Raw genomic sequence first — 55,686 nt, forward strand, 5'->3', positions numbered from 1 at the left:
CATCAGTCGATAAATACCAGATAAACAAAAAGGCCCGCATCACTGCGGGCCTCTTCATTTATAGCGGTAGAGCGGGTGGCTTAACCCGCCACCAGCACCCGGATCGCTTCCAGACGCAACGCCGCTTTATCGAGCATCGCCAGACCCAGTTCACGCTGCTTGCGCAACGCATCCAGTTCGCTGTCGCGCACGGTCGGGTTGACTGCTTGCAACGCGGTCAGGCGCGCCAGTTCTTCGTCGGTGTCCGCCGCGAGACGACGACGGGCCTCGGCCACGCGCTCGGCGTGACGCGGGGTGATCTTGTCTTCACCGGCGTTGATCCGTGGCGTCAGCTGATCGCGCTGGGCCTGGATGAACTTGTTGGCGCTGGCACGCGGCACGCTTTCCAGTTGATCGTTCAAGGTTTCGAACGAGACCCGGGCCGACAGGTCGTTGCCGTTGGCGTCGAGCAGGCAGCGCAGGGCGGCCGGTGGCAGGTAGCGGCCCAGTTGCAGCGAGCGCGGCGCAACTACTTCGCTGACGTAGAGCAGTTCCAGCAACACCGTGCCCGGTTTCAGCGCCTTGTTCTTGATCAGTGCGACGGCGGTGTTGCCCATCGAACCGGACAGCACCAGGTCCATGCCGCCCTGCACCATCGGGTGTTCCCAGGTGATGAACTGCATGTCTTCGCGCGACAGCGCCTGGTTGCGGTCGTAGGTGATGGTCACGCCTTCGTCATCGCCCAGCGGGAAGCTGGCGTCGAGCATCTTCTCGCTCGGCTTGAGGATCAGGGCGTTTTCCGAATGGTCTTCGCTGTCGATGCCGAACGCGTCGAACAGGGTTTCCATGTAGATCGGCAGGGCGAACTGATCGTCTTGCTCAAGGATGTCCTCGACCAACTGATCGCCTTCGCCCGAACCGCCGGAGTTCAGCTCCAGCAGACGGTCGCGGCCGGTATGCAGTTCCGCTTCCAGACGCTCGCGCTCGGTGCGCGCCTCGTCGATCAGCGCTTGCCACTCACCGTCGTCGGCTTCTTCAAGCAGCGGCAGCAGGCGCGGGCCGAACTGATGCTGCAAGGCGTTGCCGGTCGGACAGGTGTTGAGGAACGCGTTCAGCGCTTCGTGGTACCACTGGAACAGGCGCTCTTGCGGGCTGGTTTCCAGGTACGGCACGTGCAGTTCGATGATGTGCTTCTGGCCGATCCGGTCGAGACGACCGATACGCTGCTCGAGCAGATCCGGGTGCGACGGCAGATCGAACAGCACCAGGTGGTGAGCGAACTGGAAGTTGCGACCTTCACTGCCGATTTCCGAGCAGATCAGCACCTGCGCGCCGAACTCTTCGTCGGCGAAGTAGGCGGCGGCGCGGTCACGCTCAAGGATGTTCATGCCTTCATGGAACACCGTGGCCGGGATGCCGGAACGCACGCGCAGGGCGTCTTCCAGGTCCATCGCGGTTTCGGCGTGGGCGCAGATCACCAGCACTTTGGTGCGCTTGAGCATTTTCAGCTGATCGATCAGCCACTCGACGCGCGGGTCGAATTTCCACCAGCGCTCTTCTTCGCTGGCGTCCGGCTGGGCCTGGAAGCTGACTTCCGGGTACAGCTCGGCGTGATCGCCCAGCGGCAGTTCAAGGTATTCGTCCGGGCATGGCAGCGGGTACGGGTGCAGTTTGCGTTCCGGGAAACCCTGCACGGCGGCGCGGGTATTACGGAACAGCACGCGGCCGGTGCCGTGGCGGTCGAGCAGCTCGCGTACCAGACGGGCGCTGGCTTCGGTATCGCCATCGTTGACCGCGGTCAGCAGGGCTTCGCCTTCGTTGCCGAGGAAACCGTGGATGGTCTTGTGCGCTTCCGGCGACAGGCGGCCCTTGTCGAGCAACTCCTGAACGGCTTCAGCCACCGGGCGATAGTTCTCGCTCTCGGCGCGGAACGCAGCCAGGTCATGGAAACGGTTCGGGTCGAGCAGGCGCAGACGGGCGAAGTGGCTGTCCTGACCGAGCTGTTCCGGGGTCGCGGTGAGCAGCAGCACGCCGGGAATCACTTCAGCCAATTGTTCGACCAGCGAGTACTCGGGGCTGGCCTTGTCTTCGTGCCACACCAGGTGGTGGGCTTCGTCGACCACCATCAGATCCCAGCCGGCGGCGAACAAGGCGTCCTGCGCTTTCTCGTCTTCGACCAGCCACTCCAGGGCAACCAATGCCAGCTGGGTGTCTTCGAACGGGTTAGTGGCATCGCTTTCGATGAAGCGCTCTTCGTCGAACAGCGCGACCTGCAGGTTGAAACGGCGGCGCATTTCCACCAGCCACTGGTGCTGCAGGTTTTCCGGCACCAGGATCAGCACACGGTTGGCGCGGCCCGAGAGCAGTTGGCGATGGATCACCAGACCGGCTTCGATGGTTTTCCCCAGACCCACTTCGTCCGCCAGCAGAACCCGTGGCGCGATACGGTCGGCGACTTCACGGGCGATGTGCAACTGGTGCGCGATCGGTTGCGCACGCACGCCGCCCAGGCCCCAGAGCGAGGACTGCAACTGGCGACTGGTGTGTTCCAGGGTGTTGTAGCGCAGGGAGAACCACGACAGCGGGTCGATCTGCCCGGCGAACAGGCGATCGCTGGCCAGACGGAACTGAATGAAGTTCGACAGCTGGGTTTCCGGCAGGGTGACGGCTTCGTTCTGCCCGTTGAGACCGTGATAGACCATCAGCCCGTCGACGTCGTCGACTTCGCGCACGGTCATCTTCCAGCCTTCGAAGTGAGTAATGGTGTCACCCGGCGAGAACCGCACGCGGGTGAGGGGCGCATTCCGTAGCGCGTACTGGCGTGTTTCGCCAGTGGCCGGGTAAAGCACGGTCAACAAGCGGCCGTCCTGTGCCAGAACGGTGCCTAAACCAAGCTCTGCTTCGCTGTCACTGATCCAGCGTTGCCCCGGTTGATACTGCTGCGCCATGCTGCCTGACTCCCACCTTGAAAAAGCGGGCTATCTTAACGGAATGCAGGCCTCCAGACCAAAGGTTTACGAGTGCAGGAGCTGCCGAAGGCTGCGATCTTTCGATCTTCGGGAACGCTTGCGTTCTACGGTGTTCCATTAAAGATCGCAGCCTGCGGCAGCTCCTACAGGTGCCAAATGCGTCACAGATTTGCGACGGATGGCTCAAGGCGCCTTTGCCGCAGCCGATAGCCTGCTGACAGGAGACCCTTTATATGCTGCCACCGATGCTCCCCCTGAGCGCTGTGCCGATCACTTCCCAGCAGGATCCGATTCGCCAGCGGCCGGACATTCCTCCGGTGGTGCCGGTGCAGGAAAGCTCCAACGAAAGCACGATCGACCTGCAAAAACGCGACCCGGAAGAGGATCGACTGCTGGCGCGCGAAGAACAGCGTCGCCAACAGGAGCGTGATCGTCGCCGTCGCGAAGCCGACGAAGATCCGGAAGAGCATCTGGCCGTACCGGGCACCGAGCTGAATGCCGACAACACGGTGCCGGTGGTGCCGCTGATGGAGGATCAGCCGCGTCAGGGCTTGTGGGTCGATATCGAGATCTGATTCCCGGAAAGGTTTACACGAATTGTTGTAGAGCGCTGGCGTCAGGCGGCATGATTGGCGCAGTCCTGCCTTTGATGCGGCAGTTGTGATTCTTCTAAGTGATGCACCCGCCATGAGCCAAGACGACAAACTGATCGACCTCAGCACCGAGCGCGCCAAGCGCGTGCATGACCTCAACGAGAAACGCCTCAACGAAGTGCGCAAGGCCTTCGAGCAAGCCATGCCGTTGGGAAAAGCCCAGAAAAAGCCGAAAAAGAAACCGAAAAAGCGTTGATCTCCCCCTGCATCCTTTGATGCAGGTCAGTTATTTTCCCGCCTTTGCCTTCTGTGTTGTCCGGACTTGATCCTGGTCAATTTCTGCGCCTGCGTGATTGGTTAACTTAGCTCCATCGCAGCAAAGCAGGGGCCAGGAGGCCACAGTCATGTTTTTCGATAACGTGGTGTTTGCCGGGGTTCTGACCGTAGGTCTCATGGTTCTGTTTTTTGCAGGGTTTGGATTTTTTATCTGGAAGGATGCGAATAAGCGCAAGAAGTAGGTCTTTCCGGGTTTGATGAGCACGCAAGGCATTTTGGGGCGACTTCGGTTGCCCCTTTTTTTTGTGTCTTGGCGGCCTTTGGGCCGACCAGACTTTGGGTGTGCTTTGTGAATATCCGTTGCTGCGGTAATGGCCACCTAGGGTTTCGCCCTTACGGCGACTCACTTTTTTTACAAACGCCTAAAAAAAGTAAGCAAAAAAACGCTTGCTCCTACGTTCGGCCCGCTCGCTGGGGCTCGGGGTTCCTTCGCTGCGGGATTGATCCGGGCGCAGCGCCTCCGGTTTGCTTCGCTGCACCTCCTCTCGCTGTGTTTGGCTGCGCCAAACGGTCGCTACGCTCCCACCCCCGGATCAATCCCTCCACTCAGCCTTCCGATGTCGCCTTACAGATCAAGATCAAGAGCTGCAGCCGAGCTAACGCTCATCCTGTTGAGTGGGGCGGCTTTGCCGCATGGGGGGCGCTTGCTTGCGAAGGCGGCCTGTCAGCCGACCAATCTCTAACTGAACACACCCAATCCAACTGTGGGAGCGAGCTTGCTCGCGAAGGCGTCCTGCCAGCCGACCAATCTCTAACTGAACACACCCAATCCAACTGTGGGAGCGAGCTTGCTCGCGAAGGTGTCCTGCCAGCCGACCAATCTCTAACTGAACCCATCCAATCCAACTGTGGGAGCGAGCTTGCTCGCGAAGGAGTCCTGCCAGCCGACCAATCTCCAACTGAATACACCCAATCCCACTGTGGGAGCGGGCTTGCTCGCGAATGCGGCCTACCAGCCAACCAATCTTTAACTGAATACACCCAACCCCATGTAGGAGCTGCCGAAGGCTGCGATCTTTTGATCTGGCTCTGGCTCTTGATGTGGCTTTTGATCTTCAGCCCCTTCGGCAGGCCGAGCGAAGGTGTCCATCCGGGGGGTAGGCGCGCAGAGCCATGCGGCGAAGCCGCATACATCGAGAGGAGGTGCAGCGAAGCAAACCGGAGGCGATGCCCCCTGATGGACACCGTAGCGAGGGGACACTGAGCCTCAGCGAAGTGCCGTACGCCGGGGGAAGCCTTTTTGGTTACTTTTTCGGCGTTTGGAAAAAGTGACCCGCCGTAAGGGCGGAACCATAGGAGGCCGTTACCGCAGCAACGGACATGCTCACAAAACCAAACCCAAAAAAAAGGCGCGATCCTCACGAATCACGCCTTTCTCATGCACCGCTATCTATCAGCTACCCAAAGCCTTGGATGCCAGCCAGAACAACCCAGCCGACAGCGCGACAGTCGCCGGCAGGGTCAGAACCCACGCCAGCAGGATAGTGCGAACAGTCCCACCCTGCAGGCCGCTCTTGTTGGCGACCATGGTACCGGCCACGCCCGAGGACAGCACGTGAGTGGTCGATACCGGCAGGCTGAAGATGTTGGCCATACCGATCAAACTGGCAGTAGTGATCTGCGCCGACATGCCCTGGGAGTAGGTCATGCCTTGCTTGCCGATCTTCTCGCCGATGGTCAGTACCACGCGTTTCCAGCCGACCATGGTACCCAGACCGAGGGCCAGGGCGACCGCGAGAATCACCCAGAACGGGGCGTATTCGGTGGTGGTGGTCAGGTCTTTGCGCAGTTTGTCCAGGTCAGCCTTCTCACGCGCTTCCAGGCCTGGCAGCTTGCCGACTTTCTTCGCGGTGTCGTCCAGGCACAGCAGGTAACGACGCACTTCGATGCGGCTTTCCGAGGACAGCGAGTGGTAGTCCGCTACACCTTTAAGGGTGCCAAGCAGGGCGTTGATGGTCGGTTCGGTCTGCTGCGGGTTGCAGCGGAATTTCTCCGGCAGGTCGCCTTCAACGCTTTTGCCCAGGGCCAGGAATTCGCCCAGGGAGTCGGCATTGCGCTTGTAGAACTGGCTCAGGTGCAGGGTCGCGTCGCGGGTGCGTTCGATCTGGTAGGTGGTGCTGCTCAGGTCGAGGACGAACTGCGCCGGCACGATACCGATCAATACCAGCATGATCAGGCCGATGCCTTTCTGGCCATCGTTGGAACCGTGCACGAAGCTCACGGCCATGGCCGAGATCACCAGAACCAGGCGGTTCCAGAACGGCGGGTGCTTTTTGTCGTCGATCTTGCGGCGCTGTTCCGGGGTCTTGTGCATCTTCGACAGCGGGCGCCACCACTTCAGGCCGATCAGGACCAGCGCGGCGATCAGGAAACCGGCCATTGGCGAGAACACCAGCGAGGCGCCGATGTCGATCGCTTTCTGCCAGTTCACGCCGTCGGCCAACGGAATGTTGTTGATCAGGGCGTTGGCCAGGCCGACGCCGAGGATCGAGCCGATCAGGGTGTGGGAACTGGAGGCCGGGATACCGAAGTACCAGGTGCCCAGGTTCCAGGTGATCGCCGCGGCGAGCAATGAGAACACCATCGCCAGACCATGGCCGGTATTCACATTGATCAGCAGTTCCACCGGCAGCAGGTGAACAATGGCATACGCCACGCCAACGCCGCCCAGCAACACGCCGAGGAAGTTGAACACACCGGAGAAGAACACCGCCAGGTGAGGCGGCATGGCTTTGGTGTAGATAACAGTGGCTACCGCGTTAGCGGTGTCATGAAATCCATTGATGAACTCGAAGGCGAGGACAAACGTCAGGGCGAGCAAGAGGCTCACAAGCACCCAAGCATCCAGTCCGCTGAATAAATCGATCATGAAGGTTTTCTGACCCGGTCATAAGGGGGCGCGATTATGCCAGAAAAGACTGGAAATCGATCCCCTACCTGCTCATCGGTAGCAATCAATGTCGAATTAAATTGTTGCAAGGTGCAAAGCCCTAGCGTGTTGCAGGGTTTTTCAAGCCTTTGATTAGATTGGAAAAACCTTCAGGCAGCAGGCATTTTATCGAGCGCGCGTGGGCCTCAAACGCCTGTGTGAAATATCTCTGAAACGAGCCAGACACGCTCCATTCCCGTGCAGGACGGGGGAGGTGGCCGCTGCCCGCGGATAGCGGGCGCGCAAGGCATCGTCGGGTCACCGTGCTTTTAGCCGGTGGCGACGCAGACCCTCGAAAACTCAGGATTGCCCGTTCATGGCTCTTCGGTTTTGAGTTCTTCTTCCATTTTTTTCAGTTCTTGCTGGAAAACCTGATCCTGAACAGTCGGGCGTTTACGCCATGCTTTGCGTTCCGGTTCGGGCTGAGCGGCGTAGGTGGTGACTTCCCCGCCGTAAACTTCCTTGTAACGTTGTTCCTGGCGCTCAAGTTCCGCGCGCAGTTCGTCTTTCGTCACAGTGCTACCTGTTTGAGTTGAGATAAATAACTGGTGAAACGCCCGGCAACGAGTCGATTGAACACGTCCACCGAAGGGCAATGCCGGTTCAGGCATTGGCGTTATCGGCAGGGCGATCAAGACTTCCATGTTGCAGGCGGCTACGGCACCAGATTAAAACTGACGCAGCATCAGTTTCCTGTTTCAGCAAGCGCACTGGCGGTGCATGAATAATGAGCGTCAGGCGCTGGCCGGGGCTGACGACAATAGGCATCGGTTCAGCGGGCGGCACCCTCGGCCAATGAAAACGCGGCGCCACTGAGGTGCATTATAGCGGTCGATTCGGGAATGACTATCTTTGCCAAGTTAAAAACGGTTCGGGATGTGTGATCGTTTTGTTACTGACAAGTTTTATCGCTAGTTGAAATTCGCCGAAACCTTTTAAGGCCACGTGTTGAGTTTCTGGCGCCATTAAGTCGAACAACTAAGCAAGCATTCGAAGTTGAATGAACAGGTCAGGCAACAGATTGAAGGCGCCGCGAAGGACACCAGGCGATGGATTGCGATTATCGGTCGGCGGTTCGATAATCGCCCAATCTTGGCGTCCCGCTGCTTGTGCATTTGCCGGCGAGCCGCTTGTATGGCCATTGATCCGTGCCGCAAAAAAGGACAAGAAATGAACGATCAAATGCGCAACTCCTTCACCTCCGTGGCGCCGCCGATCGTCGCGTCGCCGGCCAAACGCATCCAGGCGCTGACCGGCGATCCGGATTTCATGACCTCGCTGGCCCGTGGCCTGGCGGTGGTGCAGGCATTTCAGGAGCGCAAGCGGCACCTGACCATCGCCCAGATCAGCCATCGAACGGAAATTCCCCGCGCCGCCGTGCGCCGTTGCCTGCACACCTTGATCAAACTGGGTTACGCCACCACCGATGGCCGCACGTACTCGTTGTTGCCCAAAGTGCTGACCCTCGGCCACGCGTATCTGTCGTCGACGCCGCTGGCGGTGTCGGCCCAGCCGTACCTCGACCGCATGAGCGAGCAACTGCACGAAGCCTGCAACATGGCCACGCTCGAGGGCGACGACATTCTGTACATCGCCCGCTCGGCGACCACGCAGCGGTTGATCTCGGTGGATCTGTCGGTGGGCGGGCGTCTGCCGGCCTATTGCACGTCGATGGGCCGCATCCTGCTGGCGGCGCTGGACGACACCTCGCTACGCGAATACCTCGACCATGCCGAACTGGTGGCCAAGACCAGCCGTACGCTGCACACCCCGGGAAGTCTGCTCGAATGCCTGCAGGAAGTACGGCAGCAGGGCTGGTGCATCGTCGATCAGGAACTCGAACAAGGCCTGCGTTCGATTGCCGTGCCGGTCTACGACGCGTCGGGCCAGGTGGTGGCGGCGCTCAATGTCAGTACCCACGCCGGTCGCGTCAGCCGTACCGAACTGGAACAACGCTTCCTGCCGGGCCTGCTCAGCGCCAGCCGCGACCTCAGTGCGCAGTTGTTCGCCTGATGAAGCTGTTCGATAAACGCACAGTGTTGCGTTTATCGAATTGACGCTAAAAGCCCCGGATCATTAATGTCGCGGCAGCGTCATCCGGCGCTGAGCACAGGTCTCAGCCCGGACTGTCGACTCCCATAATAATGACAAGAGGCAACTCACCATGCGCATGTTCCCCGACTGTCTCCGCTGCATCCCCTGTTGCCGGGTTTCCCGCAACGCCTGATCCAGACCTTCTATTCTTGTGACCGTGCTGCTCTTCGGCCGGCCGCCGTTCGACTGCGTTTTTTGCGTGGAATAAAAACAATGAACCAGCCTCAGTCCGCTGTGGGTAACTGCCTCGACGTGCAGACCTTCATCAATGCCCAACCGATCTCGCGCTATCAGTGGCGCGTGGTGATCCTGTGTTTCCTGATTGTGTTTCTCGATGGCCTCGACACCGCGGCGATGGGTTTTATCGCGCCGGCGCTGTCCCAGGACTGGGGCATCGACCGCGCCAGCCTTGGCCCGGTGATGAGCGCCGCGCTGATCGGCATGGTCTTCGGTGCACTGGGTTCCGGCCCGCTGGCTGACCGCTTCGGGCGCAAAGTGGTGCTGGTCGGCGCGGTGGTGTTGTTCGGCGCCTTCAGCCTGGCCTCGGCGTACAGCACCAATGTCGAACAACTGCTGGTGTTGCGCTTCCTCACTGGTCTCGGGCTGGGTGCCGGCATGCCCAACGCCACTACGCTGCTCTCGGAATACACCCCGGAGCGCAAGAAATCCTTGCTGGTGACCAGCATGTTCTGCGGCTTCAACCTCGGCATGGCCGGTGGCGGTTTCATTTCGGCGAAGCTGATCCCGGCGTTCGGCTGGCACAGCCTGCTGCTGATCGGCGGGATCCTGCCGTTGATCCTCGCTGTGGTGCTGCTGTTCTGGCTGCCGGAGTCGGCGCGTTATCTGGTGGTGCGTAATCGCGGCACCGACAAAGTGCGCAAGACCTTGTCGCCGATCGATCCGGTCGCCGTGGCGCAGGCCTCGAGTTTCAGCGTGCCGGAACAGAAAACCGTCAAGGCGCGCAATGTGTTCGCGGTGATTTTCTCCGGCACCTACAGCGCCGGCACCTTGCTGCTGTGGCTGACCTACTTCATGGGGCTGGTCATCGTCTACCTGCTGACCAGTTGGCTGCCGACCCTGATGCGTGACAGCGGCGCGAGCATGGAGCAGGCGGCGTTCATCGGCGCGTTGTTCCAGTTCGGCGGGGTGTTGAGTGCGGTCGCTGTGGGCTGGGCGATGGATCGCTTCAATCCGCACAAGGTCATCGGCACTTTCTACCTGCTGGCCGGGGTGTTTGCCTACGCGGTGGGGCAGAGTCTGGGCAACATCACGTTGCTGGCGACCTTGGTGCTGGTGGCCGGGATGTGCGTCAACGGCGCGCAATCGGCGATGCCATCGCTGGCGGCGCGGTTTTATCCGACCCAGGGGCGGGCGACCGGGGTGTCGTGGATGCTCGGGATTGGTCGGTTTGGTGCGATTCTCGGGGCGTGGATGGGCGCGACGTTGCTGGGGTTGGGCTGGAATTTCGAGCAGGTGCTGACGGCGCTGGTGATTCCGGCGGCGTTGGCGACGACGGCGGTGGTGATCAAAGGCATGGTCAGTCATGCGGATGCGACTTGAGTCGAGTCATTTCGATTTGCGTTGAATGTTCCGACGCCTTCGCGAGCAAGCCCGCTCCCACAGGGAAAACACATTTCAAATGTGGGAGCGGGCTTGCTCGCGAAGCTTTTGCTTGTGATTGATAGGGTGACAACAATCCGTTCGATAAACGAACACTCAGTCGATTATCGGATTGTTTGGCCATTTTCAGCGGCTTAATCTGCAGTGACTCCGGCGCTGAACCTCGCGCCTTTTTATCACTGGCGATTCACTACAAAAACGGGAGCCTGCTCCATGGCTGAGATCCTTTCGCTGCACGACGCGGTGAAGCAATTCGTCAACGACGGTGACACCGTCGCGCTCGAAGGCTTCACTCACCTGATCCCTACGGCGGCAGGTCATGAAATCATTCGCCAGGGCAAGAAAGATCTGACCCTGGTGCGGATGACGCCTGACCTGATCTACGACCAACTGATCGGTGCCGGTTGTGCACGCAAGCTGATCTTTTCCTGGGGGGGCAACCCCGGTGTGGGTTCGCTGCACCGTCTGCGCGATGCGGTCGAGAAGCAATGGCCGCATGCCCTGGAAATCGAAGAGCACAGCCACGCCGACCTGGCCAATGCCTACGTCGCCGGCGCTTCCGGCCTACCGTTCGCCGTACTGCGGGCCTACGCTGGTTCCGACCTGCCGAAGGTCAACCCGCTGATCAAATCCGTGACCTGCCCGTTCACCGGTGAAGTGCTGGCGGCGGTGCCGTCGGTGCGTCCGGACGTGACCGTGATCCACGCGCAGAAAGCCGACCGTCAGGGCAACGTGCTGCTGTGGGGCATTCTTGGGGTGCAGAAAGAAGCCGCACTGGCGGCCAAACGCTGCATCGTCACCGTCGAGGAGATCGTCGACAACCTCAACGCGCCGATGAACGCTTGCGTGCTGCCGACCTGGGCCTTGAGCGCGGTCTGCCACGTACCCGGCGGCGCGCATCCGTCCTACGCCCACGGTTACACCGAACGCGACAATCGTTTCTATCAGGCGTGGGATCCGATCGCCCGCGACCGTGAGACGTTTACCGCGTGGATCAACGAATACATCCATGGCTGCGCTGACTTCAGCGAGTTTCAGGCCAAGCTGGCCGCTGCTTCGGAGGCCAAGTAATGACTTACACCACCAATGAAATGATGACCGTCGCTGCGGCCCGTCGCCTGAAGAACGGCTCGGTGTGCTTCGTCGGCATCGGCCTGCCGTCGAAAGCCGCCAATCTCGCGCGCCTGACTTCGTCGCCGGACGTGGTGCTGATCTACGAATCCGGCCCGATTGGCGCCAAGCCTAGCGTGCTGCCGCTGTCGATCGGTGATGGTGAACTGGCGGAGACCGCCGACACCGTCGTGCCGACCGGTGAGATTTTTCGCTATTGGCTGCAGGGCGGACGCATCGACGTCGGTTTTCTCGGCGCGGCGCAGGTCGACCGTTTTGGCAACATCAACACCACTGTGGTCGGCGATTACCACGCGCCGAAAGTGCGTTTGCCGGGTGCCGGTGGCGCGCCGGAAATCGCCGGTTCGGCGAAGAGCGTGTTGATCATCCTCAAGCAGTCGGCGCGCTCGTTCGTCGACAAGCTCGACTTCATTACCTCGGTCGGTCACGGCGAGGGCGGCGATTCGCGCAAGCGTCTGGGCCTGCCGGGTGCTGGCCCGGTCGGGATCATCACCGATCTGTGCATCATGGAACCGGAGCAGGGCACCCACGAATTCGTGGTCACCGCACTGCATCCGGGCGTGACCCGCGAGCAAGTGGTTGCCGCCACCGGTTGGGCGATCCGCTTTGCCGACAACGTTGAACAAACCGCCGAGCCGACCGACGTCGAGCTGACTGCACTGCGCGATCTCGAAGCGCGCACCGCCGCCGCCCACGGCCAGGCACCGGGAGAAGCATGATGCGTGATGTGTATATCTGCGATGCGATTCGCACACCCATCGGCCGTTTTGGCGGCGGTTTGTCCGCCGTGCGTGCCGACGATCTGGCCGCCGTGCCGATCAAGGCGCTAATGGAGCGCAATCCCTCGGTGGACTGGAACGCGATCGACGAAGTGTTCCTTGGCTGCGCCAACCAGGCCGGCGAAGACAACCGCAACGTGGCGCGCATGGCGCTGCTGCTCGCGGGTCTGCCGGACAGCGTGCCGGGCGTGACCCTCAACCGTCTCTGCGCTTCGGGCATGGACGCGATCGGCACTGCTTTCCGTGCGATTGCCAGCGGCGAGATGGAGCTGGCGATTGCCGGCGGCGTCGAGTCGATGTCCCGCGCGCCGTTCGTGATGGGCAAGGCGGACGCAGCGTTCTCGCGCAACATGAAACTGGAAGACACCACCATTGGCTGGCGTTTCATCAACCCGCTGATGAAAGCCCAGTACGGCGTCGATGCGATGCCGCAGACCGCCGACAACGTCGCTGACGACTATAAAGTGTCGCGTGCCGATCAGGACGCTTTCGCCCTGCGCAGTCAGCAACGCACGGCCGCTGCACAAGCGGCGGGCTACTTCGCCGAGGAAATCGTCGAAGTGCGGATCGCCCACAAGAAGGGCGAAACCGTGGTCAGCCAGGACGAGCATCCACGCGCCGACACCACGCTTGAAGCGCTGACCAAACTCAAACCGGTCAACGGCCCGGACAAGACTGTCACCGCCGGCAACGCGTCCGGCGTCAACGACGGTGCTGCCGCGCTGATTCTCGCGTCGGCGGAAGCGGTGAAAAAACACGGCCTGACCGCCCGCGCCAAAGTACTCGGTATGGCCAGCGCCGGTGTTGCACCTCGGGTGATGGGCATCGGCCCGGTGCCGGCGGTGCGCAAACTGATCGAGCGTCTCGGCGTGGCGGTCAGCGATTTCGACGTGATCGAACTCAACGAAGCGTTTGCCAGCCAAGGTCTGGCGGTGCTGCGCGAATTGGGTCTGGCCGACGATGCGCCGCAGGTCAACCCGAACGGTGGCGCGATTGCCTTGGGCCATCCGCTGGGCATGAGCGGCGCGCGCCTGGTGCTGACCGCGCTGCATCAGCTGGAAAAGACCGGCGGCAAGAAAGGTCTGGCGACCATGTGCGTCGGCGTCGGGCAGGGTCTGGCCCTGGCCATTGAACGCGTCTGACGCTGCGCGTCGACTGATAAGAACAGAGGAAAGCGAAATGACTGACAAGCCTGGCTATCGTCGTCCGCAGGAAGGCACCCAGCCTGAATACCTGCACCCGACGTATCAATCCACCAACCTGCGCTCGCCGTCCAAGCCGTTGGTGTTTCTGCCGCATTCGTTGTCGGAGATCACCGGCCCGACCATCGGTGCCGAACGCGTCGCCGACAAGGACAACGACCTGACCGCTCAGCACGACGGCGAGCCGTTGGGCGAGCGCATCATCATTCACGGCCGTGTGCTCGACGAAAACGGCTTGCCGGTGCCGGGGATTCTGGTGGAGATCTGGCAGGCCAACGCCGCCGGCCGCTACAACCACAAGCGCGACCTGCACGACGCACCGCTGGACCCGAACTTCACCGGCACCGGCCGCACCGTGACCGACGCCGACGGCTGGTATCAGTTCCAGACCATCAAGCCCGGCGCCTATCCGTGGGGCAACCACCACAACGCGTGGCGCCCGGCGCACATCCATTTCTCGCTGTTCGGGCCGAGCATTCTCACCCGCCTGGTGACGCAGATGTACTTCCCCGGCGATCCGCTGCTGGCCTACGACCCGATCTACAACTGCGTGCCGGACACTTCCGCCAAGGAACGTCTGATCGCCGCTTTCGATCTGGAAAAAACCATTCCGTCCTACGCCCTCGGCTATCGCTGGGACATCGTTTTGCGCGGCCGCGACGCCACGCCGATGGAGAAATAAGATGACGCTGACTGCCACCACGTCCCACACCGTCGGGCCGTACTACCACATCGGCCTGACCTGGCTGAACCGCGAAAACCTCGCGGTCGAACAAACCCTCGGCGAGCGCGTGGCGATCACCGGCCAAGTCGTTGACGGCAACGGCGATGTGGTCAACGACGCGATGCTCGAAGTCTGGCAGGCCAACGCCGCCGGCAAGTACGCGCACCCGGAAGACGAGCAGGACAAGCCGCTGGATCCGCACTTCGAAGGTTTTGGCCGGGTGCCGGTGGATGCCGAAGGGCGCTTCCGTTTCACCACGATCAAACCGGGCACGGTCGAAGGCCTGAAGGGCTCGACCCAGGCGCCGCATCTGGTGGTGCTGGTGTTTGCCCGTGGGCTGGTCAAGCACTTGCTGACACGCATCTACTTCGAAGGCGACCCGGCGAACGTCAATGATCCGCTGCTGGAATGTGTGCCGGCCGAGCGTCGCGCTACGTTGCTGGCGAAGCCGGATGCGGCGGGTGTGTATCAGTGGAATGTGATTTTGCAGGGCACTGAGGCCGAGACGGTGTTCTTCGATTATTAAAAGCAAAAGATCGCAGCCTGCGGCAGCTCCTACACAGAGCAACTGTTGATCTACCTGTGGCGAGGGAGCTTGCTCCCGCTGGCTTGCGAAGCAAGCCCAAATCCTGTGAATGCGGTGATTCATATCACCGTGTTTTCCGGTTTTACGACTGCTTCGCAGCCGAGCGGGAGCAAGCTCCCTCGCCACAGTGTCGTGCGGTGCCCTTGACGATGTATCCGTGGAACGGGATTGTTGCGAAGTGTGTCTAGACTCTCACCTGTCCCTTCAGAGTAAAAAACAATGACCACTACCACCGCTCATTACACCGGCGAGGAGCGCAGCAAGCGCATCTTCGCCATTGTCGGTGCCTCGTCCGGCAACCTCGTCGAATGGTTCGACTTCTATGTCTATGCCTTCTGCGCGATCTATTTCGCCCCGGCGTTTTTCCCTTCCGACAACCCTACGGTGCAACTGGTCAACACGGCCGGAGTGTTTGCTGCCGGCTTCCTGATGCGCCCGATTGGCGGCTGGATTTTTGGCCGGGTGGCGGACAAGCACGGGCGCAAGAATTCGATGCTCATCTCGATTCTGATGATGTGCTTCGGTTCGCTGCTGATCGCCTGTCTGCCGACCTATAAGGACATCGGCGTCTGGGCGCCAGTCCTGCTGTTGTTCGCGCGCTTGCTGCAAGGCTTGTCGGTCGGCGGCGAGTACGGCACTACCGCGACCTACATGAGCGAAGTCGCGCTCAAGGGCCAGCGTGGATTTTTTGCCTCGTTCCAGTACGTGACCCTGATCGGCGGGCAACTGCTGGCGGTGTCGCTGGTGGTGGTTCTGCAGCAATTCCTCACCGAAGAGGATCTGCGCGCCTACGGCTGGCGGATTCCATTTGTGGTCGGTGCGGTGGCGGCGTTGATTTCGCTGTTCCTGCGCCGTTCGTTGAAGGAAACCACCAGCAAGGAAATGCGCGAGAACAAGGACGCCGGCAGCATCCGCGCACTGTTCCGTGATCACAAGGCCGCGTTCATCACCGTACTCGGTTACACCGCCGGTGGCTCGCTGATTTTCTACACCTTCACCACGTACATGCAGAAGTACCTGGTGAACACCGCCGGCATGCACGCCAAGACCGCCAGCTACATCATGACTGGCGCGCTGTTCCTGTATATGTGCATGCAGCCGCTGTTCGGCATGCTCGCCGACAAGATCGGCCGGCGTAATTCGATGCTCTGGTTCGGCGCGCTCGGCACGCTGTTCACGGTGCCGATCCTGTTGAGCCTGAAAAGCATCAGCAGCCCGATTCTGGCCTTTGTGCTGATCACCGTGGCGCTGGCGATTGTCAGTTTCTACACCTCGATCAGCGGCCTGGTGAAAGCCGAAATGTTCCCGCCGGAAGTCCGCGCCCTTGGCGTCGGTCTGGCCTATGCGGTGGCCAACGCGATCTTCGGCGGTTCGGCGGAATACGTGGCCCTGAGCCTGAAGGCCGGGGGCATGGAAAACGCTTTCTACTGGTACGTCACGGTGATGATGGCGGTGGCGTTCCTGTTCAGCCTGCGCCTGCCGAAACAGGCGGCGTACTTGCACCACGATCTGTAAACCGATGTGCGCGGGCCGCATTGGCCCGCGCCGGCAAGGACTGTTTATGACTCAGCGACCGGGCAATCAATTGTTCGATGCCTACTTCACGGCCCGCGATATGCGCGAGGTGTTCTGCGATCAGGGCCGAGTGCAGGCGATGCTTGATTTCGAAGCGGCGCTGGCCCGGGCCGAGGCGCGGGTCGGGGTAATTCCGGCGGCCGCCGTCGCGCCGATTGCCGCCGCCTGCAACGCCGGTCTGTATGACTTCGCGGCGCTGGGCGAGGCGATTGCCACGGCTGGTAACTCGGCGATTCCACTGGTCAAAGCGTTGGGCAAGCAGATTGCCGCGAGCAGTGCCGAGGCCGAGCGTTATGTGCATCTGGGGGCGACCAGTCAGGATGTGATGGATTCCGGGCTGGTCCTGCAATTGCGGCATGCGCTGGAGCTGATTGAAAGCGATCTGGCAGCGCTGGCCGATTCGCTCGCCACCCAAGCCCAGCGGCATGCGGCGACGCCTTTGGCCGGGCGCACCTGGCTGCAGCACGCCACGCCCGTCACCCTCGGGATGAAGATTGCCGGTTGGCTCGGCGCGGTGACCCGCAGTCGTCAGCGTCTGCGCGAACTCAAGCCACGGCTGCTGGTGCTGCAATTCGGCGGCGCTTCCGGCACCCTCGCGGCACTCGGCGAGCAAGCGCTGCCGGTCGCCCAGGCGCTGGCCGAAGAGCTGCAACTGAGCTTGCCGGAACAACCGTGGCACACCCAGCGTGATCGCATTGTCGAGTTCGGCGCTGTGCTCGGTTTGATCGCCGGCAGCCTCGGCAAATTCGGGCGCGACGTCAGTCTGTTGATGCAGACCGAAGCGGCGGAAGTGTTCGAGCCGTCGGCGCCGGGCAAGGGCGGTTCGTCGACCATGCCGCACAAGCGCAATCCGGTGGGTGCGGCGGTGTTGATCGGTGCGGCGACGCGGGTGCCGGGGCTGGTCTCGACACTGTTCAGCGCCATGCCGCAGGAGCACGAACGCAGCCTCGGTCTGTGGCATGCCGAATGGGAAACCCTGCCGGAGATCTGCTGCCTGGTGTCCGGTGCGCTGCAACAGGCGCGCCTGCTGGCCGATGGTCTGGAAGTCGATGCCGAGCGCATGGCGCGCAATCTGCAATTGACCCAAGGGCTGGTGCTGGCCGAAGCGGTGAGCATCGTCCTCGCCCAGCGGGTCGGCCGCGACACCGCGCATCATTTGCTCGAACAATGCTGCAAACGCGCGGTGGCCGAACAGCGCCACCTGCGTGCGGTACTCGGCGACGAGCCGCAAGTGACCGCCGAACTGAGCAGCACCGAACTGGATCATCTGCTCGACCCCGCGCATTACCTCGGCCAGGCACAAACCTGGGTCGAGCGCGCGGTGGCCGAACACAACGCATTGTCTGTCTGAAAGGAGAGGGCTGTGGCTTTCGTTCAACTCGCCGATGGCGAACTGCATTACGTTATTGAAGGCCCGGTCGACGCACCGGTGCTGGTGCTGTCCAACTCGCTGGGCACCGACCTGCACATGTGGGACGCGCAGGTGCCGGCGTTCACCGAGTACTTCCGGTTGCTGCGTTTCGACACCCGTGGCCACGGCCAGTCGTTGGTGACACCGGGGCCGTACAGCATTGAGCAACTGGGCCGCGACGTGCTTGGCTTGCTCGATGCGCTGTACATCGAGCGTGCGCATTTTTGCGGACTGTCGATGGGTGGTTTGATCGGCCAGTGGCTGGGGATCAATGCCGGTCATCGTCTGCACAAACTGATCGTGTGCAACACCGCCGCAAAGATCGGTGATCCATCGGTGTGGAACCCGCGCATCGAAACCGTGCTGCGCGACGGCCCGGCAGCGATGGTCGCACTGCGTGATGCGTCGATTGCCCGGTGGTTCACCCCGGATTTTTCCGCGGCCAATCCGGCTGCGGCGAAGAAAATTACGGACATGCTCGCGGCGACTTCGCCTGAAGGTTATGCGGCCAATTGCGCGGCGGTGCGCGATGCCGATTTCCGTGAGCAACTGGCCTCGATCAACCTGCCGCTGCTGGTCATCGCCGGCACTAAAGATGCGGTGACGCCGCCGTCCGGCGGGCATTTCATTCAGGAGCATGTGCGCGACGCCGAGTACGCCGAGTTCCATGCCGCGCACCTGTCCAATGTGCAGGCCGGTGCCGCTTTCAGTGATCGTGTGTTGGCGTTTCTGAACGCTCAGTGAGGAAGTTTTTGTGGACGAGAAACAACGTTACGACGAAGGCCTGCAAGTCCGCCGCGCGGTGTTGGGCGACGCCCATGTCGATCGCAGCCTGAATGCGCTGACCGAGTTCAACTCGGAATTCCAGGAGATGATCACGCGTCACGCCTGGGGCGACATCTGGACCCGCCCGGGCCTGCCTCGGCATACCCGCAGCCTGATCACCATCGCCATGCTGATCGGGATGAACCGCGAGGCCGAGCTGAAACTGCATTTGCGTGCGGCCGCCAACAACGGTGTGAGCCGGGGCGAGATCAAGGAAGTGATCATGCAGAGCGCGATTTACTGCGGAATCCCGGCGGCCAATGCGACGTTCCACCTGGCGGAGTCGGTGTGGGATGAACTGGGCGTCGAATCCCGGGAGTGATGGTGCCTGAACTGACGCCTTCGCGAGCAGGCTCACTCCTACAATGGAACGCGGTCATCTGTAGGAGTGAGCCTGCTCGCGATGGCGATATTCGTCGTGACACATCACACTTTGGCCACAATGAAAATCCGCTTGAACGGAAACAGCGTCTGCCCGTTTTCCTCCGGCGGGTAATGCTTATGCACCCGCATCAGGTAGTGGTAAATAAAACGCGCCTGTTCCTGTGACGTCAGTGCCTGCATCACCGGCCGCAGCGCCGAGACCTTCACCCAGTCGTACACTGGTGACTTGCCGTCAACCACCTGCAGTTGCTCGGTTTCCCAGATCTCCAGCGAGGTGGTCAGCGGCGCGAGCAAGCGATAGTAGTCCTCCAGTGTCAACAACGGCCGCGCCGCCATGCGCCGGCGCAGTTGCGGTGTGCCGATGGGGGTGTGACCCGGGCCCGCGTCTTCGAGGGTGTCGAGCATCAGTCGATACCACAAGGCATCGCGCCAGTCCGGCATGTGCACCGCCAGACAGCCGCCCGGGCGCAGATACCCCAGCAGGCGCGGCAGCAGGTGTTGATGATCGCCAATGAAATGCAGCACCGCCGCCGCGAGCAGCAGATCGGCCGGTTGTTCGGGTTGCCAGTCGAGCAGGTCGCACTCTTGCCATTGGGCGTTGATCGGCAGGCACCGGGCCTGATCAAGCATCTGCCGCGAGCTGTCGACACCCAGCAACTGCGCACGCGGCCAGCGCTCGGCCAGCAGTCGCGTGGCAATGCCGGTGCCGCAGCCCAGGTCATAAATTCGTATGGGGTCGTGCAGATCGATACGGTCGAGCAATTCGTTGACCGGGCGTTGCCTGAGACGGGAAAACTGCTGGTACGCCTTGGCGTCCCAGTGGGTGCAGGCGTTCCCTGCCGTTTCGAGTTTGGCGCTCATGAGGAGGTCCTCTCTGGCGGATTACAGTTGTCGTCCAATGACGTTGAGGGTTTTCAGGACAACGGCCACGCCTTTGCGTGTGTCCTCTTCATTCAGCAGTTTGAGCAACGCCAGAGTCCCCGGCGCCGCTGACTGTGCCGATACTTCGGCTTTGGCTACGCGCACTGCATTACTGACTGTCCAGGTGGCGGCTGTGCTGCTCTCGAACAATTGCGCGAGTTTTTCCACCATGGCCGGGTCGAGCAGATCGGCGATATCGGAAACCAGGGAAAGCAGGTCGACAATATTCTCCATGCGTCCGCCATCGATTAACGGCTGCAGTTTCGCCATCAGTGCAGTGAACCCGGGCGTGGCTGACATTTCCTCGGGCATGTTCATGAGCAATCACTCCTCCCTGTGCAGGGTCAAAGCATTCCCCGGGCCACCGCCCAGTAAAGACCGCGATTGAAGCCGTTTCTGAGCAGACCGCCCAATTTGGTCGGGGGTGTCGGCAATACATCGTGGGCGTAGTCGTACCAGAGTGGCATCCCGGCATTCAGGCCCATTTGTGCTACCGCCTGTACCCGACCGTCGTATACCGAGTTGGGTGCGCCAAGACGGATCTGGGCCGTGATGTTGTTGGCGATCACCGGCGCCTGGTTGTGACAGGCGCCGCCGGCCTTGCTGACCGGCAGGTCGACGGTGTCGCCGATCACGTAGACATTCTCCAGACCGTAGACCTGCAGCGTTTCGTGATTGGTCGGCAGCCATCCTTCATCATTGGCGGCGTGTGAGATGCCGCATTCACGCACCACCTCGACGGCCTGGATTGGCGGGGTAGCCATCAGAATGTCGAAGGGTTGCGCATCGCCCTCGATTGAGTAGGCGATTTTTGCATCAGGATCCACATGGCTCAGGGTGAAGCCGCGCTGAAATTGAATGTTTTTGTGGGCAAAGATGCTCGGCAGAATTTCACCGGTGGGACGCTGCAAGAACAGACAATTGCGCAATAGCTGGGCAACCGTCGGGTAGGTGTAGATGATTTCCACTTGCTCGCGAACGCCCCGGCGACGCAACAGTTCATCCAGCATCAATGTCGTTTCCACGGGCGCGATTCCGCATTGGTGCGGGACGTTCGGTGTCTGCGGGAAGGACACGGTAATGAAAATCCGGCCTTTTTCGAGGGTGTTCAGGCGTTGCGCCAGCTGCCGGGCAGGAAGGTATTGATAGAAGTGGTCGCCGGCTTCTTGCAGACCCTCGATGCGTTCCGGCGCCGGCACGCAGCCGGTGGCGATCACCAGAAAATCATAGTCGAAGCGCTTGCCGGTTCGGGTGCGCAATTGCTGCCCGGAAAAGTCGAAACGGGTGACTTCTTCGACATGGAAACTGATTTCCGGGCGCAACAATGAGCGTTCCGCACGTTTGAGTTCCTCTTCGAAGAACTGACTGAACGCCACGTACATGAACGCAGGTTTGTAGTAATGATCGGGAGAACTGGACAGCAATGTAATCGAGACGTCGCCGCGTAGAACTTCGGGATACAGCTTGCCGACCAGTTGATTGGCCAGCATGGTTCCACCTACACCGCCACCGACGATAACTATTCGCTTGCTCATACCTGACCTCCGTGGCCAAGGCAGCTTCGCGTACAGCATCCGGAGATAACGGAAGAAAACTAAGGGCTCCTACAGCAGGCTGGAGAATTTACACACTCTGTTGACTGTATCTGCGCCTCGACAAATCGCCAGTCCGGGCTGACCAGTGGTTGATGCCGGCGCCGCAGCGCCGGCATGCGGTTCAAAGCAGGCTGATCGGATAGCTGATGATCAGGCGGTTCTCGTCGAACTCGTTGTTGCTGAAGTCGCGGCGCATGGTCGAGTTGCGCCAGCGCACGTTGAGGTCGCGCAGGGTGCCGCTCTGTACGGTGTAGCCCAGTTCCGATTCGCGGCCCCATTCCTTGCCGTCGGTGATGGTTCCGGTGTGTACGTTGTCGCCGCTGATGTAGCGGTTCATCAGGGTCAGGCCGGGGATGCCCAGGGCGGCGAAGTTGTAGTCGTGGCGCACTTGCCAGGAACGTTCCTGAGCGTTGTCGTAGCTGGCGTTGTAACTGTCGTTGGCCAGGGTGCCGCCGCTGGTGCCGTTGACGCGCATCCAGGCGCTGTCGCCAGTGAGTTTCTGCAGGCCGACGTAGAAGGTGTTGCCGCCGTAGCGGGCCGAGAACATCCCCGACCAGGTCTTGTTGTCGAGTTCGCCGGCGCGGGCGCTGCCGTCGTCCTTGCCGTAGAAGAAACCGAGGTTGGCGCCCAGCGTCCAGTCGCCAAGTGGCTGGCTGTGAATCAGGTTGACGTATTGTTGGCTGTAGATGTCGTTGAGTTCGGCGTTCCACAGGCCGATCTGCGTGCGTTTTTCGTTGAAAACGTATTCACCGCCCTGAAAGTTGAAGCGATCAGAGGTGAACGCCGCTTTGCCGGTCATCGACATGTCGCTCATGCTGCTGTCGTCGCGCGGGCTGTTGGCGCGGAACTGCCCGCCATAGAGAGTCAGGCCGTTGATTTCCTTTGAGGTGATCTGCCCGCCACGGAAGGTTTGCGGCAGCGAACGGCCGTCGTCCGAACGCAGGATCGGCAGCACCGGCATCCATTCGCCGACCTTGATTTCGGTCTGCGACAGTTTGGCCTTGAACGCGACGTTGGTGCGGCCAAAGTTGTCCGCCGGTCGCCCGTCGTGATCCAGCGGCAGCAGTTGCGTGCCACCGGTGCCTTTGCCGCCATCGAGCTTCACCGAGTACAGGCCCAGCACGTCCATGCCGAAGCCGACGGTGCCTTGGGTGAAGCCGGATTTGGCGTCGAGGATGAAGTTCTGCGTCCACTCTTCAGCCTTGCCCTGAGCCTTGGTCGGGTTGGTGAAGTTGCGGTTGATGTAGAAGTTGCGCAGGTTCAGGTTGACCTTGGCTCCTTCGACGAAACCGGCTTCTTCGGCTGCGGCGGGGAGGGCGACGCCGGTCAGGGCCAGGGCGATCAGGCCGGGGAGTGCGTACGGCGCAGTTGGATGAGTCATCGCAGGGTCTCTTGTTATTTTTTTAGGTCGAACAGAGCCGTTGCCGCCATTTCGGGGCGGGCACGAGCTTGCAGAATCAGGGATGAAGCGGCGGCGATCAGCCGGACGGGACAGGGCGCGGGAGCATGGTGTCGAACCTGTTGTTATTGGTTTTGTGGAGCGAATGGTGCGGGGCGCGGTGGGCGGGATTCAATCGGGGAAAGCGGGTTTCGGGCGATTATCGAACGCAAGATTGAGCCGGGTTTTGTGGTGGTCGATAAGTCGCTATCGCGAGCAGGCTCACTCCTACAATTGGAATGCGTTCCCCTGTAGGAGTGAGCCTGCTCGCGATAGCGCCATTCCAGACAACACATTTGTTTCAGGCAACAAAAAGCCCGCCAAATGGCGGGCTCCTTGTGTTCACCGGATGATCAGAACAGCTTCATCTTCGGTGCTTCTTCTTTCAGCGGTTCATTCTGCGCGGTCTGCGCATTCCAGCCGCCACCCAGGGCCTTGTACAGGTTGACCGCACTGGTCAGCTGCGCGAGGCGGTCGGTGATCAGTGCCTGTTGTGCGCTGAACAGCTGACGCTGGGCGTCGAGGAAGGTCAGGTTGCTGTCGACACCGATGCGGTAACGACGCTCGGCCAGGCGGTAGTAATCCTGGTTGGCCGCGACGAAGTCACGCTGCGCTTGCAGCTGCTCGGTGTAGGTCTGGCGCGCGGCCAGGCCGTCGGCGACTTCCTGGAAGGCGGTTTGAATCGACTTCTCGTAGTTCGCCACGCCAATGTCCTTCTGGATCTTGGCGTAGTCGAGGCTGGCGCGCAGGCTGCCGGCGTTGAAGATTGGCAGGTTGATCTGCGGCTGGAACAGCCAGGTACCCGAGCCACCCTTGAACAGACCGGACAGGTCCGGGCTCAGGCTGCCCGCGTTGGCGGTCAGGCTGATGCTCGGGAAGAACGCTGCACGGGCGGCGCCAATGTTGGCGTTGGCCGCTTTCAGGTTGTACTCGGCTTGCAGGATGTCCGGACGACGCTGCAGCAGGTCCGAAGGCAGACCGGCCGGTACGTCGCTGAGCAGATCATCGGACAGCGGTTTGGCCGCTTGCAGATTGGCCGGGATGCCGGTGCCGAGCAGCAGGGTCAGGCTGTTTTCGTCCTGCGCCACCTGGCGGGTGTAACGCGCCAGTTGTGCCCGGGCGTTCTCGACCGAGGTACGCGACTGCGCCAGATCCAGCGCCGAAGCCACACCGACTTCGTTGCTGCGGCTGGTCAGCTTGTAGCTTTCTTCAAAGGCACCGAGGGTGTCTTGCGTCAGCTTGAGCAGTTCCTTGTCCGCTTGCCAGGTCAGGTAAGCATTGGCGACGCTCGCCACCAGGCTGATCTGCGTGCTGCGGCGTGCTTCTTCAGTGGCGAAGTATTGTTGCAGCGCTTGTTCGCTCAGGCTGCGAACCCGACCGAACAGGTCGAGTTCGTAGGCGCTGATGCCGACAGTGGCAGAGTAGGAGCTGGTGATGCTCGACTCGCCAGTCTGCGATGCACGGGCCGGAACCCGCTGACGGCTGCCGCTGGCATTGGCCGACACCGCCGGGAACAGGTCGGCGCGCTGGATGCGGTATTGAGCCGCATAGGCGTCGATGTTCAGCGCCGCGACACGCAGGTCGCGGTTGTTTTCCAGGGATACCTGGATCAGCTGCTGCAGCGCAGGGTCATGGAAAAACTGCTTCCAGCCCTGCTCGGCAGCGGCTTGCGCCGGTGCCTGGGCCGGCGAATAGGCCGGCCCCTGCGGGTACTGACCTGCGACCGGAGCCTCAGGCTGCTGATAGTCGGGTATCAGCGAGCAACCGCTCAGCACGAAGGCGGCGACTGCGAGGGAGAGTAGCGACTTGCTCATTGGCCAGCCTCTTTAGGAGTTTCTTTAGTTTCATCCTGGTCGGCGTTTTTGCGCTGGCCCATGGACGAAACCGTGACGAAGAACAGTGGGACCCAGAAGATCGCCAGGATCGTGGCCGTCAGCATACCGCCAATTACGCCAGTACCGATTGCATGCTGGCTGCCCGAACCGGCACCGGTCGAGATTGCCAACGGTACAACACCGAGCACGAAGGCCAGCGAAGTCATGATGATCGGTCGCAGACGCATGCGGCAGGCTTCGATCGCCGCATCACGCAAGCTGCGCCCTTGCTCATGCAGTTCCTTGGCGAACTCGACGATCAGAATGGCGTTTTTAGCTGCCAGACCGATGGTCGTCAACAAGCCCACCTGGAAGTACACGTCGTTGGACAGCCCGCGCAGGCTGGTTGCCATCAACGCACCGATGATCCCCAGCGGTACCACGAGCATGACCGCGATCGGAATCGACCAGCTTTCATACAGCGCCGCCAGACACAGGAACACCATCAGCAGCGACAAGGCGTACAGCGCTGGCGCCTGCGAGCCGGACAGCCGTTCCTCGTAGGACAGACCGGTCCAGGAGATACCGACACCCGACGGAAGTTTCTTGGCAATCGCTTCGACTTCGGCCATCGCCTCACCGGTGGAGTAACCCGGCGCCGGAGCACCCAGCACTTCTACCGCTTCCACACCGTTGTAGCGTGCCAGTTTCGGCGAGCCGTAGATCCACTCGCCCTTGGCGAAAGCGGAGAACGGAACCATGGTGCCTTGGGCGTTGCGTACATACCACTTCTTGAGGTCTTCCGGGCTCATGCGCGAGTCCGGTTGGCCTTGCACGTACACCTTTTTCACTCGACCGCGGTCGATGAAGTCGTTGACATAGCTACTGCCCAAGGCAATCGACAGGGTGTTGTTGATGTCGCTGATGGTAATGCCCAGGGCACTGGCCTTCTCGTCATCGATTTCCAGCTGGAACTGTGGCTCGTCGTTCAAGCCGTTCGGACGCACTTGTGTGAGGACTTTGCTTTGCGCAGCCATGCCGAGGAACTGGTTGCGCGCTTCCATCAGTTTTTCGTGGCCGATACCGGCACGGTCCTGCAGGAATACGTCGAAACCGGTGGCGTTACCCAGCTCCAGTACCGCTGGCGGGGCAAAGGCAAACACCATCGCATCGCGGAAGCTGAAGAAGTGCTGCTGGGCCCGTGCAGCCAGATTGAACACGCTGTTGTCGGCGTTACGTTCACCCCACGGCTTGAGCATGATGAACGCCATACCCGAGCTCTGGCCACGACCGGCGAAGTTGAAACCGGTCACCGTGAACACCGAAGCCACCGCGTCAGCCTCACCGCCATCCTTGTTCGGACGCAGCAGGTATTCACGCATTTCATCGACGACCACCTGGGTACGCTGGGCACTGGAACCGGCTGGGGTCTGTACCTGAGCGAACAGTACGCCCTGGTCTTCTTCCGGCAGGAACGCGGTCGGAATGCGGGTGAACAGCCAGATCATGCCAACGACGATCAGCAGGTAAGCCAGCAGATATGGCGCTTTACGCGACAGCATATTGCCGACGCCGCGTTCGTAGCTCTGTACACCACGGTCGAAATTGCGGTTGAACCAGCCGAAGAAGCCTTTCTTCGGCGTGCCATGCTCGCCTTTCGGAATGGGCTTGAGCATGGTCGCGCACAGCGCCGGGGTGAAGATCAGGGCAACCAGCACCGACAGGGCCATGGCCGAAACGATGGTGATCGAGAACTGCTTGTAGATCACACCGGTGGAGCCGCTGAAGAAGGCCATCGGCAGCAATACCGCCGACAGTACAAGGGCGATACCGACCAGCGCACCCTGAATCTGGCCCATGGATTTTTTGGTCGCCTCCTTGGGTGACAAGCCTTCTTCGCTCATCACCCGCTCGACGTTTTCCACCACGACGATGGCGTCGTCCACCAGCAAACCGATGGCCAGCACCATGCCGAACATGGTCAGCGTGTTGATGCTGAAACCGGCGGCGGCGAGGATGCCGAAGGTACCGAGCAATACCACCGGTACGGTCATCGTGGTGATGACGGTGGCGCGGAAGTTCTGCAGGAACAGGAACATCACCAGGAACACCAGCGCAATCGCTTCGACCAGCGTGTGAACCACACCTTTGATCGACTCGGTGACCACTGGAGTGGTGTCGTACGGGAACACCACTTCCATGCCTTGCGGGAAGAACGGCTTGAGGCTGTCGATGGTGTTGCGCAGGGCCTTGGCCGTATCGAGGGCGTTGGCGCCGTTGGCCAGTTTCACTGCCAGGCCGGAAGCTGGACTGCCGTTGAACTGGGCGCTGATCGCGTAGTTTTCACCGCCGAGGCCGACATCTGCCACGTCTTTGAGGCGAACTTGCGAACCGTCCTTGTTGACCTTGAGCAGAATTTCCTTGAACTGCTCGGCGGTCTGCAGACGGGTCTTGCCGATGATCGTGGCGTTGAGTTGCTGACCTTGTACGGCCGGCAAGCCGCCGAGCTGACCCGACGAAACCTGAACGTTCTGCGCAGCGATGGCGGTTTTCACGTCGACCGGGGTCAGGTTGAAGTTGTTCAACTTGGCCGGGTCAAGCCAGATGCGCATCGCGTACTGGGCACCGAAGACTTGAAAGTCACCGACACCGGCGGTGCGCGAAATCGGATCCTGCATGTTCGATACGATGTAGTTGGACAGGTCGTCCTTGGTCATGCTGCCGTCACGCGACACCACGCCGATCACCAGCAGGAAGTTTTTCACTGCCTTGGTCACGCGGATACCCTGTTGCTGCACTTCCTGCGGCAGCAGCGGGGTGGCGAGGTTCAGCTTGTTCTGAACCTGCACCTGCGCGGTGTCGGAGTTGGTGCCTTGCTCGAAGGTCGCGGTAATGGTCATGCTGCCGTCGGAGTTACTTTCCGAGGACACATAACGCAGGTTGTCGATACCGTTGAGCTGCTGCTCGATCACCTGGACCACGGTGTCCTGCACGGTTTGCGCCGAAGCGCCCGGGTAGGTCACGGAGATCGCAATGGCTGGCGGCGCAATGCTCGGGTACTGGTTGATCGGCAATTTGAGGATCGATAGAGCCCCGACCAGCATGATCACCAGGGCAATTACCCAGGCGAAAATCGGACGGTCGATGAAGAATTTTGACATGGGTTACTCCCCTTTGCCGCCGGCGGCTTGGTCAGCTGCCTGTGCGGGGGCCGGGTTCTTTGCGTGAACGTTGGTCGCTTCAGTGGCTTTGACTTCAACACCCGGTTTGACGTACTGCAGACCTTCGGTGATCAGGCGATCGCCAGCCTTCAGGCCATCTTCGATCAGCCATTGGCTGCCGACGGTGCGGCTGGCCTTGAGCTGACGCAGTTCGACCTTGTTGTCCGCACCGACGACCAGTGCGGTCGGCGTGCCTTTGAGGTCACGGGTCACGCCTTGCTGCGGCGCGAGAATCGCGGCGCTGTTCACACCGGCCTGCAACTGGGCGTGGACGAACATGCCTGGCAGCAGGGTGTGATCCGGGTTCGGGAACACCGCGCGCAGGGTCACCGAACCTGTGGTCTGATCGACTGACACTTCGGAGAATTCCAGCTTGCCGTCGAGCTTGTACTGGCTGCCGTCTTCCAGGGTCAGCTTGACTGCGGCGGCGTTGTCGCCGGCCTTTTGCAGACGACCGCTTTCCAGCTCGCGGCGCAGCTCCAGCAGCTCTACCGAGGACTGGGTGACGTCAACGTAGATCGGGTCCAGTTGCTGGATCACGGCCATGGCGTCGGTCTGGCCATTGCTGACCAAAGCACCCTCAGTCACCGAAGAACGGCCGATGCGGCCGGAGATCGGCGCGTAGACCTTGGTGTATTTCACGTTGATCTGCGCACTCTGCAACGACGCTTCCGATTCCATGCGATTGGCCACGGCGGTGTCGTATTCCTGGCGGCTCACGGCCTGCTCGTCGACCAGTTGCTTGTAGCGGTCGGAGATCGACTTGGTCGAACGCAGGTTGGCTTCGGCGCTTTTCAGGGTCGCTTCATAGACTGCCGGATCGATCTGATACAGCTGCTGGCCGGCTTTGACATCGCCGCCTTCCTTGAACAGACGCTTGAGAATGATGCCGTTGACCTGTGGTCGAACTTCAGCGATGCGGTACGCACTGGTGCGCCCGGGCAGTTCGGACGTGAGGGTAAACGCTTGTGGTTGCAGGGTGACGACGCCGACCTGAGGAGGCGGAGCGGCTGGGGCCGCTTCTTCCTTTTTACATCCGCTGAGCAGCGATGCCAGGGCGACGGCAGTGACCAGAGCGGTAACAGCTGGCTTGAATTGCATGAAGATCCTCGGGTCAGGCGCGCACATTGCGCACAAGAAGTGTGAAAGGGTAAAAAAATCGGGTCGAGTGGATAAGTAGCTTGCTAAGGAATATACTTACGTTCATGGTTGTTTGTAAATAGCTTGGCGTCGTACCCACCCTGTTACAAAATGCGTCGCAAGGTTTGAAATTGTAGGCCGGGGAGCCGATTCGTGAGAAATCAGCCCCCTCTTTATTCAGCGGATATTCAGCCATCCCTGAAACATCCTGTTTGAGGTTTTACTGCCATGGTCCGTCGTACCAAAGAGGAAGCTCAGGAAACGCGCAGCCAGATTCTCGAAGCGGCCGAGAAAGCGTTTTATGAAAGGGGCGTGGCCCGCACGACCCTGGCGGATATCGCGACGATGGCCGGCGTCACGCGCGGTGCCATCTATTGGCATTTCAGCAATAAGGCCGATCTGGTGCAGGCGATGCTCGACAGCCTGCATGAACCGCTGGATGAATTGGCCAAGGCCAGCGAGAGCGAGGACGAACTCGATCCGCTGGGATGCATGCGCAAGCTGTTGATCCATCTGTTCCATCAGGTCGCCCTGGATCCGAAGACCCGTCGCATCAACGAGATTCTGTTTCATAAGTGCGAATTCACCGATGAAATGTGCGATCTGCGCCAGCAGCGCCGCACGGCCAGTCTCGATTGCAACCTGCGCATCGGTCTGACCCTGCGTAATGCGGTCAATCGCGGGCAGTTGCCGGAAGATCTCGACACTGCCCGGGCGGCCATCAGCATTCATGCGTATATCGATGGCCTCCTGTATGGATGGCTATTGGCGCCGGACAGCTTTCAATTGCATGCCGAAGCCGAGCGCTGGGTCGATACAGGGCTTGATATGCTGCGCCTGAGCCCCAGTCTGCGCAAATGAAACAAAATGCGTAATTGAATCTGTCCGTGTCAAGACTTGAAGCGGGGAAATGTCCCTGCTTCAAGCCTTTCTGTAATGGGGTGCTTTTATATACGTACGTTGCGCAGGTTGATAGGTAGCGAGCTACGTATTTTGTAGGGGTTTTGTGTCGACTGTGTGAATGAATGTTAACGACTCGGGCAAAATGGGCATTGAGCAACAGCGTTGTCCGTACCGTTACTGCATAAGCGGGTAACTCTCTATCAGGCCGACGGCGTCATGAATGCGATCATCTTATAACTGTATGGGTAAACCGGGTTTTCATTTTCCAATGCCGCGCCGCAGTTGATCGGTTCGGCGCCAATAGAGAAAGCATTGGTATCCCAGAAGAGTTCGACCTTTGGAGGCCGGTGCCCCGCCATTTGTCTGTAGCAATAACTGAGCGTGGTGTCGAATTGTACTTTCTGTTTGTAGTTGGTGTAGCAGACGTAAGTGCTGAATAGCTCTTTTTTGATATCGTAATCAATAACGATGTCCTGCTTCAGATGAGGATCTCCTTCAAACATCATAAAGACGGTCTGGTAGGGTAGGATCTTGTCGATACGCGTCAAGGGTGGGTGCTTTGGAGAGGAATCCTCAAGCCAGAAAGTAGAGTCCGTGGCATTGGTGATTTGCAGAAGGAATGTAAGTTTGTTTGGATCTATATCATTCATTTTTATATAACCTTGCTTGATTAAGTTGGTGGGTTGTAATTGATGAGTTGCTGGGCGGAGCATAGGTTTATATTGTTCTGATGGCGAATCTTTAAATGTGTGAAAATAAAAAAGCCCCGCCTCTTTCGAGGCGGGGCTTACTTGTTAGTTGATGTTGTTTACAGCGTTGGATAATCGATGTAGCCGACCGGGCCTTTGCCGTAGAACAACTCAGGACGCGCGTCATTCAGCGGTGCATCGGCCTTCAGACGTGCCGGCAGATCGGGGTTGGCAATGAACGGTACGCCGAACGCTACGGCGTCAGCCTTGCCTTCAGCCAGCCACGCATTGGCGCTGTCCTTGGTGAAGCGTTCGTTGGCGATGTACGCGCCGCCGAAGGCTTCTTTCAGTTGTGGGCCGAGGCTGTCAGCGCCTTCTTTCTCACGAGAGCAGATGAAGGCGATGCCGCGCTTGCCCAGCTCGCGAGCCACGTAAGTGAAGGTTTCAGCCAGATTGTCGTCGCCCATGTCGTGGGAATCGGCGCGCGGTGCCAGGTGTACGCCGACACGGCCGGCGCCCCAGACGTCGATCGCCGCGTCAGTCACTTCCAGCAGCAGACGCGCACGGTTTTCCAGCGAGCCACCGTAGTTGTCGGTGCGCTGGTTGGTGCTGCTTTGCAGGAACTGGTCGAGCAGGTAGCCGTTGGCGCCGTGGATTTCCACGCCGTCGAAACCGGCGGCTTTAGCGTTTTCGGCACCAGTGCGGTAGGCGTCGACGATCTCGGCGATTTCAGCGGTTTCCAGAGCACGCGGAGTCGGGTAGTCGGCCAGTGGGCGAACCAGGCTGACGTGACCTTCAGGCTGGATGGCGCTCGGGGCGACCGGGGTTTCGCCGTTGAGGTACGACGGGTGCGAGATGCGGCCGACGTGCCACAGTTGCAGGACGATCTTGCCGCCGGCAGCGTGCACGGCTTTGGTCACGTTGGTCCAGCCGCGTACCTGATCGTTGGACCAGATGCCCGGAGTGTCCGGGTAGCCGACGCCCATCGGGGTCACCGAAGTGGCTTCGGACAGGATCAGACCAGCCGAGGCGCGTTGCACGTAGTACTCGGCCATCAGCGCGTTCGGTACGCGGCCTTCATCAGCGCGGCAGCGGGTCAGCGGGGCCATGATGATGCGGTTGGAAAGCTCAAGGTCGCCCAGTTTGATCGGATCGAAAATAGTTGCCATGTGTACAACCCTCGTCAGTTAAGTGGTTAATCAGTGGGTAGCGGGGGCCAGACCGGCGTCGCCGTTCTGACGGAAAGTGATCAGGGTCACCAGCAGTGCGAGCACGGCCAGCGCGGCGGCGGCCAGGGGCACGCTGGTCAGGCCGAAACCGTGGGCGATGACGCTGCCGCCGACCCAGGCGCCCAGGGCGTTGCCGATGTTGAAAGCGCCGATGTTCAGGGTCGACACCAGGTTCGGTGCGGCCTTGCCGAAGGTCACCACGTTGACTTGCAGCGCCGGGACGGCGGCAAACGAAGCGGTGGCCCAGAGGAACAGGGTGATTTCAGTCGGGATCAGCGCAACGCTGGTCCAGCTCAGTACGGTGGAAACCACCGCCATCGCCACGAACACGCCGATCAGGGTGGCGCCGAGACGCTTGTCCGCCAGCTTGCCGCCGATGATGTTGCCCACCGTCAGACCGAGACCAATCAGCAGCAGGGTCCAGGTCACGCCTTTTGGCGAGACGCCGGTGACATCGCCGAGCAGCGGCGCGACGTAGGTGAAGAGGGTGAACATCGACGCGGCGAACAGCGCGGTCATGCTCAGCGAAAGCCAGATGCCGGCGCCTTTGAGGGCGGCGAGTTCGGCGCGCATGTCGAGTTTTTCCTCGTCACGCTTGGCCGGCAGGAAGCGGATCAGACCGATCAGCGCCACTACACCAATCACGGTTACCGCCCAGAAGGTCGAACGCCAGCCGGCTTCTTGGCCCAGCGCCGTGCCCAGCGGCACGCCGAGGACGTTGGCCAGGGTCAGGCCGGTGAACATCAGTGCCACGGCGGATGCACGCTTGTTCGGCGCCACCAGCCCGGCGGCTACCACAGAACCGATACCGAAGAACGCACCGTGGCACAGCGCGGTGACGACACGGGCAAACATCAGCACGTTGTAGTCACTGGCGATGGCACACAGCAGGTTACCGACGATAAAAATGCCCATCAGCGCTACCAGTGCGGCCTTGCGCGGCAGTCTGGCGGTGGCCAGAGCCATGAATGGCGCACCGATGGCCACGCCCAGGGCGTAACCGGTCACCAGCCAGCCGGCGCCGGGAATCGACACACCGAGGTCGGCCGCCACATCGGGCAGCAGGCCCATGATGACGAACTCGGTGGTGCCGATGGCGAAGGCGCTCAAGGCCAGAATGAGTAGCGAGAGGGGCATTTGAATCAATTCCTTGTGGGAGCGCTGAGCTCTTTGACGATGGCGTCGAGGAACGCCTGGATCACGTCCTCGTTGCGTTTGAAGAAGTGCCACTGGCCGGCTTTCTGGCTGCTGATCAGACCTGCGCGTTGCAGGGTCGCCAGGTGGGCGGAGACGGTCGACTGCGACAGGCCGCAGCGTTGATCGATCTGCCCGGCGCAGATGCCGTACTCGTGGTTGTGTATCTGCTCAGGAAACTGGGCTTTGGGGTCTTTCAGCCAGATGAGAATGTCTCGCCGTACTGGGTGTGCCAGGGCTTTTATTATTTCGTCGAGGTCGAGGTTCATGGCTTTATGCTCGTGATGTGTAGCGCTATATCGCGATGAGGCGAACTTTAAATCGGTATTTCGCGATATACCAATATGAATTTGATCTGACGACCGCATAAATCGGTATATCGGGTTATAACGATACGTGTGCTGTAACGATGAAAGCGCGCAGTGCTAAGCTGCGCCCATGAACTATCTCGCACATTTACACCTCGGAGGCCAGCACCCCGAGCAATTACTCGGCAGTCTGTATGGCGATTTCGTCAAAGGACGCCTGCAAGGGCAATTTGCACCCCAGATTGAAGCGGCGATTCAGTTGCATCGGCGGATTGATGTATTCACCGATCGCCATCCGTTGGTGGACATCGCCCTCGGGCGTTTCACCGAGACCCGGCGGCGTTACGCGGGGATTGTCCTCGATGTGTTTTTCGACCATTGCCTGGCCCGCGACTGGACGCTGTACGCCGATCAACCGCTGCAGCAGTTCACCCGTGACGTGTACCGGGTGCTGTCGAATGAGCGGCAATTGCCCGAACGCCTGGCGAAAATCGCGCCGCACATGGTTGCCAATGACTGGCTGGGTTCGTATCAAGAGTTTGAAGTGTTGGAGCAGGTGCTGCGCGGGATCTCCCGCCGCCTGACCCGGCCTGAGGAGCTGGCGGGGGCGATGCAGGAATTACGGCGCTTGTATGAACCGCTGAGTGAGGATTTCCGCTTGTTCTATCCGCAGCTTCAGGATTTTGCACAACACTCGACAACACCTTAGAACCCTGTGGGAGCGGGCTTGCTCGCGAATGCGGTGGATCATCCTTCAAAAATGTTGAATGACACACCGCCTTCGCGAGCAAGCCCGCTCCCACAGGGGGGATCTGTGTTTCAGGCAGCGATCAATTCGCCGGCGCGACGCGGTTCGGCAGGTTTGGCCACCTCACCAAACAACGCCTTCTGCACCGCCTGCTGCGATTCGAACGCCAGCGCCGCACGCTCGCGGCCCTGACAGGCGATCGGCTTGAGCAGATGCACTTCGACATCGCCGCAATCGTGGCTGAACAGACGCATCAGGTGTGACAGCAAATCATCGTCACCAATGAACGGCGCCAACGCGTCGATTTCGCCATTGCGCAGATAACGGATCGCCACCGGTTGCAGCATCACCTCCGAATCGATGGCCGCCGACAGCAGGCGACCATGAAAGGTGCGCAGCGAGCGGCCATCGGTGGTGGTGCCTTCCGGGAACATCAGCAGCGGATGTTGCGTTTGCAGGTGACGGGTCATCTGTTTGCGGATCAACTGGCTGTCGCCCGAACCGCGACGGATGAAAAGACTGCCAGCCTTCGCCGCCAGCCAACCGGCCACCGGCCAGGTGCGCACTTCGGCCTTGGACAGAAACGACAGCGGCGTGAGCATGCCCAGCAGCGGAATGTCAGTCCATGACACATGATTGCTGACCCACAGCATCGGCTGCTTCGGCAGCTCGCCGTGCACGGTCACGCGAAAGGGCAGGGCATGACTCAGACGCGCCATGAAAAACCGCGACCAGCGCTGCCGACGTTGCATCGAGTGCGCCAGGCCCAGACGTTCGAACACGCCGAACACACTGGCCATGGTCAAACCCAGCGCCACCACCAGCAGCACCCGCGCGATCCGCGCGTATACGCGCAAGCGGCTCATCACACGGCCGCCTTGAAGTGCCTGGCGTAGCGCGGGCAGAGTTCGTCGCGCTTGAGCAGGATGAACACGTCGGCGACCTGGAAGTCTTCGTCCCAGCACGGCTCGCCGCAGATCTTCGCACCCAGACGCATGTAGGCCTTGAGCAGCGGCGGCATTTCCGCGATTACGTTCGATGGAATGTCCAGCGACGGCAGCGGTTTCTTCGGTTCGGCACGCAAGTGTTCGGTGCACAGATAACGTTCGCGCAGACGCTGCATGATCGCATGGGCCTGCACGCCGCCGTCCTGCATCGGAATGCTCGCGCACCCCATCAGATAGCTGTAGCCGCCCTGATTCAACACTTCGGCCAGTTCACCCCAGAGCACGGCGATGGTGCCGCCGTTGCGGTAGGCCGGGTCGACGCAGGTGCGGCCGATTTCGAGGATCGGGCCTTGCAGATGCGCCAGGCCGTGCAGGCTGAATTCTTCTTCGCTGTAGAATTTGCCCAGGCTGCTGGCAGCCGCGTGATCCAGTAAACGAGTGGTGGCGACCAGACGCCCGGTGTTCAGGTCACGCACGCCGATGTGGCTGCAGTGAACATCATAGTCATCCATGTCCAGACCCAGTTCCGCGCCTTTCAGCTTGGCGTTGAACTCGCCGCTGAATACGCTGAAGCGCAAGGCCTGGGCTTGCTGCAAGGCCTCGGCGCCGATCAGGCGTTCGGCTTGCAGGCGGCGTTCATTGCCGGTGTCGCTGATGCGGGCGATCTGAGTCATTTGAATCTCCGTACGGGCCTTGAACCCGTCGTGGGTTGCAGCCGATCGACTTTCTTTATGCAGCCATGTTGTGCAAAGTCAGGCTATGTAGCCCCGGTGTCATCACCGTGAACGTTTGGTGATGCTTGTATGACAGCCCTCAAGGAGCCTCTTATGCCCTGGCCCAGCCTCCTCGAAAGTCATGAACGTCTGCCTGCCATCGCTGATCTGGCGGAAGGTTTCGCCACCTTGTTGCAGCAAGTGGGCAATGTGACGCCGTTCGAACTGGCGGTGGCCGGAGGGCGGCGCATGGCGACGCCGGGGCTGGCGTTTCTGGTGGGGTATCAGGCGGCGTTGCGCATGCTCTGGCCGAGCGCACCGCCAAGTCTTGGTGCGTTGTGTGCGACCGAGCAGCGCAGCCTGCGCCCGGCGGACATGCAGACCCGTCTCAGCGATTTGCGCCTGAGCGGGCGCAAGGATTTCGTTACCGCTGGGGATGCTGCGGACTGGCTGCTCGTCGCCGCGCGCAGTGAAGAACCCGGCGAAACACCGCGTCTGAGTCTGGCGGTGGTCTATCCCGGCGAACCCGGCGTGCGCGTGGAAAAACTCCCGGCGCTGCCGCTGATGCCGGACATCAGTCACGGTCGGCTGCATCTGGACGGCGCGTTGTGCGAGCTGCTCGCGGGGGATGGCTGGGATGCTTATGTGAAGCCGTTTCGCACCCTGGAAGATGTCTACGTGCTGAGCGCGATGACCGCGTGGCTGTACGGCGTCGGTCAGGACAGTGGCTGGTCGCAGCCGCTGTTGTTGCGTTTGTTGGCGCTGCTGGCCGGGTGCGCAGAGGCGAGCCGCCAGCCACCGAACAACCCGGCGGGGCATGTGTTGCTGGGTGGTTTGTTTGCGCAGTTCGATGCGCTGAAGGGCGAGATCGATCAGGCGTTGCGCGCGGGTAATCCGGAGTGGGCGGCGATGTGGCAGCGTGATCAGTCGGTGATGCAGTTGGCGGCGGGGGCGCGGGCCAAGCGCTTGGCCAAGGCTTTGGCGGTGGGCTGACTGGGCTCTTCGCGAGCAAGCCCGCTCCCACCTTTGGAATGCGTTTCAAATGTGGGAGCGGGCTTGCTCGCGAAGGCGGCCGCAAAAACACCACACATCTGTCATGTGGCAAGACTACCCTCAGGTTCTCCCCAAGAGCCCTCACCATGTGCAAAAGTCTGTCCCTGTTTCTGCTGCTGATCAGCTTCACGGTACAGGCCGAGCAATGGCCCGGTGAACAATGGCCGATTGGCGCCAACATCAGCGGCGCCGCGGTCGAGGCATTAGAGACCTACGCCTTCCCACCCCGCGACGACACCACCCGCCAGGGCATCCGCACGGACGCGCTGCTGATCATCCGCGACGGTCAGTTGATCTACGAACGCTACGCCGGCCCGACCCGTGCCGAGACCCCGCACCTGACCTGGTCGATCAGCAAAAGCCTGATGGCCACGGTACTCGGCGTGGCGTATGGCGAAGGCCAGTTCAAGCTTGATGATCCAGTTTCAAAATTCTACCCGGCACTGGAAAAACACCCGGCGATCACCGTGGCGGATCTGCTGCATTGGGCTTCCGGGCTGGACTGGCAGGAAGACTACGAATATGCCCCGCTGAAATCCTCGGTGGTGGCGATGCTCTACACCCGTGGGCACCGCGATATGCCTGCGTTCACCGCCAATCACCAAGCTTATGCGCCACCGGGGCAGGCGTTCCGTTACTCCAGTGGCGACAGCAATCTGCTGGCGGCGGCGCTGAAGAACATGGTTGGCCCGCAGCGTTATCCCGACTATCCGTGGACCGCGCTGTTTGAGCCGTTGGACATCCGCCACGCTGTGTGGGAAAGCGATGCCGGCGGCACGTTTGTCGCTTCCTCTTATGCCTATCTCACCGCACGGGATCTGGCGCGGGTCGGCCTGCTGATGGCTCGCGACGGACGCTGGCGCGACCGGCAATTGCTGCCCAAGGACTGGATCGCCTTCAACCGTGAGCCATTTACCGGTTACAAGGCGCATCAGGACGAAGCAGTGCCCGGTGGTCACTGGTGGCTCAATCGCCCGGCGGATGGTGCCGCCGCGCCTTGGCCCGACGCACCGCCCGAGACCTTCGCCGCCCTCGGCCACTGGGGCCAGGCGCTGTATGTGATCCCCAGCGAGAAACTGGTGATCGTGCGTTACGCCGATGACCGCGACGGCAGCTATCGCCACAACGAACTGCTCAAACGCGTACTCAAGGCGGTGCAGCCATGAAGCTGTTGAAGCGGGTGTTGCTGTTGGCGCTGATCGTGCTGCTCGGCTGGCTCTGGCTCGAACGGGAAAACCTCTGGGCGTTCCCCGACATCATCAGTGCCTACACGGCGAAGGAATATTGTTCGTGCCGTTATGTGATGAACAACGACGCCGAGTATTGCCGGGGCTATGTGAAACAGTGGCTGCCGACCAGCGGCTTTACCGATGACAGCGCCAGCAAAACCATCACCGTCAGCGGCATGGGTCGCAGCAATCGTGCGCAGTGGCTGGGCGAACGGCAGGGTTGCCGCCTCAATCCTCAAGTCAATAGATAACCCTGTGGGAGCGGGCTTGCTCGCGAATGCGGTGTGCCATTCAGCATTTGTGTTGACTGACTCACCGCCTTCGCGAGCAAGCCCGCTCCCACAGGGACTTTTACCAATCGATAGATTTGCGGCGATCAGTTTGCAATAACGGCGTAGGCGGTTAAGGTTCGTGCAGGTTTATCGCCCCCACGAGTATTCAATGTTCAACCGCTCCCTCTATACAGCCTTTGCCAGTCTGCTGCTGGCCGCCGCCGCACTGCCGGCGCAGGCCAACTGGTATCTGGACGGCGAGTCGTCGCGGCTGTCGTTCGTCAGCACGAAAAACGCCCACATTTCTGAAGTGCAACGCTTTCTGGTGCTGCACGGAAAGGTCGATCCCAGCGGTCGCGCCGAGGTCGAAGTCGAGCTGGACTCGATCAACAGCGGCATCCCGCTGCGCGACGAGCGCATGCGCAAGGAGTTGTTCCAGATCGAGCAATTCCCCGAAGCGACCATCAGCACCCAGATCGACCTGCGCCCGATCAACGATCTGGCACCCGGTGCGCAACTTGAGTTGCGTCTGCCGCTGACCGTCAATCTGCACGGCAAGCAACATGAATACCCGGCGGAGTTGCTGGCAACCCGTCTCGATGACCGGCGTTTTCAAGTGGTGACCCTGGAGCCGCTGGTGATCAACGCCGAGGATTTCGATCTGGCGCCGGGGCTGGAAACCCTGCGCAACCTGGCCGGGTTGTCGGCCATCAGTCTGTCGGTGCCGGTGGGTGCGGTACTGATCTTCACGGCGCGCTGACATGCGCGGTGCGGTGTTTCCATGGCGGGACGGCAACCGTTTCGAACTGTTGATCGACGGCCCGCAATTCTTCCCGCGCATGCTGGTGGAGATTGCCCGCGCCGAGGAGCAGGTCGAGCTGGAGCTGTATCTGGTAGAGGCGGGCGCTTGCGCCGAGGCCGTGGTGCAGGCGCTGGTGCAGGCTGCCGAGCGCGGCGTGCGGGTACGCTGCCTGTTCGATGACTACGGCAGCCTCGCGTTTACCCTGCACCTGCGTCAGCGCCTGACCAAGGCCGGGGTCGAACTGCGTTTTTACAATCGCCTGAACTGGCGGCGCTGGGTCGGCAACTTCTATCGCGATCACCGCAAATTGCTGCTGGTCGATCAGCGTCTGGCGGTGGTCGGTGGCACCGGTGTTACCGATGAGTTCTGGACGCCCGGGCAGGACAGCAGCGAATGGCACGAGGTGATGGTGGAAATCAGCGGCCCGCTGGTGCTCGACTGGCAGGTGCTGTTCGACCGCCAATGGATCGCCAACCGCCATCGCCGGGCCTGGAAACCTTCGGCGCATGTCGGCCTGCCACGCTTGCCCAAGGTCCCGGACATGGGCGAGGGCATGGGTCGCGTGGCCTACGCCGATGCGCGCCAGCATCGCGACATTCTGCAGTCGCTGTTCCGCGCCTTGAACAGCGGGCAGAAGCGCATCTGGATGGCCACCCCGTATTTCCTGCCGACGTGGAAAATCCGCCGCTCGCTGCGCAAGGCTGCTGCCCGGGGTGTCGACGTCCGGCTATTGCTGACCGGGCCGCGCACCGATCACCCGTCGGTGCGTTACGCCGGCCATCGCTACTACCCGCGCCTGCTCAAGGCCGGGGTGCAGATCTTTGAATACCAGCCGTGCTTCCTGCACCTGAAAATGGTACTGGTGGACGAGTGGGTGAGCATCGGTTCGTGCAACTTCGATCACTGGAACCTGCGCTTCAATCTGGAGGCGAATCTGGAGGCGCTGGACCCGTCGTTGACGGCAGCGGTGGTGCAGAGTTTCGAGAAGGACTTCGGCCTGAGTCAGCAGGTCAGTCTGGAGGAGTGGCGGCGCCGGCCGTTGTGGCGGCGGGTGAAGCAGCGGGTTTGGGGCTGGGTGGATCGGTTGGTGGTCAATATCCTAGACAGACGCGGTTAACGCCAATTTCGAAACCAGTGGATTCCAATGTGGGAGGGGGCTTGCTCCCGAAGGCGGCATGTCATTCAGCATTTATTTAGCTGATACAGCGCATTCGGGAGCAAGCCCCCTCCCACAAAGGCCCCTCTCACACGGGCATTGGTTACTGAATAATTACAGCAACTCAAAGCTCTGCTGTGTCACATCCTGCGAATCCAGGCCGATCTGCACGTTGAACTTGCCAGGCTCCGCCGCGTACTTGAGCTGGGCGTTGTAGAACTTCAGGTCATCCTCGGTGATGGTGAAGTGCACGACTTTCTGTTCGCCGGCCTTGAGCATGATTTTCTGGAAGTTCTTCAGTTCCTTCACCGGACGGATCATTGAGCCGGTGACGTCCTGGATGTACAACTGCACCACGGTTTCGCCGTCACGTTTGCCGGTGTTTTTCAGGGTGACACTGGCGTCGAGCTTGCCGGTGGCGTTCAGCGTGGTCGACGACAACGCCATGTCGCTCAGCGTGAACTGGGTGTAGCTCAGGCCGTAACCGAACGGGAACAGAGGACCGGTGGTGTCATCGAAATACTGCGAGGTGTAGTTGCCCGGTTTGCCCGGCGTGAACGGCCGGCCAATGCTCAGGTGGTTGTAGTAGGTCGGGATCTGGCCCACGGAGCGCGGGAAGGTCACCGGCAGTTTGCCCGACGGGTTGTAGTCGCCGAACAGCACGTCGGCGATGGCGTTGCCGCCCTCGGTGCCGCTGAACCAGGTTTCCAGAATCGCATCAGCCGACTGATTCTCTTCGAGAATGGTCAGCGGGCGGCCGTTCATCAGCACCAGTACCAGCGGTTTGCCGGTGGCTTTCAGGGCACGGATCAGCTCGCGCTGATTTTCCGGGATGTTCAGGTCGGTGCGGCTGGAGGATTCGTGGGACATGCCACGGGACTCGCCCACAGCGGCGACGATCACGTCGGCGTCCTTGGCCGCTTTCACCGCTTCGTCGATCAGCACGTTGGCCGGGCGCGGATCATCGACCACTTCCGGAGCATCGAAATTGAGGAAGTTCAGGTAATCGAGGATCTTCTTGTCGCTGGTGATATTGGCGCCACGGGCGTAGATCAGGTTGGCCTTGTCGCCGATCACCGAGCTCATGCCGTCGAACAGGGTCACCGATTGCGCCGGCTTACCGGCGGCGGCCCAACTGCCCATCATGTCGATGGGGGCCTTGGCCAATGGGCCGACCAGCATGACTTTCGCGTCTTTCTTCAGCGGCAGGGTTTCGTTCTGGTTCTTCAGCAACACCATGCTGCGACGTGCCACGTCACGGGCTTCGGCGCGGTGCAGGCGGCTTTCGGCGTAGGTGTCGGCCGGATCATCCTCGGCCTTGCCGATACGCAGGTATGGGTCCTTGAACAGGCCCATGTCGTACTTGGCGGCGAGCACTTCGCGCACCGCATTGTCGATGTCTTTCTGCTCGATCTCGCCGGACTTGAGCAGCCCCGGCAGCTCTTTGCCGTACAGGGTGTCGTTCATGCTCATGTCGATGCCGGCCTTGATCGCCAGCTTCGCCGCTTCACGACCGTCACGGGCGACGCCGTGCTTGATCAGTTCGAAGATCGCGCCGTGGTCGCTGACGGCCAGGCCCTTGAAGCCCCAGTCCTTGCGCAACAGGTCGTTCATCAGCCAGGTGTTGGCCGTGGCCGGAATGCCGTTGATCGAGTTCAACGCCACCATCACCCCGCCTGCACCGGCGTCGATCGCCGCACGGTAAGGTGGCAGGTAGTCCTGGTACATCTTCACCGGGCTCATGTCGACGGTGTTGTAGTCGCGCCCGCCCTCGACCGCGCCATACAGGGCGAAGTGCTTGACGCTGGCCATGATGCTGTCGGCCGTGCTCGGCGTGTCGCCCTGGTAGGCCTTGACCATCACTTTGGCGATGCGCGAGGTCAGGTAGGTGTCTTCACCGAAACCCTCGGAGCTGCGGCCCCAGCGCGGGTCGCGGGAGATGTCGACCATCGGCGCGAAGGTGATGTCGAGGCTGTCGGCCGCAGCTTCTTTGGCGGCAACGCGCCCGGACTGACCGATGGCGTCCATGTCCCAGCTCGATGCCAGGGCCAGCGGAATCGGGAAAATCGTACGGTGACCGTGGATCACGTCGTACGCAAAAAACATCGGAATCTTCAGGCGACTGCGCATCGCCGCATCCTGCATCGGACGGTTTTCCGGGCGGGTGATCGAGTTGAACGTACCGCCGATATTGCCGGCGGCGATCTCTTTGCGGATCAACTCGCGAGGCATTTCCGGGCCGATGCTGATCAGGCGCAACTGGCCGATCTTTTCATCGAGGGTCATTTGCTTCATCAGATTGCTGATGAACGCGTCCTTGTTTTCCAGGGGTACCGGGGTCGTGGCGGCCAATACTTGATGACTGGCCAGGCTGACGAACAGGCCCAGCAAACACAGCTTCTTCATGAATATTTTTCTCAAGGGCCCAAGCGGCAATGCAATGCCGGCCAGCCAAAAGTTAGGGAGCGACTATTGTTGTTCGGGTGCAGGCTCAAAATGACCGAGCCAAAAACGCCCGCCGACCGACGGCAGCGTTTGCGCAGGGCCTCTTTTTAGCCCATCGGCCCGTTGCATTCCAGTGGCGCGGCCGATTATGCCCCAACCGCCGATGCAGAAGGTTTCACGGTCGGTTTTTTATGAAATATGCCAGGGAGCATCACTTTGATGAATGTCAGTCCAACCTACCGCTCGCGTCTGCAGGTCGCCACGTTACTGGTGCTTGCCACGTTGTTGACCGCATGCGGCATCAACAATATCCCGACCCTCGATGAACAGGCCAAGGCGGCCTGGGGCCAGGTCCAGAACCAGTACCAGCGCCGTGCCGACCTGATCCCCAACCTGGTGGAGACCGTCAGAGGCTACGCCAAGCATGAGGAGGCGACCCTGACCGCCGTGGTCGAGGCGCGGGCCAAGGCGACGTCGATCCAGGTCGATGCCAGCACCCTCGACAATCCGGAAAAACTCAAGCAGTTCCAGCAGGCTCAGGATCAGTTGAGTGGCGCGCTCAGCCGTTTGATGGTGGTCTCCGAGCGTTATCCGGACCTGAAGGCCAACCAGAACTTCCTTGCCCTGCAATCGCAGCTCGAAGGCACGGAAAACCGGATTGCCGTGGCGCGGCGCGATTTCATTCTGGCGGTGCAGAAATACAACACCGAGATCCGCACGTTTCCCGGGCGCCTCTGGCACAGCGTGATGTACAGCGACCTGCCGATTCGCGAAACCTTCGAAGCCACCACCCCCGGTGCGGAAAAGGCCCCGGAAGTGAAGTTCTGATTCGAGGTTGCCCATGCGTGTGTTGAAGATAGGCCTGGTGCTGATGCTGTGGCTGTTCGCCCTCAGCGCCCGGGCCGAGTTGACGTTCCCGGCGCTGAGCGGGCGGGTGGTGGACGAGGGGCAGATGATCGAGCCCTCGGTGCGCGCCCAGTTGAGCCAGCAATTGCAGGCGCATGAACAGGCGACCGGCGAGCAACTGGTGGTGGTCACGGTGCCTGATCTGCAGGGCACCACCATCGAGGATTACGGCGTTCAACTGGGCCGACACTGGGGCATCGGTCAGAAGGACAAGAACAACGGCGCGCTGCTGATCGTTGCCCGTGACGAGCGCAAGCTGCGCATCGAAGTCGGCTATGGCCTGGAGGATCGGCTGACCGATGCGCAGAGTTCGGTGATCATCCATCAAGTGATCACCCCCGCGTTCAAGGCCGGAAATTTCAGCAAGGGCATCAGCGACGGCGTGGCGGCGATGCTGGTGGTGCTCGGCGGCAATCCGCTGGACGAACCGTCGACGGTGTATGAGTCGAGCGGTGATCCGCAGAGTGATTTTGTCTCGCGGCATCCGCTGTTGTTCGTGTTTCTGGTGGTGTTGTTCATCCTGACCGTGTTTGTCTGCCAGATGCTCGGTATCCTTCCCGCCGGCCGTGGCGGCTCCGGAGGCGGGGGCGGTTTCGGCGGTGGTGGATTTGGCGGCGGCGGTGGAGGCGGGGGCTTCAGCGGCGGCGGGGGCAGTTTCGGCGGCGGCGGTTCGTCCGGCGGCTGGTGAACACACAACAATAATAATCAGGCACTTTTCGACATGGCATTACTGACTGAACACGAACAACGCAAAGTCGCCGAGGCGATCGCCCGGGTCGAGCGTGACACCGACGCCGAACTGGTGACCGTGCTGGCGGCTCGCGCCGATGACTACGCGTACATCCCGCTGCTGTGGGCCAGTCTGCTGGCGCTGCTGGTGCCGGGTATCGTCCATTACCTGACCGGCTGGCTGACGATGCACAGCCTGTTGCTGGTGCAATGGAGCCTGTTCATCGTCCTGTGCCTGCTGTTTCGCCTGCCGAAAATCACCACTCATCTGATCCCGCGCCGCGTGCGCCACTGGCGCGCATCGAACCTGGCGCGGCGGCAGTTCCTCGAACAGAACCTGCACCACACCGTCGGCAGCACCGGGATGCTAATCTTTGTCTGCGAGGCCGAGCGCTACGTGGAGATCCTGGTGGACGAAGGGATTTCCCGCCGGCTGGATAACAAGAGCTGGGACGCGATCGTCGCCGCGTTCACCGAGCAGGTGCGGCAAGGGCGCACGCTGGAGGGATTTGTGACGTGCATCGAGGCCTGTGGAGAACTGCTCAAGGTGCACGTGCCGGTGACGCAGGTGAGGAATGAATTGCCCAATCGGTTGATTGTGTTGGGCTGAGTCTGGGTGCGGTTCTCCCCGGTCCCGCTGAACAAAGCCTGTCTGATACATATGGCCGCATTACGCCGAGCCAGTGTGGGAGCGGGCTTGCTCGCGAATACGGTCTGACATTCACCATCGATGTCGCCTGATACGCCGCTTTCGCGAGCAAGCCCGCTCCCACAGGGGCCAGGCAGTGCGCTGAGTTCTGGTGCCGTTGGGTAAATAAGAGCGTGTCCCCAAGCGCCATCCCCCCTAAAATACCTGCCATTCCCGATTTCGCCCGTCCGAGGCCGCTTTTCCATGTCCGTTACCGCCCCCTCCCTCAAGCCCGCGCCCGATCATCACGCCCAGTTCATCGAGCTGCTGCAAACCAGCCTCGAACACAACGGCTTCATCAAACTGGTGCTGGCCAAGTACGTGGGTGAAGAGGCGGATCTGCAGCGGATCATCATCAAAGCGGTGACGGTCAAGGCGCAGCCAAACCTGTCGTTTGTCTATCGCTACAAGACCCGCGACATCACCAAGAATCTGCCGCTGAGCGAAGGCGTGGCGGTGATTGCCGAGCTGTTGCCGGCCGCGTTCAAGAATGCGCATTTGCTGACCGTGACCGACGAAGCCCAGCTCGAATACAGCAAAAAGGGCAAGAGTTCACTGTTCAAGAGCAAACCTCAGCAATTGCGTGAAGCGCCGTCCGCCGAGCACAACCGTGAGAAAAACCGTTTTCTGGACTTGAGCCGACCATTCCTCAAGGATCTGGGCGTGACCAATGCGCAGCATGAGTTGATCCCGGCGATGTCGCGCAAGTGGAAGCAGATCAACAAGTTCATCGAAGTCTTCAGCCATGCGCTGACCTCGTCACCGCTGGCGCTGGACAAACCGGTGCGGGTGGCGGACTTCGGTTCGGGCAAGGGCTACCTGACGTTCGCCATCCACGATTACCTGCGCAACACGCTCAAGGCCGAAGGCGAAGTCACCGGCGTCGAGCTGCGTGAAGAGATGGTCAACCTGTGCAACGCCGCCGCGGCGAAGTTGGAGCACCCGGGCCTGGTGTTCAAGTGCGGTGACGTACGCAGCGTGGCGCCGAGCGAACTGGACGTGATGATCGCCCTGCACGCCTGTGACATCGCCACCGACTACGCGATCCACACCGGCATCCGTTCCGGCGCGTCGATCATCATGTGCTCGCCGTGCTGCCACAAACAGATCCGCCTGCAGATCCAGAGCCCGGCGCTGCTCAAGCCGATGCTGCAATACGGTCTGCACCTGGGCCAACAGGCCGAAATGGTCACCGACAGCCTGCGCGCGCTGTTCCTCGAAGCCTGCGGTTACGAGACCAAAGTGTTCGAGTTCATCTCGCTGGAACACACCAACAAGAACAAGATGATTCTCGCGGTGAAACGCGCCGAGCCGGTGGACCCGACTCAGTTGCTGGTGAAGATTCAGCAGCTCAAGGACTTCTACAACATCAGCGAGCACTGTCTGGAAACCCTGCTGCGTTCGGATGGCTACCTCTGATCCTGTGGGAGCGGGCTTGCTCGCGAAGGCGTTGTGTCAGTCACCATTGCCGTTGATTGAGAAACTGCTTTCGCGAGCAAGCCCGCTCCCACATTGGATTGCACGACGGTCTTGCGCCCGAGCATCACGGTCGTGATCACCCCGCAGGCAAACACCCAGGTGATCGGTTCGACATGTTCGCCAAAGAACAGTGCCGAAAACGCGATGGTGAAAAAGATCTGCAGCAACTGGATCTGACTGACCCGCGCGATTCCGCCCATCGCCAGCCCGGCGTACCAGGCGAAGAAGCCGAGAAACTGCGAGAACAGCGCCACGTAGCCGAACGCCCACCAGGCCTTGGCTGACACAGTGCCTTGATGCTGCAGCGCCAGGTACAACACCGGGCCGATCAGCAGTGGCGTCGACAGCACCAGCGCCCAGCAGATCACCTGCCAGCCGCCCATTTCCCTGGCCAACCGGCCACCTTCGGCATAGCCCAGACCACCGACGGCAATCGCGCCGAGCATCAACAAGTCACCGGCCTGAATGCTGCCGGCACCGGTGTATAACGCGTAGCCGAGCACCAGCGCACTGCCCAGCGCGGCGCAAGCCCAGAAGGCTTTCGATGGGCGTTCATGGGACAGCCACGCCGCATACAGCGCCACGCACAGCGGCTGCAAACCGTTGACCAGGGCACCGTGGGACGCCGGCAAGGTCTGCATGGCCCACGCCGACAGCACCGGAAAGCCGAGAATCACCCCGGCGATTACCAGACTCAGGCCTTTGATCTGCTGCCAGTTCGGCCATTTCTCGCGCCGCCAGAGCAACAGCGCCGCCGCCGGAATCGCCGCGAACAGCGCCCGGCCGAGGCCGTTGAGCAGCGGATGCAGTTCCTGCACCACAATCCGCGTGAAGGGCAGGGTCAGGCTGAAAATCACAACCCCGAGCAGGCCGAGGGCCATGCCGGTGTTTTCGCGCGAGGACATGATGGGGGACCAGAATATAAGGTGGCAGGGGATTGCCTTAATCAAGCCATAAACCGGGGCGCTCGGGCTGGTACAGCCAGGCACAGAGTTATCCATACAGTTGGATCCCCTGTGGCGAGGGAGCTTGCTCCCGCTGGGCTGCGAAGCGGCCCCCGCTTTTTTCAGGAAAACTGTGCAAACAGGTTTTGCGCCTGCTGCGCAGTCGAGCGGGAGCAAGCTCCCTCGCCACAAAGGCGGGAGGCGTAGTAGCCGGTTGTTACCCGCCCCAACGGATACGGTCTACCTTGAATACTCCTGCAAGCCCATTCCCAGAGGAGTCCTCCCCATGGCCGCGAAAAAAATCCTGATGCTGGTCGGCGATTACGTCGAAGACTACGAAGTGATGGTGCCGTTCCAGGCCCTGCAGATGGTCGGTCACACCGTGCACGCCGTGTGCCCGGACAAAGTTGCGGGCAAGACCGTGCGCACCGCGATCCATGACTTCGAAGGCGACCAGACTTACAGCGAGAAACCCGGTCACCTGTTCGCCCTCAATTTCGACTTTGCCAAGGTCACCGAGGCCGATTACGACGCGCTGCTGATCCCCGGCGGTCGTGCGCCGGAATACCTGCGCCTGAACGAAAAAGTCCTGGAGCTGGTGCGCGCCTTCGACAAGGCCGGCAAGCCGATTGCTGCGGTCTGCCACGGTGCGCAATTGCTGGCAGCGGCCGGCGTTCTTGAAGGTCGTGAGTGCAGCGCCTATCCGGCCTGCGCCCCGGAAGTTCGGCTGGCCGGTGGCACGTTCATCGATATCCCGGTGACCGACGGCCACGTTCAGGGCAATCTGGCGACTGCGCCAGCATGGCCGGCGCATCCGAACTGGCTGGCCGGTTTCCTCGGTTTGCTTGGCACCAAAATCACCCTGTAACGAGGATTCGCCGATGTGCGAGCTCTACGTCAAGGCCGACCCGATTCTCTACGAATCCCGCTCGCGTTCGTTGCGCATCTGCGGCGTGGTAACGACGCTGCGCCTGGAAAACCAGTTCTGGGACATCCTCAGCGAAATCGCCGAAGTCGATGGCATGACCACCAACCAGTTGATCGCCAAGCTATATGAAGAGGTGATGGATTATCGCGGGGAGGTGGTGAATTTCGCTTCGTTCCTACGAGTGAGTTGTACGCGGTATCTGAGTCAGCGACGGGGGAGTGCGCCGGAGTTGTCGGTGGTGCGGGCCGGGGTGAAATAGCCGATTGTGAGTCGACCCCTTCGCGAGCAAGCCCGCTCCCACATTGGTTAGCGAGTGTTCACCCCATTTTGTGATCACTGGAGATCTACTGTGGGAGCGGGCTTGCTCGCGAAGAGGCCACTACAGGCGACAGAAGTCTCGGGCTGGTCTTTACTCTGAAGCGCAAAACCTCTCAACCGCCAAGGAGAAACGCGCATGTCCGGATGGTACGAAGTGAGCAAAAGCAGCAACGGCCAGTTCAGGTTTGTGCTGAAGGCCGCCAACGCCGAAACCATTCTCACCAGCGAGCTCTGCACCACCCGCGCGGCTGCCGACAACGGCATTGCTTCGGTGCAGAGCAACAGCCCGCTGGATGAACGCTACGAGAAGAAGACCACCAAGGATGGCCATCCTTACTTCAACCTCAAGGCCGCCAACCACCAGATCATCGGCAGCAGCGAGTCGTACTCCAACGATGCCGCGTGTGCCAAAGGTATCGCCAGCGTCAAGGCCAATGGGCCGAGCAAAGTGATCAAGGACAAGACCTTGCCGGTGCTCTGAAGAACACTTAAGAGCAAAAATGTGGGAGCGGGCTTGCTCGCGAAAGCGGTGGATCAGTCACTGGAGATGTCGACTGACACGACGCCTTCGCGAGCAAGCCCGCTCCCACATGGGGTTGTGTGTGTTAGCGCAGGGTGTTGAGGATTGCTTTTAGCTGAGCTTGCCCAGCTTCGCTCAACGGAAACACCGGCAAGCGCGGATCACCAACCTCCAGCCCCGTCTCGCGCAATCCGGCCTTGATCGTCGCCGGCAAACCGCCCTTGAGGATGAAGTCCAGCAGCGGCAACTGGCGGTAGAACAACTCCCGTGCCCGTTCCAGATCACCGGCCAACGCAGCCGCATACAGATCCAGATTCAGCTGCGGGATCAGGTTCGGCGCGGCGGTGCACCAACCCTTGGCCCCGGCGGCGAAAGCCTCCAGTGCCAGCGGATTGCAGCCGTTGTAGAACGGCACCTGACCGTCGCCGAGCAATTGCAGCTTGTGCATGCGCTGAATGTCGCCGGTGCTCTCCTTGACCATGGTCACGTTTTCCACGCCATTGACGATGCGCAGAATCAGCTCCACCGACATGTCGGTGCCGCTGGTGGCCGGGTTGTTGTAAAGCATGATCGGCACGCCGATGCTGTCGCCGATGGCGCGGTAGTGCGCGAGGATTTCCGCTTCAGTCAGCTTCCAGTAAGACGCTGGCAGCACCATCACCACGTCGGCGCCATGGGCTTCGGCGAAGCGTGCGCGACGCACGGCTTTGGCGGTGGTCAGGTCGGACACGCTGACGATGGTCGGCACCCGTTTGGCCACGTGCTTGATGCTGAACTCGGCGACCTGATCCCACTCGGCGTCGCTGAGGTAAGCGCCTTCGCCGGTGCTGCCCAGCGGGGCGATGGCGTGGACGCCGCTGTCGATCAGGCGATCGATGGATTTGCCGAGGGCCGGTAGATCGAGACCTTCGCCGTTGGCGCCGAACGGGGTGATGGTGTAGCCGATGATGCCGTGAATGTTGGACATGATGAGTCTCCGGGAAAAGCTGAAATCAGTTCAGGCAATCGGCGTGTTGGCGCAGGTTCTGCCGGGCGTAGTAGTTGAAAGCGGCGGCGTGGCGTTTGGGTTTCGACACCCAGTCATGGGCCTCGCGACCCAGCGCCGGAATGATCGGTTTGATCGTACCGGCGGCCATTGCCAGCAACTGAAGTCTGGCGGCGCGCTCGATCAGCTGGGCGATGACACAGGCCTCTTCGATCGTGCTGCCGGTCGATAACTGGCCGTGGTGCGACAGTAGAATGGCGCGCTTGTCGCCCAGCGCACCGGCGATCAATTCGCCTTCCTCGTTACCCACGGGCACGCCCGGCCAGCCTTCGAGAAATGCGCAGTCGTCGTACAGCGGGCACAGATCCATGTGGGAAATCTGCAGCGGCACTTCCAGCATCGACAGCGCGGCAATGTGCGTCGGGTGGGTGTGGATGATGCAGTTCACGTCAGGCCGGGCGCGGTAGACCCAGCTGTGGAAACGGTTGGCCGGGTTGGCCATGCCGTGGCCTTCGAGCACTTCCAGGTCTTCGTTGACCAGCAGCAGATTACTCGCGGTGATTTCATCAAAACCCAGGCCCAGTTGCTGAGTGTAATAGGTTCCCGGTTGTGGGCCGCGAGCGGTGATTTGTCCGGCCAGACCGGAGTCGTGACCGTTCTCGAACAGGATCCGGCAGGTCAGCGCCAGCTTTTGCCGGTCAGTCCACGTATTATCCGCCAGGGTGTTTTGCATCTGGGTCAGCGCTTGCTTGACCAGTTGCTCTTTGGGTAGTGCTAATGTCTTGGCCATGTCGGTGTCCTTTGGGTGATTGCAAATGACACGAAAGAGCCTATATGACACAAAGTGTCATAAGCAAGCATCAATCGTCGTTTCCTTGATGGAATAACTGCTGCGCATGTCTATCCGTTTGAAATTGTTGAGAAAAAAACTTGGCGTAACGCTTGAGGCACTGGCCGAAAAATCCGGCATGACCAAGAGTTATCTGTCGAAAGTCGAGCGTGGGCTGAACACCCCGTCGATTGCGGCCGCGCTGAAACTGGCGAAGGCGCTGAATGTGAAGGTCGAGGAGTTGTTCTCCGAAGACAACGTCAGCCTCGACAGCTACAGCCTGGTGCGCAGCCACGAACGCCAGTCACTGGCGGCCAACGATCAGAGCCCGGGGTATGCGGTGCTGGCGCATCAGGTCAGCGAGCGCAACCTGCTGCCGTTCATCATCTACCCGCCGCGCGAATTTACCGACAAGACCTTCAAGGAGCACTTGGGCGAGGAGTTTCTGTTCGTCCACGAAGGGCAGGTGGAAGTGGATTTCATGAACGAACGGGTGCTGCTGGAGCGGGGCGATGCGCTGCATTTCAACGCGCAGAAGCCGCACCGGATCAGGTCGGTGGGCGAGGTGCAAGCGCAGTTGCTGGTGGTGGTGCACAGCAGCGAAGAATGAGTTGGCCCCAAAAGCTTCGCGAGCAAGCTCGCTCCCACAGTAGTTCGCGTTCCAATGTGGGAGCGGGCTTGCTCGCGAAGGCGTCAGTCCGGTTTACATCAAACCTCGACTGGCACCGAAAGCTTCGGATTCCCCAGCGCATGCGTCTTCGCATCAAAAAACCGCAACTCAATCCCGGTGCCCTCGAACACCTTGGCGTAATGGCGTTTCTGATGCTGAATGAACGCCGCACTACGCGGATAAATCGAGATCGCCACGCTCGCCGGTTTCGCCAGGCGCAGTGCCCTCACGATGTGCGCATCCTGCTCGCCCAGCGCATGACCGAAGATGCACAGGTTCTGCGCGTGCCCCAATAACTGCTCGTAGCAGAACGACAGATAATCCGAGCTGCGAATAGTCTTGAGCTTGTCCGCGCTCGGCCCTTCGTTGACGAACAGCGGCACGTCGTCCAGCGTCTTGATCGTGTTGTTGATCGCGAAGCTGCCGAGCAGGGTGCCCTCGGTCGAGGTCAGTTTGCGCGCGGTGCCGTCCTGATTGCGCACCAGGTGCAAACCGCCGTGCAGATACAGTAGACGCGGTTTGGCGCTGGTGCTGTCGCTCAGATCAAAACTGGCGTCGGGGCCGTTGAACAGGTCGTCGATGGCCTCGCTGCGGTGCTGGATCGCCCAGTAGTTGAGCAGATCGTAATTGGTGGTGAACACCGTGTGATAACGCGCCAGTTCTTCGTTGAGCGTGGCCAGGGTCGAGGCCTGCACCAGGCGCCACGGGATATGCACGGCGTGCACGCTGTTGATCAGCGCTTCCTTGATCGCGTAATAGCGATTGCGCGGTGCGGCCGAGCTGACGGCCAACGCTTTGTTGACCCGGCTGGTGGTTTTCAACGCGCCGAGCACCTGCTCGAAGCTGCGCGTCTGCATCGCGTCGAACACGCTCAGCTCCGATGGGCTCAGCGGTTTTTCTTCCACGGTGCGCGCGTTTTCGAACAGCGAGTCGTAGCCGAAATCGTCCCACACTGCGCGGCTGGCGCCATTGCCCACCAGCAGACCGTTGAAGTCGGCGGTGGCGCGCAGGGCGCTCCAGTCTTCGAGGGTGGCATCGACGTCCAGAAAATCGGTCATTGCGTGGGCAGTCTCAAAACAAAGGGCGGATGGACGGCGACTTTATCACGAGCGGGCATTGAGCCAGATCAACATCGGTGGTGACCGATCGGTCGATCCTGTGCACATCCGCCGTATCGGAGCAGTCGATTCGGCCCCAGTCAGGAGACGCGCATGAGCAGCACCTTTTTCATTCCGGCGGTAAACATCATGGGCAACGGATGCCTCGACGAGGCCATGGTTGCGATCCGCAACTACGGTTTTCGAAAGGCGCTGATCGTCACCGACGCGGGGCTGGCCAAGGCTGGCGTGGCGACCATGCTCGCCGAGAAACTGGCGATGCAGGACATCGATTCGGTGATCTTCGATGGCGCCAAACCCAACCCGAGCATTGCCAATGTCGAGTCCGGGCTGGGGCTGCTCAAGGACAGTCGTTGCGATTTCGTGGTGTCGCTGGGCGGCGGTTCGCCCCATGACTGCGCCAAGGGCATTGCCCTGTGTGCGACCAACGGCGGGCAGATCCGCGACTACGAAGGCGTCGATCAATCGAGCAAGCCGCAGCTGCCGCTGATCGCCATCAACACCACCGCCGGCACTGCCAGCGAGATGACCCGTTTCTGCATCATCACCGACGAATCGCGCCACGTGAAAATGGCCATCGTTGATCGTAACGTCACGCCGCTGCTGTCGGTCAACGACCCGGCGCTGATGGTTGCCATGCCGAAAAGCCTGACCGCCGCCACCGGCATGGACGCGCTGACCCACGCCATCGAGGCCTACGTCTCAACTGCGGCCAACCCGATCACCGACGCCTGCGCACTGAAGGCCATGACCCTGATCAGTAACAACCTGCGCCTGGCCGTGCGGGACGGCAGCGATCTCGCCGCGCGGGAGAACATGGCCTACGCGCAATTCCTCGCCGGCATGGCGTTCAACAATGCGTCGCTTGGCTACGTGCACGCGATGGCCCACCAGTTGGGCGGTTTCTACGACTTGCCCCATGGCGTGTGCAACGCCGTGCTGCTGCCGCACGTGCAGACTTTCAACGCGCCGGTCTGCGCCGAACGCCTGACTGACGTCGCCCACGCCATGGGTGCGGACATCCGTGGTTTCAGCCCGGAAGAGGGCGCTCAGGCGGCGATCAACGCGATCCGTTGCCTGGCCAGGGATGTCGATATTCCGGGTGGCCTGCGTGAACTCGGCGCCAAGCTCAGCGATATTCCAGTGCTCGCCACCAACGCGTTGAAAGACGCGTGCGGCCTGACCAACCCACGGGCGGCGGATCAGCGGCAGATCGAGGAGATTTTCCGTAACGCGTTTTAAGGGCTGACGCGCGTCGGCGTGAATCTCACACAGAGCATCGCGCCGACTGCAAGCAAACTGCATAACAGTGCCAGCGGCCACGCCGAAGGGCTAGCGACAAGACTGGCAATCGCGCCGATCATTGCCGCCATCAGTTGATGAATAAATCCGCTCAACGCCATTGCGTAAGCACCCGCAATCGGTGCGCCATCGTTGGCACGGGACAGGCTGATCGGGTAGTTCAGCGATTGTCCGAACACCGCTACGCAATAGGGCAGCCACAGCATCAGCGCGACGGAACTGGCTGTCAGACTGCCCAGCAGCATCACTCCGCACCCCGCCATCACCAGCACCACGCCCAACGTCATCAACCGGTGTTGACCCGTGCGCAGAACGAAGCGATTGACCACCAGTGCCCCGAGAAAGTATGCCGCACTGATCGGCCAGCCGAGCAGACCATAATCCACCGTAGACCAATTGAACGGTCCTTGCAGGATCAGTGGCGCAGCCGTGTTGAAGGCGATGATCACCCCGTAGCCGAGGCCTCCGGCCAGTGCCGGCAACAGGAACGCGCGATGAATCAGGATGCGCCGGTAAATCATCCATGCCGAAGCATTGGTTTGTGCCTCATCCAATGGCGCAAAATTGACCCGGGATACGATCATGGCCATCAGCAGGCACGTGATGCCGAGCAAGTAGAAGATTGCCTGCCAGCCCAGCGTGACCTGAATGATCGAACCCAGGTACTGGCCGATGCCTAGAGCCACCACGAACGAAATCGAAATCCATGACAATGCCTTGGCCAGCAGGTCGCCGCGAAAACTGTCGCGAATCAGCACCCGTGCCATCACCGAAATCCCGCTGGCGCCGACGCCCTGAATCAGGCGCAGTAACAGGAACGACTCCAGCGTCGAACCCAGCGGCAACGCCAGGTTCGCCACGCCATACAGCCCCAATGCTGCGAGTAACACAGGTTTGCGCCCGATACGCTGGGCCAGTGATCCCCAAAGCAGCATTGGCAGCGCCATGCCGACCAGATAAATCGATAAACCCCACGCCACTTGCGCAGGCCCCGCATGCAGATGGCCGGCAATCTCCGGCAGCGCTGGCAGGTAAATACTCATGCCCAACTGTGCGAGGAACACAGTGCAGCAGGTAATAAGAAGGGTGGCGCTGGCGTTCATCTATCGTCCCTGGCTCAGATGTCGAAATCGACGCGGTGTGTGCGCAACAATTCGCTGACTACATCGCAGAAACGTCGGATCAGCGACGGCTCCATATCAGCACGCAAGGTTACCCGAATGGCCGCTTTACCTTGGGCAACTACCGGGAAAAATACTGCGCTGGTGAAAAAGCCTTGCTCGGCCAGCTCGCTGGCGATGCGATTGGCCAGATCC

Annotated in this window: 54 protein-coding genes (1 of these 54 only partly in view); 30 read left to right on the forward strand and 24 right to left on the reverse strand. The window is 60.9% G+C overall.

What is annotated here, in order from left to right; all coding sequences use genetic code 11:
- Positions 1–80: 80 nt before the first annotated feature.
- On the reverse strand, positions 81–2,927 hold the full coding sequence (gene rapA, locus AC1RBR_RS06555) for an RNA polymerase-associated protein RapA (RefSeq protein WP_258678752.1): 2,847 nt from the start codon (positions 2,925–2,927) through the stop codon (positions 81–83).
- A gap of 254 nt (positions 2,928–3,181) precedes the next feature.
- On the opposite strand from rapA, the gene AC1RBR_RS06560 reads away from it, so the two are divergent.
- The 3 genes from AC1RBR_RS06560 to ccoM all read left to right on the forward strand — a co-directional run bounded on the left by AC1RBR_RS06560 (position 3,182) and on the right by ccoM (position 4,059).
- The gene (locus tag AC1RBR_RS06560; protein WP_003222394.1) at positions 3,182–3,523 is read left to right on the forward strand and encodes a hypothetical protein; all 342 of its coding nucleotides are present in this window, start codon (positions 3,182–3,184) and stop codon (positions 3,521–3,523) included.
- Positions 3,524–3,635: 112 nt separating this feature from the next.
- Entirely contained in the window at positions 3,636–3,797 is a 162-nt protein-coding gene (locus AC1RBR_RS06565; protein WP_095138469.1) for a hypothetical protein, read from the forward strand.
- Between the two features lie 148 nt (positions 3,798–3,945).
- A complete protein-coding gene (gene ccoM / locus AC1RBR_RS06570; RefSeq protein WP_003222396.1) occupies positions 3,946–4,059 on the forward strand; it encodes a cytochrome c oxidase subunit CcoM in 114 nt (37 codons plus the stop codon).
- A 1,211-nt stretch (positions 4,060–5,270) separates the two neighbouring features.
- On the opposite strand, the gene AC1RBR_RS06575 is transcribed toward ccoM, so the two are convergent.
- From AC1RBR_RS06575 to AC1RBR_RS06585, 3 genes are all read right to left on the reverse strand, one after another.
- Positions 5,271–6,746: an inorganic phosphate transporter gene (locus tag AC1RBR_RS06575; RefSeq protein WP_095138470.1), complete on the reverse strand. Its 1,476-nt coding sequence runs from the start codon at positions 6,744–6,746 to the stop codon at positions 5,271–5,273.
- A gap of 374 nt (positions 6,747–7,120) precedes the next feature.
- Positions 7,121–7,321 (reverse strand): hypothetical protein, encoded by a 201-nt coding sequence (locus AC1RBR_RS06580; RefSeq protein WP_003222398.1) that lies wholly within the window; start codon positions 7,319–7,321, stop codon positions 7,121–7,123.
- Between the two features lie 463 nt (positions 7,322–7,784).
- Positions 7,785–7,988, reverse strand: coding sequence for a hypothetical protein (locus AC1RBR_RS06585; protein WP_492563520.1), 204 nt, complete (start codon positions 7,986–7,988; stop codon positions 7,785–7,787).
- Here AC1RBR_RS06585 and pcaR point away from each other — a divergent pair.
- From pcaR to pcaC, 11 genes are all read left to right on the forward strand, one after another.
- The gene (pcaR, locus tag AC1RBR_RS06590) at positions 7,977–8,819 is read left to right on the forward strand and encodes a pca regulon transcriptional regulator PcaR (protein ID WP_492563521.1); all 843 of its coding nucleotides are present in this window, start codon (positions 7,977–7,979) and stop codon (positions 8,817–8,819) included. The two genes, AC1RBR_RS06585 and pcaR, sit on opposite strands and share 12 nt — an antisense overlap.
- A gap of 294 nt (positions 8,820–9,113) precedes the next feature.
- Complete coding sequence (gene pcaK, locus AC1RBR_RS06595) at positions 9,114–10,460, forward strand: 4-hydroxybenzoate transporter PcaK (RefSeq protein WP_095138471.1); 1,347 nt, start codon at positions 9,114–9,116, stop codon at positions 10,458–10,460.
- Positions 10,461–10,733: 273 nt separating this feature from the next.
- Entirely contained in the window at positions 10,734–11,591 is an 858-nt protein-coding gene (locus tag AC1RBR_RS06600; RefSeq protein WP_003222404.1) for a CoA transferase subunit A, read from the forward strand.
- Positions 11,591–12,370 carry a CoA-transferase subunit beta gene (locus tag AC1RBR_RS06605; protein WP_480404731.1) on the forward strand — a complete coding sequence of 260 codons (780 nt, stop codon included), beginning with the start codon at positions 11,591–11,593 and terminating at the stop codon, positions 12,368–12,370. Before AC1RBR_RS06600 ends, AC1RBR_RS06605 begins: the two co-directional genes overlap by 1 nt.
- Positions 12,367–13,572, forward strand: coding sequence for a 3-oxoadipyl-CoA thiolase (pcaF, locus tag AC1RBR_RS06610; protein WP_177408942.1), 1,206 nt, complete (start codon positions 12,367–12,369; stop codon positions 13,570–13,572). The genes AC1RBR_RS06605 and pcaF overlap by 4 nt, the downstream gene beginning before the upstream one ends.
- Before the next feature lie 37 nt (positions 13,573–13,609).
- On the forward strand, positions 13,610–14,314 hold the full coding sequence (pcaH, locus tag AC1RBR_RS06615; RefSeq protein ID WP_041070512.1) for a protocatechuate 3,4-dioxygenase subunit beta: 705 nt from the start codon (positions 13,610–13,612) through the stop codon (positions 14,312–14,314).
- Position 14,315: 1 nt separating this feature from the next.
- A complete protein-coding gene (pcaG, locus tag AC1RBR_RS06620) occupies positions 14,316–14,882 on the forward strand; it encodes a protocatechuate 3,4-dioxygenase subunit alpha (protein ID WP_095138473.1) in 567 nt (188 codons plus the stop codon).
- Between the two features lie 279 nt (positions 14,883–15,161).
- Entirely contained in the window at positions 15,162–16,457 is a 1,296-nt protein-coding gene (locus AC1RBR_RS06625; RefSeq protein ID WP_095138475.1) for an MFS family transporter, read from the forward strand.
- A gap of 46 nt (positions 16,458–16,503) precedes the next feature.
- Positions 16,504–17,868, forward strand: coding sequence for a 3-carboxy-cis,cis-muconate cycloisomerase (locus AC1RBR_RS06630; protein WP_492563525.1), 1,365 nt, complete (start codon positions 16,504–16,506; stop codon positions 17,866–17,868).
- 12 nt (positions 17,869–17,880) lie between these two features.
- On the forward strand, positions 17,881–18,672 hold the full coding sequence (gene pcaD, locus AC1RBR_RS06635) for a 3-oxoadipate enol-lactonase (RefSeq protein ID WP_492563527.1): 792 nt from the start codon (positions 17,881–17,883) through the stop codon (positions 18,670–18,672).
- Positions 18,673–18,682: 10 nt separating this feature from the next.
- On the forward strand, positions 18,683–19,075 hold the full coding sequence (pcaC, locus tag AC1RBR_RS06640; protein ID WP_003222417.1) for a 4-carboxymuconolactone decarboxylase: 393 nt from the start codon (positions 18,683–18,685) through the stop codon (positions 19,073–19,075).
- A 104-nt stretch (positions 19,076–19,179) separates the two neighbouring features.
- Here pcaC and AC1RBR_RS06645 read toward each other — a convergent pair whose 3' ends face one another.
- The 7 genes from AC1RBR_RS06645 to emhA form a co-directional block, all read right to left on the reverse strand.
- Positions 19,180–19,998 (reverse strand): methyltransferase domain-containing protein, encoded by an 819-nt coding sequence (locus tag AC1RBR_RS06645; RefSeq protein ID WP_492563529.1) that lies wholly within the window; start codon positions 19,996–19,998, stop codon positions 19,180–19,182.
- Between the two features lie 21 nt (positions 19,999–20,019).
- Positions 20,020–20,376, reverse strand: a complete 357-nt coding sequence (locus AC1RBR_RS06650) for a DUF1641 domain-containing protein (protein WP_492563531.1) — start codon at positions 20,374–20,376, stop codon at positions 20,020–20,022.
- 26 nt (positions 20,377–20,402) lie between these two features.
- Positions 20,403–21,593 carry an NAD(P)/FAD-dependent oxidoreductase gene (locus tag AC1RBR_RS06655; protein WP_492563533.1) on the reverse strand — a complete coding sequence of 397 codons (1,191 nt, stop codon included), beginning with the start codon at positions 21,591–21,593 and terminating at the stop codon, positions 20,403–20,405.
- Positions 21,594–21,774: 181 nt separating this feature from the next.
- Positions 21,775–23,034, reverse strand: coding sequence for an OprD family porin (locus tag AC1RBR_RS06660; RefSeq protein ID WP_492563535.1), 1,260 nt, complete (start codon positions 23,032–23,034; stop codon positions 21,775–21,777).
- 410 nt (positions 23,035–23,444) lie between these two features.
- Positions 23,445–24,905 carry an efflux RND transporter outer membrane subunit EmhC gene (gene emhC, locus AC1RBR_RS06665; protein ID WP_095138483.1) on the reverse strand — a complete coding sequence of 487 codons (1,461 nt, stop codon included), beginning with the start codon at positions 24,903–24,905 and terminating at the stop codon, positions 23,445–23,447.
- Positions 24,902–28,066: an efflux RND transporter permease subunit EmhB gene (emhB, locus tag AC1RBR_RS06670; protein WP_492563537.1), complete on the reverse strand. Its 3,165-nt coding sequence runs from the start codon at positions 28,064–28,066 to the stop codon at positions 24,902–24,904. Before emhB ends, emhC begins: the two co-directional genes overlap by 4 nt.
- 3 nt (positions 28,067–28,069) lie before the next feature.
- Positions 28,070–29,227, reverse strand: coding sequence for an efflux RND transporter periplasmic adaptor subunit EmhA (emhA, locus tag AC1RBR_RS06675; protein WP_095138485.1), 1,158 nt, complete (start codon positions 29,225–29,227; stop codon positions 28,070–28,072).
- A 267-nt stretch (positions 29,228–29,494) separates the two neighbouring features.
- Here emhA and emhR point away from each other — a divergent pair, with 267 nt between their 5' ends.
- Positions 29,495–30,127 carry an efflux system transcriptional repressor EmhR gene (emhR, locus tag AC1RBR_RS06680; RefSeq protein ID WP_027614407.1) on the forward strand — a complete coding sequence of 211 codons (633 nt, stop codon included), beginning with the start codon at positions 29,495–29,497 and terminating at the stop codon, positions 30,125–30,127.
- Between the two features lie 242 nt (positions 30,128–30,369).
- Here the strand turns inward: emhR and AC1RBR_RS06685 are convergent, their stop codons facing one another.
- The 4 genes from AC1RBR_RS06685 to AC1RBR_RS06700 form a co-directional block, all read right to left on the reverse strand.
- Positions 30,370–30,819, reverse strand: coding sequence for a hypothetical protein (locus tag AC1RBR_RS06685; protein ID WP_115986214.1), 450 nt, complete (start codon positions 30,817–30,819; stop codon positions 30,370–30,372).
- A gap of 158 nt (positions 30,820–30,977) precedes the next feature.
- A complete protein-coding gene (locus tag AC1RBR_RS06690; RefSeq protein WP_443533130.1) occupies positions 30,978–32,027 on the reverse strand; it encodes an alkene reductase in 1,050 nt (349 codons plus the stop codon).
- Positions 32,028–32,057: 30 nt separating this feature from the next.
- Entirely contained in the window at positions 32,058–33,224 is a 1,167-nt protein-coding gene (locus AC1RBR_RS06695; protein WP_003222434.1) for an MFS transporter, read from the reverse strand.
- 5 nt (positions 33,225–33,229) lie between these two features.
- The gene (locus AC1RBR_RS06700; protein ID WP_003222436.1) at positions 33,230–33,550 is read right to left on the reverse strand and encodes an ArsR/SmtB family transcription factor; all 321 of its coding nucleotides are present in this window, start codon (positions 33,548–33,550) and stop codon (positions 33,230–33,232) included.
- Between the two features lie 169 nt (positions 33,551–33,719).
- Between AC1RBR_RS06700 and AC1RBR_RS06705 the strand changes: the two genes are divergently transcribed.
- A complete protein-coding gene (locus tag AC1RBR_RS06705) occupies positions 33,720–34,298 on the forward strand; it encodes an acyl carrier protein phosphodiesterase (protein WP_492563538.1) in 579 nt (192 codons plus the stop codon).
- A 110-nt stretch (positions 34,299–34,408) separates the two neighbouring features.
- On the opposite strand, the gene AC1RBR_RS06710 is transcribed toward AC1RBR_RS06705, so the two are convergent.
- Together AC1RBR_RS06710 and olsB are read right to left on the reverse strand one after the other, a co-directional pair.
- Complete coding sequence (locus AC1RBR_RS06710) at positions 34,409–35,203, reverse strand: lysophospholipid acyltransferase family protein (protein ID WP_492563540.1); 795 nt, start codon at positions 35,201–35,203, stop codon at positions 34,409–34,411.
- Complete coding sequence (gene olsB / locus AC1RBR_RS06715) at positions 35,203–35,958, reverse strand: L-ornithine N(alpha)-acyltransferase (RefSeq protein ID WP_095138490.1); 756 nt, start codon at positions 35,956–35,958, stop codon at positions 35,203–35,205. The genes AC1RBR_RS06710 and olsB overlap by 1 nt, the downstream gene beginning before the upstream one ends.
- 153 nt (positions 35,959–36,111) lie before the next feature.
- Between olsB and AC1RBR_RS06720 the strand changes: the two genes are divergently transcribed.
- The 5 genes from AC1RBR_RS06720 to AC1RBR_RS06740 all read left to right on the forward strand — a co-directional run bounded on the left by AC1RBR_RS06720 (position 36,112) and on the right by AC1RBR_RS06740 (position 40,470).
- A complete protein-coding gene (locus tag AC1RBR_RS06720; protein WP_492563542.1) occupies positions 36,112–36,990 on the forward strand; it encodes an acyl-CoA dehydrogenase middle domain-containing protein in 879 nt (292 codons plus the stop codon).
- Between the two features lie 146 nt (positions 36,991–37,136).
- Positions 37,137–38,216: a serine hydrolase domain-containing protein gene (locus AC1RBR_RS06725; RefSeq protein WP_492563544.1), complete on the forward strand. Its 1,080-nt coding sequence runs from the start codon at positions 37,137–37,139 to the stop codon at positions 38,214–38,216.
- The gene (locus AC1RBR_RS06730; RefSeq protein ID WP_456018889.1) at positions 38,213–38,530 is read left to right on the forward strand and encodes an amidase; all 318 of its coding nucleotides are present in this window, start codon (positions 38,213–38,215) and stop codon (positions 38,528–38,530) included. The genes AC1RBR_RS06725 and AC1RBR_RS06730 overlap by 4 nt, the downstream gene beginning before the upstream one ends.
- A gap of 190 nt (positions 38,531–38,720) precedes the next feature.
- A complete protein-coding gene (locus AC1RBR_RS06735; protein WP_095138494.1) occupies positions 38,721–39,311 on the forward strand; it encodes a YceI family protein in 591 nt (196 codons plus the stop codon).
- 1 nt (position 39,312) lies between these two features.
- Positions 39,313–40,470, forward strand: a complete 1,158-nt coding sequence (locus AC1RBR_RS06740; protein WP_204895753.1) for a phospholipase D-like domain-containing protein — start codon at positions 39,313–39,315, stop codon at positions 40,468–40,470.
- A gap of 153 nt (positions 40,471–40,623) precedes the next feature.
- Here the strand turns inward: AC1RBR_RS06740 and bglX are convergent, their stop codons facing one another.
- Complete coding sequence (bglX, locus tag AC1RBR_RS06745) at positions 40,624–42,915, reverse strand: beta-glucosidase BglX (protein WP_095138496.1); 2,292 nt, start codon at positions 42,913–42,915, stop codon at positions 40,624–40,626.
- Between the two features lie 258 nt (positions 42,916–43,173).
- Between bglX and AC1RBR_RS06750 the strand changes: the two genes are divergently transcribed.
- The 4 genes from AC1RBR_RS06750 to AC1RBR_RS06765 all read left to right on the forward strand — a co-directional run bounded on the left by AC1RBR_RS06750 (position 43,174) and on the right by AC1RBR_RS06765 (position 46,696).
- Entirely contained in the window at positions 43,174–43,782 is a 609-nt protein-coding gene (locus AC1RBR_RS06750; protein ID WP_007963199.1) for a LemA family protein, read from the forward strand.
- A 13-nt stretch (positions 43,783–43,795) separates the two neighbouring features.
- On the forward strand, positions 43,796–44,548 hold the full coding sequence (locus AC1RBR_RS06755; RefSeq protein WP_492563548.1) for a TPM domain-containing protein: 753 nt from the start codon (positions 43,796–43,798) through the stop codon (positions 44,546–44,548).
- A 33-nt stretch (positions 44,549–44,581) separates the two neighbouring features.
- Complete coding sequence (locus AC1RBR_RS06760) at positions 44,582–45,199, forward strand: TPM domain-containing protein (protein ID WP_492563550.1); 618 nt, start codon at positions 44,582–44,584, stop codon at positions 45,197–45,199.
- A 282-nt stretch (positions 45,200–45,481) separates the two neighbouring features.
- Positions 45,482–46,696, forward strand: a complete 1,215-nt coding sequence (locus tag AC1RBR_RS06765) for a class I SAM-dependent methyltransferase (RefSeq protein WP_492563552.1) — start codon at positions 45,482–45,484, stop codon at positions 46,694–46,696.
- On the opposite strand, the gene AC1RBR_RS06770 is transcribed toward AC1RBR_RS06765, so the two are convergent.
- Entirely contained in the window at positions 46,687–47,661 is a 975-nt protein-coding gene (locus AC1RBR_RS06770) for a DMT family transporter (protein ID WP_492563554.1), read from the reverse strand. The two genes, AC1RBR_RS06765 and AC1RBR_RS06770, sit on opposite strands and share 10 nt — an antisense overlap.
- A 325-nt stretch (positions 47,662–47,986) precedes the next feature.
- Here AC1RBR_RS06770 and AC1RBR_RS06775 point away from each other — a divergent pair, with 325 nt between their 5' ends.
- The 3 genes from AC1RBR_RS06775 (at position 47,987) to AC1RBR_RS06785 (ending at position 49,427) form a co-directional block, all read left to right on the forward strand.
- Entirely contained in the window at positions 47,987–48,568 is a 582-nt protein-coding gene (locus AC1RBR_RS06775; protein WP_027614423.1) for a DJ-1/PfpI family protein, read from the forward strand.
- A 13-nt stretch (positions 48,569–48,581) separates the two neighbouring features.
- Positions 48,582–48,887 carry a ribbon-helix-helix domain-containing protein gene (locus AC1RBR_RS06780; RefSeq protein WP_095138503.1) on the forward strand — a complete coding sequence of 102 codons (306 nt, stop codon included), beginning with the start codon at positions 48,582–48,584 and terminating at the stop codon, positions 48,885–48,887.
- Positions 48,888–49,082: 195 nt separating this feature from the next.
- Positions 49,083–49,427 (forward strand): YegP family protein, encoded by a 345-nt coding sequence (locus AC1RBR_RS06785; RefSeq protein ID WP_492563556.1) that lies wholly within the window; start codon positions 49,083–49,085, stop codon positions 49,425–49,427.
- A gap of 124 nt (positions 49,428–49,551) precedes the next feature.
- Here AC1RBR_RS06785 and AC1RBR_RS06790 read toward each other — a convergent pair whose 3' ends face one another.
- Together AC1RBR_RS06790 and AC1RBR_RS06795 are read right to left on the reverse strand one after the other, a co-directional pair.
- Positions 49,552–50,436 (reverse strand): dihydrodipicolinate synthase family protein, encoded by an 885-nt coding sequence (locus AC1RBR_RS06790; RefSeq protein WP_481397012.1) that lies wholly within the window; start codon positions 50,434–50,436, stop codon positions 49,552–49,554.
- A 22-nt stretch (positions 50,437–50,458) separates the two neighbouring features.
- Positions 50,459–51,241, reverse strand: coding sequence for an aldolase (locus AC1RBR_RS06795; RefSeq protein WP_166497120.1), 783 nt, complete (start codon positions 51,239–51,241; stop codon positions 50,459–50,461).
- A gap of 106 nt (positions 51,242–51,347) precedes the next feature.
- Here AC1RBR_RS06795 and AC1RBR_RS06800 point away from each other — a divergent pair, with 106 nt between their 5' ends.
- On the forward strand, positions 51,348–51,890 hold the full coding sequence (locus AC1RBR_RS06800) for a helix-turn-helix domain-containing protein (protein WP_027614428.1): 543 nt from the start codon (positions 51,348–51,350) through the stop codon (positions 51,888–51,890).
- Positions 51,891–51,988: 98 nt separating this feature from the next.
- On the opposite strand, the gene AC1RBR_RS06805 is transcribed toward AC1RBR_RS06800, so the two are convergent.
- Complete coding sequence (locus AC1RBR_RS06805) at positions 51,989–53,008, reverse strand: DUF4917 family protein (protein WP_095138508.1); 1,020 nt, start codon at positions 53,006–53,008, stop codon at positions 51,989–51,991.
- 153 nt (positions 53,009–53,161) lie between these two features.
- On the opposite strand from AC1RBR_RS06805, the gene yiaY reads away from it, so the two are divergent.
- Positions 53,162–54,310 (forward strand): L-threonine dehydrogenase, encoded by a 1,149-nt coding sequence (yiaY, locus tag AC1RBR_RS06810; RefSeq protein ID WP_492563559.1) that lies wholly within the window; start codon positions 53,162–53,164, stop codon positions 54,308–54,310.
- Here yiaY and AC1RBR_RS06815 read toward each other — a convergent pair.
- Both AC1RBR_RS06815 and AC1RBR_RS06820 read right to left on the reverse strand, forming a co-directional pair.
- A complete protein-coding gene (locus AC1RBR_RS06815; RefSeq protein ID WP_492563560.1) occupies positions 54,307–55,473 on the reverse strand; it encodes an MFS transporter in 1,167 nt (388 codons plus the stop codon). The genes yiaY and AC1RBR_RS06815 overlap by 4 nt on opposite strands.
- 14 nt (positions 55,474–55,487) lie before the next feature.
- Positions 55,488–55,686, reverse strand: partial view of an aminotransferase class I/II-fold pyridoxal phosphate-dependent enzyme gene (locus AC1RBR_RS06820; protein ID WP_492563562.1) — the 3' end only. The gene runs 1,037 nt beyond the window's last position; the window shows 199 of its 1,236 coding nt (coding positions 1,038–1,236); the start codon falls outside the window, past its right edge — the gene reads right to left on this strand; the stop codon is at positions 55,488–55,490.

Source organism: Pseudomonas sp. GW823-FHT01D03 (assembly GCF_058798255.1).

What these genes read in the sequence shown, in the direction of transcription:
- AC1RBR_RS06565 (WP_095138469.1), top strand. Translation starts at nt 3,636, where the DNA reads ATGAGCCAAGACGACAAACTGATCGACCTCAGCACCGAGCGCGCCAAG.
- pcaG (WP_095138473.1), top strand. Translation starts at nt 14,316, where the DNA reads ATGACGCTGACTGCCACCACGTCCCACACCGTCGGGCCGTACTACCAC.
- AC1RBR_RS06685 (WP_115986214.1), bottom strand. Translation starts at nt 30,819, where the DNA reads ATGAATGATATAGATCCAAACAAACTTACATTCCTTCTGCAAATCACC.
- AC1RBR_RS06750 (WP_007963199.1), top strand. Translation starts at nt 43,174, where the DNA reads ATGAATGTCAGTCCAACCTACCGCTCGCGTCTGCAGGTCGCCACGTTA.
- rapA (WP_258678752.1), bottom strand. Translation starts at nt 2,927, where the DNA reads ATGGCGCAGCAGTATCAACCGGGGCAACGCTGGATCAGTGACAGCGAA.
- AC1RBR_RS06625 (WP_095138475.1), top strand. Translation starts at nt 15,162, where the DNA reads ATGACCACTACCACCGCTCATTACACCGGCGAGGAGCGCAGCAAGCGC.
- emhA (WP_095138485.1), bottom strand. Translation starts at nt 29,227, where the DNA reads ATGCAATTCAAGCCAGCTGTTACCGCTCTGGTCACTGCCGTCGCCCTG.
- AC1RBR_RS06655 (WP_492563533.1), bottom strand. Translation starts at nt 21,593, where the DNA reads ATGAGCAAGCGAATAGTTATCGTCGGTGGCGGTGTAGGTGGAACCATG.
- AC1RBR_RS06645 (WP_492563529.1), bottom strand. Translation starts at nt 19,998, where the DNA reads ATGAGCGCCAAACTCGAAACGGCAGGGAACGCCTGCACCCACTGGGAC.
- AC1RBR_RS06755 (WP_492563548.1), top strand. Translation starts at nt 43,796, where the DNA reads ATGCGTGTGTTGAAGATAGGCCTGGTGCTGATGCTGTGGCTGTTCGCC.
- pcaF (WP_177408942.1), top strand. Translation starts at nt 12,367, where the DNA reads ATGATGCGTGATGTGTATATCTGCGATGCGATTCGCACACCCATCGGC.
- AC1RBR_RS06705 (WP_492563538.1), top strand. Translation starts at nt 33,720, where the DNA reads ATGAACTATCTCGCACATTTACACCTCGGAGGCCAGCACCCCGAGCAA.
- emhB (WP_492563537.1), bottom strand. Translation starts at nt 28,066, where the DNA reads ATGTCAAAATTCTTCATCGACCGTCCGATTTTCGCCTGGGTAATTGCC.
- AC1RBR_RS06805 (WP_095138508.1), bottom strand. Translation starts at nt 53,008, where the DNA reads ATGACCGATTTTCTGGACGTCGATGCCACCCTCGAAGACTGGAGCGCC.
- emhR (WP_027614407.1), top strand. Translation starts at nt 29,495, where the DNA reads ATGGTCCGTCGTACCAAAGAGGAAGCTCAGGAAACGCGCAGCCAGATT.
- AC1RBR_RS06700 (WP_003222436.1), bottom strand. Translation starts at nt 33,550, where the DNA reads ATGAACCTCGACCTCGACGAAATAATAAAAGCCCTGGCACACCCAGTA.
- AC1RBR_RS06560 (WP_003222394.1), top strand. Translation starts at nt 3,182, where the DNA reads ATGCTGCCACCGATGCTCCCCCTGAGCGCTGTGCCGATCACTTCCCAG.
- pcaR (WP_492563521.1), top strand. Translation starts at nt 7,977, where the DNA reads ATGAACGATCAAATGCGCAACTCCTTCACCTCCGTGGCGCCGCCGATC.
- AC1RBR_RS06785 (WP_492563556.1), top strand. Translation starts at nt 49,083, where the DNA reads ATGTCCGGATGGTACGAAGTGAGCAAAAGCAGCAACGGCCAGTTCAGG.
- bglX (WP_095138496.1), bottom strand. Translation starts at nt 42,915, where the DNA reads ATGAAGAAGCTGTGTTTGCTGGGCCTGTTCGTCAGCCTGGCCAGTCAT.
- AC1RBR_RS06575 (WP_095138470.1), bottom strand. Translation starts at nt 6,746, where the DNA reads ATGATCGATTTATTCAGCGGACTGGATGCTTGGGTGCTTGTGAGCCTC.
- AC1RBR_RS06710 (WP_492563540.1), bottom strand. Translation starts at nt 35,203, where the DNA reads ATGAGCCGCTTGCGCGTATACGCGCGGATCGCGCGGGTGCTGCTGGTG.
- AC1RBR_RS06815 (WP_492563560.1), bottom strand. Translation starts at nt 55,473, where the DNA reads ATGAACGCCAGCGCCACCCTTCTTATTACCTGCTGCACTGTGTTCCTC.
- AC1RBR_RS06795 (WP_166497120.1), bottom strand. Translation starts at nt 51,241, where the DNA reads ATGGCCAAGACATTAGCACTACCCAAAGAGCAACTGGTCAAGCAAGCG.
- AC1RBR_RS06770 (WP_492563554.1), bottom strand. Translation starts at nt 47,661, where the DNA reads ATGTCCTCGCGCGAAAACACCGGCATGGCCCTCGGCCTGCTCGGGGTT.
- AC1RBR_RS06690 (WP_443533130.1), bottom strand. Translation starts at nt 32,027, where the DNA reads ATGGCAACTATTTTCGATCCGATCAAACTGGGCGACCTTGAGCTTTCC.
- AC1RBR_RS06780 (WP_095138503.1), top strand. Translation starts at nt 48,582, where the DNA reads ATGTGCGAGCTCTACGTCAAGGCCGACCCGATTCTCTACGAATCCCGC.
- pcaH (WP_041070512.1), top strand. Translation starts at nt 13,610, where the DNA reads ATGACTGACAAGCCTGGCTATCGTCGTCCGCAGGAAGGCACCCAGCCT.
- AC1RBR_RS06760 (WP_492563550.1), top strand. Translation starts at nt 44,582, where the DNA reads ATGGCATTACTGACTGAACACGAACAACGCAAAGTCGCCGAGGCGATC.
- AC1RBR_RS06765 (WP_492563552.1), top strand. Translation starts at nt 45,482, where the DNA reads ATGTCCGTTACCGCCCCCTCCCTCAAGCCCGCGCCCGATCATCACGCC.
- emhC (WP_095138483.1), bottom strand. Translation starts at nt 24,905, where the DNA reads ATGAGCAAGTCGCTACTCTCCCTCGCAGTCGCCGCCTTCGTGCTGAGC.
- AC1RBR_RS06695 (WP_003222434.1), bottom strand. Translation starts at nt 33,224, where the DNA reads ATGCCCCTCTCGCTACTCATTCTGGCCTTGAGCGCCTTCGCCATCGGC.
- AC1RBR_RS06725 (WP_492563544.1), top strand. Translation starts at nt 37,137, where the DNA reads ATGTGCAAAAGTCTGTCCCTGTTTCTGCTGCTGATCAGCTTCACGGTA.
- AC1RBR_RS06740 (WP_204895753.1), top strand. Translation starts at nt 39,313, where the DNA reads ATGCGCGGTGCGGTGTTTCCATGGCGGGACGGCAACCGTTTCGAACTG.
- AC1RBR_RS06800 (WP_027614428.1), top strand. Translation starts at nt 51,348, where the DNA reads ATGTCTATCCGTTTGAAATTGTTGAGAAAAAAACTTGGCGTAACGCTT.
- AC1RBR_RS06660 (WP_492563535.1), bottom strand. Translation starts at nt 23,034, where the DNA reads ATGACTCATCCAACTGCGCCGTACGCACTCCCCGGCCTGATCGCCCTG.
- yiaY (WP_492563559.1), top strand. Translation starts at nt 53,162, where the DNA reads ATGAGCAGCACCTTTTTCATTCCGGCGGTAAACATCATGGGCAACGGA.
- AC1RBR_RS06775 (WP_027614423.1), top strand. Translation starts at nt 47,987, where the DNA reads ATGGCCGCGAAAAAAATCCTGATGCTGGTCGGCGATTACGTCGAAGAC.
- AC1RBR_RS06720 (WP_492563542.1), top strand. Translation starts at nt 36,112, where the DNA reads ATGCCCTGGCCCAGCCTCCTCGAAAGTCATGAACGTCTGCCTGCCATC.
- AC1RBR_RS06650 (WP_492563531.1), bottom strand. Translation starts at nt 20,376, where the DNA reads ATGAACATGCCCGAGGAAATGTCAGCCACGCCCGGGTTCACTGCACTG.
- ccoM (WP_003222396.1), top strand. Translation starts at nt 3,946, where the DNA reads ATGTTTTTCGATAACGTGGTGTTTGCCGGGGTTCTGACCGTAGGTCTC.
- AC1RBR_RS06630 (WP_492563525.1), top strand. Translation starts at nt 16,504, where the DNA reads ATGACTCAGCGACCGGGCAATCAATTGTTCGATGCCTACTTCACGGCC.
- AC1RBR_RS06600 (WP_003222404.1), top strand. Translation starts at nt 10,734, where the DNA reads ATGGCTGAGATCCTTTCGCTGCACGACGCGGTGAAGCAATTCGTCAAC.
- pcaK (WP_095138471.1), top strand. Translation starts at nt 9,114, where the DNA reads ATGAACCAGCCTCAGTCCGCTGTGGGTAACTGCCTCGACGTGCAGACC.
- AC1RBR_RS06735 (WP_095138494.1), top strand. Translation starts at nt 38,721, where the DNA reads ATGTTCAACCGCTCCCTCTATACAGCCTTTGCCAGTCTGCTGCTGGCC.
- olsB (WP_095138490.1), bottom strand. Translation starts at nt 35,958, where the DNA reads ATGACTCAGATCGCCCGCATCAGCGACACCGGCAATGAACGCCGCCTG.
- AC1RBR_RS06730 (WP_456018889.1), top strand. Translation starts at nt 38,213, where the DNA reads ATGAAGCTGTTGAAGCGGGTGTTGCTGTTGGCGCTGATCGTGCTGCTC.
- AC1RBR_RS06605 (WP_480404731.1), top strand. Translation starts at nt 11,591, where the DNA reads ATGACTTACACCACCAATGAAATGATGACCGTCGCTGCGGCCCGTCGC.